This window comes from Lysinibacillus sp. FJAT-14222 (genome assembly GCF_001278875.1).
GTDB lineage: Bacteria > Bacillota > Bacilli > Bacillales_A > Planococcaceae > Lysinibacillus > Lysinibacillus agricola.
This window is the reverse complement of the sequence record NZ_LIYL01000059.1, coordinates 1-57671: the sequence shown is the minus strand read 5'-3', so window position 1 is coordinate 57671 and position 57671 is coordinate 1. Positions and strand designations below refer to the sequence as shown.

The following is a 57671-nucleotide window of genomic DNA, read 5'->3' as shown; positions in this document are numbered from 1 at the left end:
TCCGTGCACAGCTTGTTAACGTTTTATGACGTGACAGTGACCACGAAAAAGATGGATACGGTGTGATTTCAAACATGATTATCGCCTCCTTATAACTGTTTGATAAAATCGTAACCGAGCTGTACGATCAGCACAATTGTTACAATACGCAGCAATAGCTTTACTTGATTCGCCTTAACTTTAGTGGCAAGGATAATCCCTATTTGTGCGCCGATTACAGAACCAACCATTAATACGATTGTCAACGGCCAATCAATTTTACCTGTAGCAATATACGTAATCGCAGCTCCTAAGCACATCGCAAAAACACCTACACGCGACAGACCAACAGCTTTCATATAAGAAATTTTCTCATGTGCATATGTAAAAAGTGCCAGCGTACTGCTACCAGGGCCGAACATTCCGTCATAAAAACCGACACCGAGAAGGATTGGACCGTTTTTGCGATTCATCGTAAAGCTTTCTTTATCTCCAAATTCAGCGCCACCAATAAAGGACATAATAAGGGCAAAGCCTAATAAGATAATAGCGATAAGCGTTAATGTTTGACCGCTCATAAACGATGCAAACAGACCCCCAAGTGTACCACCGACTAAGGAAACAAGTAATACTGAACGCATTTCTGACCATAATAATTCTTTTCTTTTATAGATTGTGTAAAAGCTTGAAAAGGCACTGACCATATTTGAAACCTTATTCGCACCTATCGCTGAATGAACCGGTACCCCCATTAACATCATGGTCGGTAATGTTATTAACCCGCCACCTCCAACTAAAGTGCCAATGATGTTGCCAATGATGCCAATTAGTAAAAACAACAAGTATTCCATCTAACCCTTCTTTCTATGCCACACATGATGGTATTCTTATGATACAGTATAACAGACTGCACTTTTTTAATTTAAATATGAGGTGAACAAATGCTAGAACAACAAAAAACACCTACACCACGCTTTTGTAAATCGCTAACGCTTATTGTCGCGACTATTTTTTTAGCTGGCATTACGGCAACACTGATCCAATACAATAAGCTCCCCGCTTCTATACCGGTTTTGCAAAGCTTTAAGAGTGAACATGCGCAATTTGGCCCGAAAATCACCATTTTTTATTTACCATTCATTGCCTTAATGCTATTTTTGCTTTTACAATACTTAGAGATGAGAGCAGCTTATCCTATCTTACGAAAAAATAAGCCTACCTTATCTCATATACAGCGACAAAATGGTATTATTACCTTTTGTCTCATCAAAAATAGTATACTACTGTACTTTACATATTCACTATTCAATGATTTAACAGTTGCTTTAGGCCATGAGCGTATTTTACAGCAGTGGCATGCTTATGTATTTCTATTTGTACTAAGCACAATATTTATTATGGGGATCGTGCGTGGCATTTTATTGAACAAAAAGGGATAAGGTACAACTCGCCTCCATACTGCGTTGATAAATAATTAAAACCACCCTATACCTTCGCAATTGTCTCTTTTGTGAAAGTAAAGGTGGTTTTATTTAAATCAGTTAATAAAGCATAATAATTAAAACCAGTGTTGCACTAATAATACTTATTTTTATTGTTTCTACTTTATATATGGAATATGTCTGTACATCTCGTTTTATAGAATGCCAAATAATGACACCATATAAAAACGCAAACGTAATCATTAATGGCTTATACAATGGACCGACCCAAGTTGCCCACGCAAATACGCTAGAAACCATTGCAAGCACAAGTACTAACAGCCACCACATACGCTTAGATGGTTTAGATCCTTGTAGATTATGACGTTTATAATAGTTCATAGAGAATATATTTACAGCTACCACGATAAGTGGAAGGATAAATATCCAGGGTGTTGCTTTTGCAGAGTATAATGTCTGAAATACTTTATCATATATCTCTGATTTCCCAACAAAAAACTGGCCAGAATCAACATTTAACATGCCTGTATCTGAAATCTGATAGCGCTCTTCCTGACGATCTCTAACAACGACTACATCTGTAATATGGTTACCTAACTTTCCATCTGCCTCTTCAACATACTGTGTTAAGTCTTTAAAAAAGTTATAAATTATTGTATCTTCAACCTTTTCCGTAGATATATATAAACTCGAACTTCTCGCAAAAAATTTCCCTTCTTTTCCTCCGAAATGCTTATATATTGCTTGGATGGATTGGCCAGCAGTTTGAGGAGGTGAAGAATTTTGTGGTGTCATAATAAAAAATAGAGCAATCATGGCAATCGTTAATAGTAGAACACTCTCTTTCCATAGCGGTAAGTCTTTTTTCCTCTTATGATGAATGCGTTCATAAATACGGGTTTTTACAGCACGATCCTCCGGTAAATTATTGAGTTTCTTCAGTCGATTGTTTAAATCCAAATTCATCACCTCCAAGTACTTTTTCCAAAGCCTTCATAGCATTTCGCTGAGTATTCGCTATTTTCACAGTAGACCATCCTAAAATTTCACTAGTTTCGGCTAAACTTAACTCCTCAATTTTTCTATAAATAAGAACCTCTCGATATTCAGGCTTTAATAATTGAATTGCTTCATATAATAGTCGTCGATCCTCAGACTGCATAATCCAATCATGTGGAACATATTGCGTCTCCCGTTTTTCATGTTCTTTTTGAAATGGCAACCATTTAATAAGTGCTTTTCTTCTATAGGTGTCATAGACTAGGTTTCGTGCAATTCTCCTTATGTATGTGCCTATAGCAGCTTCGTTTCTAAATTGTCCGTTATATACCCGAATAAATGTTTCCTGTGTTAAATCCTCCGCTAAGTTTGGATCCGAGACCATATAATAAATAAATTGATAAATGCGCTGAAAATATTGTTCATAAAGCTCATCAAACTCCATCTTCTCACCTCTCTTACTTTATTAGACGAATGAGTAAACAAGATTTGTATGTTTAATGTGAATTTTCTATGCTAAAAAATAAGCTACTTGACACCAATTAGCATCAAGTAGCCTATATTTTTTACAGATCCGTTTTCATCTGTTCAAAGGTATGTATTAACACATATTTTTGTACGCCGCGCGCAAAGTCGATGCTTTCTTTCTGATACTGATTAAACGCGGCTTCATTCTTCATGGTAGAAGCATAAACCGCTTCAATCGCTGGTTGCATCCACGGCTTCGTAAGCTGATCGCTTCGCATATCTGTTGTCCGTCCCTCAAGTGCAGCGATATAACATTTTGCATAGCTAGTTAATAGCTCTTTATTTATTTTATTAGCCGCATCCTTTGCTTCCTCTAAATTCTCTTCCATTATGACCTTGATAAATTTATAGTTATACTTTATAGCTGGCTGCTTATACTTTACAATTGCTGTTTCTAATGAGTGTATCTGGTCTTCCTTTGTACCATAAGCAACTGCATATAGATAGGAAAAAAAAGGATGCTTCTTGCGATCTTTTACTAACTTATCCACCAATTTCATATTATTAGTCCAGAATACAATATGTATATGTCTATAAATCATTGCGATGGCGATAAGGATAAAAATGCCGAGTGAAATGGATGGGCGAACCCCAGCTAGTGATAGTAATAGTGCCAATATAAATATAACCAAATAAAATAGGGTTAATTTTATAATTTTCATAATTCCTCTTACTGTAGTTTCCTTCGCATTTTTCGAGAAAAAATAAAGCCTGCTCCAAGGAAGAATAAAAGTGCCATAAACTTCATGAGAGGAATAATAAATAACTTGCTAATCAGGAAAATAACAAGGATATAATAGACCACCATTGCCAGTAAAAATAATGTCAGTTTATTCACTGTGCTTCCTACTTTCATTCAGCGCTGCTTCAATGGCTGCTAACGCTTTCGGTCCCATCCCGTGTAAATTTTTTAACGTTGATAAATCAACCTTTTCCAATTGCTCTATTTGTGTATACCCTGCCGCATTCAATGCACGTATAGCAGGCTTCGCTACTCCCTTTGGCCATTCCGTCATTTATGCTCGTCCCTTCCTTTTTCGTCTATTCAGGATCTCTATTCCTATAATACCTAATCAATTATGCCTCGGCATAATTGCGTCCGGAATCGGCTTTGTGCTTGCACAAAGAACTCCTTTCCGATTTCCGTGACATCCGCCGGAGGCTTTAACTTATTTCAGCGGATGTTTGGACACCCGTTGAAAAGTAACTTAAACCCGCATTCATCTCACCACCTATTGAGGTGTAAGACTTCTGCTGAAAGAAGTTAATAGTATAGCTAGTGAGGCGACATGATAATCAACGAAAAAAGTCGTAAATGCTATATTATAATCACGGCATATTGCGGTGTTAATACGCCCTCCGAATCAATTATGCCTCGGCATAATTGCGTCCTGAATCGGCTTTGTGCTTGCACAAAGAACTCCTTTCCGATTCTGTGACATCCGCCGGAGGCTTTAACTTCTTTCAGACGCTGAAAGAAGTTAATATAAAACCGATAATCAAGCATCCTTTTACTACCTGCTCGATGAGTTGCATTTCTACCACCTCTCTGCTTTATTATGCAATCGAACATAATGAAATGCAAATGGGCTAGTTCTTTAGAGTAGATTAAACATCGCCATTAAGGAAGCGAATAGATTGCCAATGCCGTGTATGCCCCAGCTTGTTATGATAGAGCCATTGGATTTTCGTTCATTGATCCACCCCATTAAATAACCTGCAAAACCGGTTGCTAAAACAACTAACACTACAACACCGAAAGGAATATAAGAAAAGAACATCCATCCATGTACAATACCAAATAGTAAGCTTTGTAGGATATTTCCCGTTTGAAAACCAAACTTATGCATGAATCTTTTCAGTAAAAAGCCTCTAAAAAACAGCTCCTCTGATAATCCTGTTTGTACAATAGCATGGAAAAGTGCTGATATGATTGCTGAAAAACCAAGCCCTGTAAAACGATTTGTCGCTAAGATTGAACTGTCTAGGTAGAAATAGCTAATTGTAAAAAGTGGTCCGAATAATAAAACAAAAATGACTAAAAACCATACAACATAATTACCTTTGTTTTCAATGACAGGCTTTCGAAGGCCGAGCCATGCTAAAAATGATTGTTTCTTTTTTGCTGAGAAAAACCACCAAATAAACGGTATTACTGAAAATAAAATGACTTGAATAATTGCATCTATTGCACTTTGCAAAACCATAATTTTTCCCCCTGTTCATAATGTTTTACATGAAGAATAACAAGCGATATTGAAAAGTACTTCTCGGAAATCATTGTTAGGAACTACGTTATCCGATTTTCAATATTTTGCCCTTCTTCCTGTTAAGCATATTAAATAGCAGAGTTAAAATCAAGTTAAATTTAACGATAATCATTAAATAATTATCTTTTATAACTAAAAATTAAATGTTAATCAGTATTTACTCATAAAAATACGACTAGAAAAAAACTAGTCGCTTTCAATCCGGATTTCTCTCTTTTTTCACAATACTTTTCGAAAAGAATAGCACCATTTCTCATACCCTAATTGATCTTCATAAAAACGATGTGCACTAATCCTTTGGATACCAGACTCTAAAGCAATATAGTGCGCCCCATTTTCTTTGCCCCATTCGTGGAGGTAATGCAATAATTTCTCACCATAGCCTCTTGAACGATACTGCTCATCCGTTACTAAATCATAAACAAAAATATGGCGTTCACTATAAAAATTGACTCTCCAACTTAATCCGGCGACTGCCAACATGTTCATATTTTCGTATAAAGCAAATAACATATAGCCATCTTTCATCATTTCCTTTAATAGTTGGAGATACTTTTCTACTGTTAATTCCGTACGGAGCTGCACCATAACAGCATATGCTTCCATCCACTCTTGCTGCGTTGTTAATTGCTTGATGGTTACGGTCATTATTCGAACCTCCATTTACCAATACTTAATATAATGAAATACTCCATCGTCTATTTTCATCCCAAGCTTCTCATATAGTTTTTGAGCACGAACGTTGTCTGTCGCTGTTTCTAAACCTATATAACGCGCATCTTTCTGTAAACAATACGAATAGCTCTGTTCAATTAGTGCCTGTGCGACACCTTGTTTCCTAGCATGCTCTGCCACAAATAGATCGTTTAAAATAAACGCCTTTTTCATTGCAACAGATGAAAAAGTAGGATATAGCTGAACAAAACCAACTGGCTGCGCATCTAAATAAGCTAGAAAAATGACCGACTCCTCCTTATTTAAACGCTCCAATAGAAACTGCTCAGCCTGTTCTAAGTTAGATTGTTGACCGTAAAATTCTCGATAGGCATTAAATAATGGCACCACGTCTCCAACTGTTGCTAAGGTTACTATACAAATCTCCATTCACTTATCTCCCCATTTCCTTTTTATAGGTCATTCTTGTATTATGATAAATAATAAACTGACATTTAAAAAGAAACAGTTCTAGACATTTCAACATGTCATGGAGGGACTTTATGAAGGATTTTATTTTCTTATTCACAGATGAAGAGGCAAAGTATAAACAAATTTATGAGCAAGTCAAATGGTTAATCGAACAAGGGAGATTGAAAACGAATGATTCTCTTCCTTCTATTCGACGGCTAGCCGATACTTTACATGTCAGTCGGAATACAATGTTAACTGCCTATGAGCAGCTCGTAGCGGAAGGTTACATACGTGGTGAAAGACGAAAGGGTTATTTCGTCAATGAATTTGAGCAAGTGTTTCTACAGGAAGAAGAACGATCAAGTCTTACTCAAAAAACGCATAATAACGGTGAAGATATCATCATTGATTTTCGCGCTGGCGCTGTCGATCAACAGCAATTTCCTCTAAAAGCTTGGCGACAAATGGCCAATCAAGTATTACCATTAAAAAATTGCTATGAATATGGGGACCCTTTCGGTGAACCATTTTTAAAGGAACAGCTTGTGCATTATTTGCTTCAAGCTCGTGGAGTCCATGTACATGCAGAGGACATTATTATCGGTAGCAGCACGCAGCAAATGTTAATTGATCTGGGCTTTCTGTTTAAGCAGGATTTCCCAAGTGTTATTTTAGAAGATCCCGGATACAATGGTGCACGAGAAGCATTCAAGATGCATGGCTTTCATATAGAGACATTACCTGTGTTGGAAAATGGTGCACAACTTGAGCATTTAGCACATTTACATTCGCGCTTACTATATGTCACACCTTCCCATCATTTCCCGTATGGCGTTTCCATGAGCATTCAGCAGCGGCAAGCTTTAATTCAGTGGGCAAAAAAAGTTGATGGTTATATACTTGAGGATGATTATGATGGTGAATTTCGGTATACACAGCGACCATTTCCTGCTCTCGCCTCTATCGACAAGTCACGTGTTATTTATATGGGAACATTTTCAAAATCGTTTTTACCAGCCATTCGTTTAAGCTATATGGTGCTACCGAAAGCACTGGTTCACCCATATAAAGAACGCTTTGCTCATTTTGAACAAAACGCTTCGACCTTACATCAATTAACAATGGCGAAATTTATGGAACAAGGTGAATGGACACGGCATATTAAAAGAATGCGCATCATCTATAAACATAAAATAAATGGTCTTGTAGCGGAACTTAACAAGCAATTCGGAGAAAAAATCACGCTATTAGGTGAGCAATCTGGGCTATATATATTGGTGAAAGTGCATTCTCAACTTTCAGAAGAGCAGCTTATTCACAATGCAGAACAATACGGAGTTAAGGTCTACCCTACGAGCCCATATTTTCAACAACAGCCTTGCTCTGTACCTATTATACAATTGGGTTTTAGTAAGTTAAAAATGGAGGAAATCATCCTCGGTGTACAATTGCTAAAAAAAGCTTGGGTAATGGAATAAATATCCATAACTGCAGTAGTTTTGGCTATTTTTGATCTCGATAATCATATGTGTCGTCAGGTAAATCCCATGTCACAGCGTTAATACTTACCGTATCATAGTCAAACCGACGCCTTTTTCACTTGAACCTAAGCAGTTCCTTGGGTGACCTGATTAGTTTTCTCTTAGACCGGAGCAGTTCTTTCACTTACCCGATCAGTTTTCTCTTAGACCGGAGCGATTTTCCGTGGACTCGATCAGTTATCTCTTAGATCAGAGCAGTTCTTTCACTGGCCCGATCAGTTTTCTCTTAGACCTGGGTGGTTCTTTCACTCACCCAATCAGTTTTCTCTTGGACCTAAACAATTTTGCCTTACCGAAGTTGGACCCACAGAAAAAGGAATTTGTACAGTTGCCCCGCACAAATTCCCCGTTATTTCTAAAAATAATCAATAAACGTTGGAATGCCGTTTGGTAGCACCGTCTCTAATAGCGCAATTTCAATGGCATTGCCGTGCAAACGTTCGATTTTTTCTAAATAGCTTGGCCGTTTATAGCCTAGTAACATCGTGGCAAGTGTTTGAACCGTTAGTTGAATAGCATTTTCAGACAAAGTCTCACTAACCTTTTCAACGGTAGCTTTTCCATTCTGCATCGTTATGACAAATGTGCCATTATTCCAAGCTACGATGCGATCACTAACAGCTAGTCGAAGCTGAAAATCATTGCCCACGAATGGATAACGTAGTAGAAATTCTTTGACATCTACTATGCGCGCCATAAAATACGGCGATACCTTTTGAATAATTTCACTATCCTCTAACAAAAAGGCAACGGCTTCATTGCCGGTTGTTTTACCATAAACATTGTAAATCATCGAGCTATGAGCAGAGACAAAATTCCATAAGCCTTTTCTTGCCTCTTCCTGCAAATAGACAATTTCATCGATGTAATAATTTTCCTCCATTATGCGGTAAAACATATAACCTTGTGGAACATCATCCTCATCATAATATACCGCTGCCTGAAGATTCACATCACTATCAATAAATTTTTCTTCCCAAAAATCTTCCTGGAACTTTTCATTCCAAGCAATGCTATTACGTACCATAACACCATGCGTCTTCTGAGCATAGCGCGCATAAATAGTGACAACATCTTCATGCTTTGGATCGACACGACGGATTTTACCGTTTAAGCCTTTATAGTGAGGAAGCTGCGTATCCTTGACCTGAAATTCCACAATATCACTCATAATTTCCCAACCCTTTTTTCGGTAATAAGGGATAGAATATGGAAATAAATAGGATATACATTGTCCTTCATTGCGCATCCGCTCCAAGCTCTCGATGATAAGGCTTTCCATCAAACCATGCCCAGAATATTCTGGGTACGTTCCGACCGCAGTAATGCCTCCCATTTCATAAATCCTACCATGAACATTTACTTCAAAAGGTAGACTTAAAATTTGAGATACAAGATGTGAACCATCGAACCAACCAATGGCATGTCCCTCATTAAATTGCTTGCTTTTGGCATTCACAAAGCGACGGTCCTTATGAATGGACATGGACATTTGAAAAACATAATTAAGTAAATCTATTGACTGTGCCATTTCATCTAATCGAATTTCTCGCATGACTAAGCCTTTTCGTTGATTCATGATTCTCTCTCCTCATCAAATAACTCTGAAAAAATAGTTTCTGGTGCATTTAAAAAGCGCTTTGTGACAATGTAATGTATGGTATCTTCATAGCGAATAGACTCAATATCCCCGTTATCAAAACTGTAGATTGTAGCATTTGGATAGCCGAGCAAAATAGGTGAGTGTGTGGCGATAATAAATTGTGCCTCATGCTCTAAATCCTTCATAATTTTCAGTAGACTAAGCTGTCTCGTTGGTGACAAAGCAGCTTCAGGCTCATCCAATAAATAAATGGCCTTGCCTTTAAAGCGATGCATAAATAACGATAAAAAGGACTCACCGTGTGACTGATGATGTAAAGACTTTCCACCAAAAGCGGCATACTTTTTCTTAGGGTCATGTTCTTCTAACAAATCAATATGACTTGCAAATTGATAAAACGTTTCCGAACGTAGGAAAAAGCCATTTGAAACCTTCGGCCACCAGGATAAACGGATAAATTCCCCAAGTGCAGATTCCGCTTTATGTACTTCATATAAATTTTGGCGGCCGCCACCCGCTGTATTAAAATCACAGCGATCAGCTATAGCCTCCAATAGGGTTGATTTCCCAGAGCCATTTTCCCCAACAAAGAAGGTCACATTCGTCGGAAACTCTAGCTCCTGTAAATCCTGCAAACTTGATATATTGAAGGGATATTGGCCTTTATCTACAATATCTCCCTGTAATACCTTACATGATTTTAAATACATTTCGTTTCCTCCCTTACTACTATTATAACGCGCTTACGCTACTCTGAAACCGCCCTTTTTTCCAAATACAAGCTACACACCCCCAAAATAAACAATAGACTTATGCCTAAAAGGGAAACGGGCGACCATGATAGCCTTGAATCAAATATCTGAAAGAAAAATGTGAATATTAGAACAAAGCATAAACTCATCATTACTATTAATGGCGAACAATACTGAATACCTATCTGCAATAAATACATCGGAAGTATGACACCCACTGCTATTACTGCAATTATCCATGAAATATTTCCCGAGAAATATTTAAAAAATATGTCGAAAGTTGCGAAAAAAGATAATAAAATTATGCCATAATAGCGATTTACTAGAATCATTGAGGTAGTCCAACCAGCCTCACTTAATCTCTTAGAATACATCGTACAAAGTACAGCTCCAACTCCACAGCCAACACTCGCTATTAATGCCAAAATCACGGGCAATGTTATGTCCATTTGAACTGTTGATTTCCCACTAATATTAATATAGCACAAGCGATAAATGTTCCCGATGCAATTACCCACTGTGCTTTCGGAATCGATTCCTTAGCGAAAACAGCTAATATCAAGACAAAAAGCGGTCCAATGCCCATCTCTAGTGCACTTACAATCGCTGACTCTACATATTATCAATTATGGCATAATTGCGTCCGGAATCGGCTTTGTGCTTGCACAAAGAACTCCTTTCCGATTCCGTGACATCCGCCGGAGGCTTTCACTTCTTTCAGCGGGTAAACAACCGCTGAAAGAAGTGAAAGCAAAATAAAAGCCCATAAATGCTAACATAGATGCGATATTCAACTTCACTACATAATTTATATTTCCCTTCCACAGATTAGCTTGTTTATGTTTGCGTACAAAGAAAGAGAAATAAATTGCTGTCATGAAAAAACTAAAACCAGTAAATAAAAATGTCGGTACTTCTTGTACCTGCTTTGCATAGAAAACCTGGCTCATCGAAGTTTAAAGTGCTGAAAATACAAGAGCTAGTAATCCCACTGTCGTTGCCTGTTTTTTTGTGATCCCCATACATTTCCCCCTATTTATTTTTATAAACACACAGACCGAGAATTTTGTCAATGAAGCAATTCATCTTTTCTGAGCGATCCGGTATTCGAGCGCTCCTCAATTTCCCAAATAAAAAACTTCATCTCAAATAAATATAGAGACGAAGTTATCCGCGGTACCACTCTGATTAGTTGGAAAGCTCACTTTACTATAACGGTAGCAGCCGTTTATGCTTACTGTGTTCAGCATAAAAACTCCTGGACGAGTTCATAAATGGTTTGCGATGATTTCTTTAAAGCAAACTACATTCATTACTACTTCCAATCATTGTTAATTTATTTTCGGTATATCATAGTCTATTTCCATTTTTTCGTCAAGCCTCTAAAATGCTCTCAACCATTAATCTCACCATAAACGCCTTTTTAACAAATGTTCTATATTTTAAGTGCTTATCATACATTGAGTAAAACCTTCCCCCTGTTAATTAACCCCATAAAAACACTACCTCTCTACATTACATAAGAACAATTAATGGTGTTGTAATAAAGGAAGGTAAAACTAAGTCTTTTTTTCTAGGTTAAATAAAAAAGTTATAAGGAGAATAAATATGTTTGTAACTCATTTTTATGAAAATAAGACGTCCGTTCTAAGCCAGCTACTAGTAAGTCTACCAACTGTCGAAGAGAACATTAAAATTAAAGGACGTAAAGCAAAAGTTGTTCAGATTCTTCAAATAGACGACAACAACTATCACGTGAGTATCATTTTTGAAAAAGTGCCTAAAAAACAACCATTAAAAGAAATTGGGAAGAAAAAGAGATAGCTCTTCCCCATTTATCTAATTACGCTATCATTCAAATGGTAGCGTTTTAACTCTTTAAAAGTGGATATCGAATTATTCATTGCGAATTATTCTCAAAAAGTTTAAATATCTTCAAGCTAAATTGTTGACTTTCTAATTGATAACAATTATCATTATCAGTAGATTATTTCTTTACTCCAAATTGCTTAATTCAGAATCCCCCTCTTTTTTGAAATAAGCATGTATCAAACGGATATTCTTACATCAGACTAAGAATATCCGTTTTTTAACTTTATCCCGCATTTAACGGGCAGTAAAACTAATAATCAGTCGAGGATGAAGAAAACCCCACTGATTAAAGTTTCACTTTAATTAGTTGGAGAGATTTACATAAATAAAGGAGCTGTTTTACATGGATTATCGTATTGAAAAAGACACTATGGGTGAAATTAAAGTACCTGCAGATAAAATTTGGGGTGCTCAAACGCAGCGCAGTAAAGAAAACTTCCAAATCGGTACAGAACAAATGCCGATAGAGCTGATTCAAGCAATGGCTATTTTAAAGAAAAGTGCTGCTATCGCCAATAATAAACTAGGTAAGCTTTCACATATAAAAGCAAATGCGATTGTGCAAGCAGCTGATGAAATTTTAAATGGTCAATGGGACGATCAATTCCCTCTTGTAGTTTGGCAGACTGGTAGTGGTACACAGTCAAATATGAACGTCAACGAAGTAATTGCGCACCGAGCAAACCAAATTTTACAAAATGCTGGTGAAGCTGATCGCATTCATCCTAACGATGATGTCAACAAATCTCAAAGCTCAAACGATACTTTCCCTACAGCTTTGCATATTGCGGCAGTGTTAAAAGTTGAAGATTATTTACTCCCTCGTCTACGCTTACTAAAAGCAACGCTTGATGACAAAGCAGAGAAATTTAAAGATATTATTAAAGTTGGTCGTACACATTTACAAGACGCAACACCACTGACTTTAGGTCAAGAAATTAGTGGTTGGGCAGCAATGCTTGCTAAGTCTGAGCATATGATTATTCAAAACATTGAATATATGAAGGAACTAGCAATTGGTGGAACAGCGGTAGGTACGGGTATTAACGCACACCCTGAATTTGGAGAGCGTGTAGCAGCGGAAATTAGTGAAATTACAGACAAACATTTTACTTCTGCAGCGAATAAATTCCATGCACTAACAAGTCATGATGAAGCCGTTGTCGCACATGGCGCATTAAAGGCTCTTGCAGCCGACTTAATGAAAATTGCCAATGATGTTCGCTGGTTAGCAAGTGGCCCTCGTTCTGGTATTGGTGAAATTACGATCCCAGAAAACGAGCCAGGCTCATCCATTATGCCAGGTAAAGTGAACCCAACACAAAGTGAAGCGATGACAATGGTTGTTACACAAGTCGTTGGGAACGATGCAACAATTGCCTTTGCCGCTTCCCAAGGTAATTTTGAGCTCAATGTCTTCAAGCCAGTAATTATCTATAACTTCTTACAATCAACTCGCCTACTAGCAGACACAATGAAATCCTTTAATGATCATTGTGCTGTCGGTATCGAGCCAAATAAAGAAGTGCTTGACCACAATTTACAAAATTCATTAATGCTTGTAACTGCATTAAACCCTTACATCGGTTATGAAAATGCGGCAAAAATTGCGAAGAAGGCCCATAAAGAAGGCACAACATTGAAAGAAGCAGCGATTGCAACTGGTTTACTAACAGAGGAACAGTTCGATGAATACGTAGACCCTGCGACGATGATTTATCCAAATGTAAAGTGACAGGAATGCAAGTTAAACACATATAGCTGAATAAACGTTTATATATCAATGTTTTTATGTAATAAACTCCCTTATGCAACTAGCCAAATAAATGTATATTACAACTTGTTGTTGGGGCTAATAAAGCACGGCGAGCGTGTGTACAAAAATGTATGATTAGGAATGGGGTAAATTCCCCAGTCCTTTTTATTTTGGGTCTCCACAAAAAAACACCTGCCGTAGCAAGTGCTTTTAAAACATCTCCCCAAAATTGGGGACATCTTTTCGCTATTGTTCAAACATTGTTCATCTCTCCATAATTATTTTTCACAGTTAGAATAGAATATACCCTCACCGCACAGAATAGTTTTTAATTGAATAAAAAGGTGGTGAGAATATGAAAGTTGAATTAACGCTCACTTGTTCTGAATTACTTTTGGTTTTCTTTGTACTTGAAAAAATCTTCTTCTAGTTAAGAAGGTGACAATGCTAAAGGAAAAGGCATTGTCATACGGTTAAATTAACAAAATACATAAAAGCATTTTTCTTTTATTACAAACACATAATAAAAAGCCACAACTCATCGCGAGTGTGACTTCTTCATAAGTACATCTGATATAATTTTGTTTCTTAGATATTTACATTTAAATAACTTCAATATCATCATCTCGAACTAAAATTACTTGTGAGTTTGATATCAGAGTAAGTGGAATTTTATTGTTATAATTAGTAATTACCTCGTCAATCATACTATTAAAGAATTCATGTCCATAATGAGGGACAGGATATATTGAAATTAGATTTAAGCCCTTCGTTGATTCTAATTGTCGTGCTTTACCCTTTTCATCAATATATTTCACATAGTCTATATCAGGCGCCATTATTATTGAGCCTGCAGACTCACCTATATATATCTTACCGGAATTAATTTGTTCAATAATTAATTGATCTATCTCCGACCTTTTTAATTCTTGAAGTAAGAAAAATGTATTTCCTCCGGATACATATATAAAATCATTGTTTTTTAATATTTTTCCTGCTTCACTTTTATCAGTATTAGATATATCTAATACTTCTACAATCATTCCCAGCTCTTCAAAAACAACTTTTGCTGACTCTACATAATGTATTTCCTCTTCAACTGCACTCGCAGTTGGAATAAAAGTAACTCTTTTTCCTTTAATATTTTCTCCAACGAAACCTTTCAAAAAATGACCAGCATCAGAAAATGAAGAAGATAAAAACATTTTTTTCATAAAATACCTCCCAATATAAGAACGTAGGTTCTCGTCCATTATACTAAATCTTGTAAAATAATTCAAATCATTAATCTACTCTATATGCGCAACTCTTTAGCATTGCGTCACATACTTTTTGTATGCATAATAAGAAGCCACACCTTGTTAAATGTGACCTTATGTACTACCTTGTAATTTTTTTGCACAAAAATGAAATCTTTAGATCTCTTTCGCCTCCCGAAAGGTAGCGCAAATAATAATAAAGATTGAGGCTAATTGTTTCAATCTTTATTATTTAGGCTTTTTTACAAAAAACTCGTCACTATTTATTGTAGGTTAGCGATATTAGTTCCCTATTTTTAGCTAGACATGACACTAATTATTGTTTTATTATAAAACGATTAGAGCAATTGATATCAGCTAATTAAAAAATTGTAGAGGGGTGTTCCTTGATGACAAATAGTATAATGAATCCTAAGGTGGATGAATTTTTAAGTAAAGCTAAGAAGTGGCAGGAAGAATATTCGGTGTTGAGAAATATCGTTCTTGACTGTGAGCTGACTGAAGAATTTAAATGGATGCATCCATGTTACATGCTTGAGAAAAAAAACATCGTGTTAATACATGGATTTAAAGATTATTGCGCGCTTCTGTTTCACAAAGGTGCCTTGTTAAAGGATGCCCACGGGATTCTAATTCAACAAACGGAAAACGTACAGGCGGCGCGCCAAATTCGTTTCACCAATGTTCAAGAAATAGTTGGAATGGAAAGCATTATAAAAGATTATATTTATGAAGCCATTGAAGTTGAAAAAGCAGGTTTAGAAGTGCAAATGAAAGAGCATAAGGAATACATAATTCCTGAAGAACTTCACAACAAATTCAATGAAATCCCTGCCTTAAAAACTGCTTTTGAAGGATTGACGCCAGGACGACAAAGAGCATATATTTTACATTTTTCTCAGCCTAAACAACCCAAAACGCGAGTGTCTAGAATTGAAAAATGCACGCAGCAAATTCTTGATGGAAAAGGATTAAATGATTAAGTTTATACGTAAGAACATAAATATTAATTGCTTGACCTAGCCGAGCATGTACGAAAAGGGTTGGAGCAAATTGCTTCAATCTTTTTTATTTTGGGCGTAACTAGAATTCCAAAGAATAAAAGAGACTATCTGTTTAGTCGATAGCCTCTTCGATAATATATTACACAGATTACACTTCTGTTCATTACATCTTGAGCGCCAATCCTCGTGTACCACTGAATGATAAATCTTTACCAAGTTTTTAATCCTATAAATTGACCACAATTTTACTCCTCCCAAAACAATTCATCTAGAGTTTTATTTAACGTCTTACATATTGAAATACATAAATTCAAAGTCGGGTTATATTTACCTAATTCAATTAATCCGATTGTTTGTCTAGTGACCCCTACTTTTTCAGCCAATTCACCTTGTGATAAATCGTGTTCAATTCGAGCCATTTTTAAACGTATGTTTTTCACCTTATCACCACTTGCTATCTTTATCTTCTAAAATTCTTTGAACCACTTGATCACTTTTCTTTTTAGCAAGCACATAAATTAAGATTAAAAATCCAGCAAAAAATAGTGCATACATGAACAGTGATACAAAGAATACAAGAAAGAAAAAATATATTGCTTGTTGAGTGCTTTCTGCATAGTTGAATGCACTGTTAACACCAAAAATAATTGCAATAACCATACCAACAGCCACACCGAAAATAATATATTTAGTACTTAATTTAACTTTACTTGTACTATCGTGAATCTCTACTTCATCTGTAAATACGCCGAGATATGCTGCTCTAATAAAATAATAAACAGATGAGATTAATAAAATCAACCATTCTGTTGTTACATTTTGTAAGGGCACTCCCATTGTCATGTATTTTATTAGGATTGAAATTAAACATGCAAAAATGATAACGTAATACATTTCTTTGTAAATTTTATTTTGCAGATTTTTAACTCGTTCATCAACGTTTTTATTTTTCCCAAACATCAATATTTTACCTCCTCCTGTTTTATAATTTAAATTATACAGAATATTTGTCTTTTTGCAATATATACATTGCATTAAGTTAATTATATTTACCATTGATTAAATCATACGCTTGGTCGTGTGTTTCCACAAATGTTGATTTAACAAAAGACAATACAAAAAAACCACTCATTGTGGAGTGGTCATGTTTATTATCTTTATCAAGTTTTTAAGCTTTGAGGCTCCATTTAGTTAAACCTGAAGTCAATATGCTCGATCGGCCAACAGATGATACTTGTTGTACCCATTATTCTTTCTTTAGGGATGAACCCTACCTCAGGATTTCTACTATCGTTACTTATACGACGATTATCACCTAATACAAAGTAATGCCCTTCTGGTACGGTAGTTTCACCTAAATATTGTTCTAACGTAAAATCAAAAGTGAGTGACCCAGTATCTTTTTGTTCCTTCTTGTATTGATCTAAATAAGGTTCACTGTACTTCTTCCCGTTTATGTATAATTGATCATCCTTATACTCGATTTTATCTCCTGGTAGACCAATGATACGTTTAATATAATTTGTTTCTTCATTCATTTGAATAACAACAATGTCAAATCGATCAAATGACTTAAATTTCGGACCAATTTTGTTAACAATAACACGGTCGTGGTCTTCAAGTGTTGGCATCATAGAAGCACCTTTTACGAGTACTGGAGTAAATAAAAACTGCTTGATTACAAACGCAACCAATAAAGCGAATGCAATTGCCTTTATCCATTCAAGGAACTCACTCTTTTGTTTTTCCTGAATTTTTTCTTCCAAAATTTCACCTCCTAGTGATTCTCTTATTTAATACGTTAAATAAATAAAATAGTTTCAATTTTTATGAATCATCACCATAACGTGGGGTTGATTTCCGTTCCGGCTGGGCACTTTCCTGGGGCGTCCAGTCGGAACGGAAATCAACTTATATACAGGGCATACGTTTTAACAAATGTCAGCCACAACTTTTGGTGATGATCCATTTTTATTAATAAATACCAATTTTTCACCAAACATCAAGTGAAATGAATACAAGTTGAGAACACCAAATTGACAAATCCTGTTTATATTAATGTTCTAGAGCAAGGTTGTAGCTAGTAAAATACTAGGCTTATGCTCCATTAAGAGCTAAGTATTTTCCATTACATTAGTTGAGTCTTCTTCCTTTGTCCTTATGATAATAGGAGCAAGACATACCCCAACAATTGTAAAGAACAGGCCCGCAAAAAAACCGAGTGTGCGTGGCTCTATCCACCCTAAAAGAAATCCGGATAGTGCCATAACTGCACCCATTATAGTATTTTCCATTATTGTAATTAATCCAAAAAATCTCCCAAGATATTTAGAAGGAACATTTTTCATGATTAGTGTTTGATTACAGGCGATGCTTACACCTCCAAATAAAGTACCTATGATTAAAAAGATTGAAGCAACCCAAAAATTGGATGATTGACTTAATAACATATTGGCAACGCCTTCGAGACTCAGTACAATAATTGCTACTAACTTTACATTTTTTGATAATTTACTAGTTATACTAGAGCTTAATACAAGCCCAAGACCTAGCGCTCCATAAAAAATACCAACCCCTATATGCTCCATATCGAAGATTTATGCCATGTTAAAATCGAAAACGCCATTCCAAGAAACTATATAGTAACAGCATTTTCAAATTCAACAAAAACCTTCCAAAATGAATTCGGAAGGTTGCGCTTTTTAGTATAGCATGAAGTGTTTTTTAATTTAAAAGATTTTTATTGACAATCTATTAGCTGGTTAGTGGAATATCAATTTATTTTCTATCTCTTATTTCTTCTAGTATTTCTATTACACGATTGTTTTGTTTTTCAATAGATTTTAACCTTTTTTCAATTATGCTTGAAGAGAAAAACACAATTAGTACAATAGCTATTCCAATTATTAAATCTATTTTTATCCCCCGTCTATATCATTGTTTATCTATGTATTTTTACTTAATACTACATACGTTTCAAATGGCTTAAAGTTACATGCTTGTTCAATTCGAATAAAAAAGAAGGTAATTGGAAAATATTGCGGAATTTTTATTTTTATAACATCTAAACTGATTTTCTATTGGAGGGAAGAATTAATGAAGAAAATTTTTTTACTTCTTTTCTTTTGTGTATTTTTAGTTAGTTGTCAACAAAGTACAGACCAAGATAATACGATGGATTCGAACAGAGAATCCGAAGTTGCTTTTTTCCCTGACACTGAAATGAGCTTAACATTAAAAGAAGCAATTGAGATTGCCCAAAAAGAGGCACTTAAGTGGAATAAAGAAGCAATGTTATATAGTGGAAATAGTGTTGACAAAGATAAAACGCCAACAGGAATGGAAGGTAGAAGAAAACACTGGAACATCGAATTTGGTATACCGGGTAAAACAGATTTTTATCTAGTAACTATCCGAGACGGAAAGGTAGGTGAAAAAGCGCATGTGCCTAATGGATTCGAAGTTATGCCTAAAAATTACTTTATCGCTAGAGTTGAAGAATTTAAGTATGATACACCTGAATTACTAAAGAAGGGACAAAAAATCACCAAAATATATCCAGGGGACACTTTTGCTAAGGGGTATAATTTTAGTTTCACTAAAGACCCACAAAAAAACATTCCAATTGTGATGGTTATCGGTTGGGATCAGGACAAGAAAAATATGATTTATTTAAAGTTCAACGCAGTAACAGGAGAGCTAGAAGAAGAATTTGAAAAAGAACAATATAAAAATTAAAAGGTGTTGAATTCATAAAGAAAAATACGGTTATCTCCATACTTACTTGCTTTATATTTATTTTTACATTTTCACCGAAAACACAGGCCATCGAAACACGTGCCGTCTCTGAACATACTGCAGGTGTAAAGCACCAGTTAGTTTAATATCTTATTTGTTTATTCTCTCTCATTTTTCATTAATCTCAATTTTTTCCGCACTTGCTTGTCCTGGATAACTTTCATCTATTGCGGTTGTCCATACAGAAACATTTTGTCCTACTTTTAAAGATTCAATTTTATCAGTTGAAAACCATATCGCATCTGGACGCTCATCTGCTAATTTTTCAGTTTTGCTTTCCACTAAAAATCTTCCACCTTCTATTTGAATAATTTCGCCTATGATTGTAGGTTTATCTGCTATTTTCTCAGTTGACTTTGAAATCTCTTTGTTGAGTTCTTCCTCTTTAACACTTTGTTGACAGCCTGATAACCCTATTGATAAAAATAGTAAAGAAAAAATTAAGCTGAATTTTTTCAATATCATCACTCCTTTTATAAATTAGACGGAAATTCGTGGTTTTCGTTTCAGTAATCTTAAATACCTTTGTATATATGTAGGAAGACCAATCTCCGAAATTATTGGTTTCGAATCAATCTTTTTTTATTTTGCTGTTTTCATAAAAATTGAAGCTATTCGAAGCTCGTCCGTACAATATTTTAAAGGGAGACACGCTTGCCTCCCTCTTCTTCTAAAAATTTTATACCGGGTGCCATTACATTCTTAGTCACGACCTCGGACAAATCGTACCAATACTTCTACCGCCGTCATTCTCCCAACGATCAATGTCCCAAACAACATCTTCCACACCGTCATGTATTTCTCCGCTAGGAAGGGTACCGGTTCTTACTATAGAAATAATCCATCATCCTTTTTAATAATATTTCGTATTTCTATATTATGTAATGTTATTTGTTTTGTTCATCGCCAAATATGGGGGGGTGTTTTGGAGCTAATAATCAAACGAGCTTTTATGAATAGTCTTATTGATAGTGAGATGAAAAGGATACGTCTCTTTTTTTTACTTACCTACAAAACAATTATCGAATCAAAAGGATTACTTTTAAGTCTGAAAGTATCTGTTGCAACTGGATCAATTATATGAATTTTTATAGCTAATAGAATTTTTCAATAAAGTTAGGGTAGCGAATCGTAAATGTAGTTAAACTAACTGATATGTTTTTTCTGGAAGAAAGTATACTGTTCATGAGTAAATAAAAAACATACTAACATTAGTATGTTTTTTATAAGAAAGAGTGAAAGCTTTGAGGGGCTAATAAGATAGAAACTTTCGTTTTATATTTTTCCATCCTAAAAATTCTTTTATATATTCAGCAGGTGTTATGACAAGTAAGCTTTTAAATTCTTTGTAATAATGTGAAGGATCATAGTAACCATATTGGTCAATGTTTACAGGTGTCTCTTCAAAAGAAAAATGTTGAAGTAAGAGTTGAATACGTATGAATTTACTTAGTTTTTTTGGTCCAAAACCTGTTTTTTTGTAGAAAAGTTCTCGGATATATCGCTCAGAATAACCTGTTTTATGCTGAATTACATCTGGTAAGAACAGCCCATTATTTTCAATAATAGAATCAAAACAAGTAGCGAATATTTCTTCACCCAAGCTTTTTTCCTTTTTTTGAGAACAAAAATACTCATTACAAATCTGCACTCTTTGTTCGAAATCTCCTGCTTCAAAAACAGCTTGTATAAATTTAGAGTCTAGTGTGCAGCCTAATTCAACATTAACAAACGGTTGTTGAACAATTTGTTTTAATGCGCAATTGTATTGAATAACTGTTTGTTTTGGATTTAGACGAACACCAAAATATTTACCTTTTGGGGTAAATGAATAAATTTCACGTGTAGTCGGGGTATTCCCTAAGACAACCTTTTGATCTTTGCCCATATAAAACATTAAATCTTGGCAAGCATCAGGAATGACATGAATATCACTATTAATGCCTATTGGTTCAAACTCATAATAAAATAGTATATCTTGGTTTAAATTGCTGTTTGGAGTCAGTTCTCTATAAGAATACGTTTTTTGGACCAATTCAGGTTGGATTGGATAATAGCTACTCAATAAGCCGCCCCCTCACTTCACTCTTAGGTAAAATTAAAAGAATCCTTGCGCCTGTTCATTGTAACTAGCTAATACACATTTAGTTAATTGATACGATTCTAAAGCTTTTAAATGATTTTCTCGACCGACGCCTGACTTTTTGTAACCGCCAAATGCTGCACCAGCAGGGTATTGGTGATACGTATTTATCCAAACACGTCCTGCTTGGATCTCTCGACTTGCTTTATAGGTAACGTTTGTATTACGTGACCATACAGCTGCCCCTAATCCATACATAGTATCATTTGCAATTTCAATCGCTTCCTCGAAGGTTTTAAATGTAGTCACTGCCAATACAGGACCAAAAATTTCTTCTTGGAAAATACGCATTTTGTTATTGCCTTTAAAAATAGTTGGTTTAATAAAATAACCATCTAAATTATCAAGGTGATTTTCGGCGCCACCGATTAAACATTCTGCGCCATCTTGTTTGGCAATTTCAAAATAAGAAAGAATTTTTTTATGTTGTTCTTCTGAAGCCTGTGCACCCATCATTGTTTCAAGTTCAAATGGATCACCAACTTTAATTTGCTTTACTCGTTCAATGGCTTTTTCCATGAAACGATCATAAATAGACTCATGGATTAAGGCTCTAGATGGACAAGTGCAAACTTCACCTTGATTTAAAGCAAACATAACTAATCCTTCAATCGCCTTATCTAGATATCCGTCATCAGCATCCATGACATCTTCAAAGAAGATATTAGGAGATTTGCCACCTAACTCTAGTGTAACAGGAATTAGATTCTCAGATGCATATTTCATAATCAGTTTGCCGACAGCTGTAGAACCCGTAAAAGCCACTTTGGCAATACGTGGGCTTGAAGCTAACTCTTTCCCTGCCTCTACACCAAAACCATTAATGACGTTTAATACACCTTTTGGTAATAGGTCTTGAATAAGTTCAACTACGAATAAGAATGATACCGGCGTTTGCTCTGCTAATTTTAATACAACACTATTTCCTGCAGCAAGTGCTGGCGCCAATTTCCAAGCTGCCATTAAAATAGGAAAGTTCCATGGAATGATTTGGCCAACTACACCAATAGGTTCTTGGTAATGATAAGCTACTGTATCCTCATCAAAAGGTGTCACTTGCCCTTGTTGTGCGCGAATAGCACTTGCAAAATAGCGGAAATTATCAATTGCCAATGGAATATCAGCATACATAGTTTCACGAATCGCTTTCCCATTATCCCAAGTTTCTACCCTTGCAATTTTTTCAAGGTTTTCTTCCATACGATCAGCAATGGCTAGTAAGATACGTGCCCGTTCTGCTACGGGTGTTTTCCCCCAAGTTTTTTGGGCTTCATGAGCGGCATCTAATGCTAGCTCTACATCTTCTTTTGTTGAACGAGCTACACGTGTAAATACTTCTTTCGTGATAGGCGTACTATTATCGAAATACTCTCCATTTACAGGTGCTACCCATTCACCACCAATAAAATTGTCATATTTCTTTTTGAATTGAATGCCAGATTCTTCAATACTCGGTTTAACATTTAGCATAATTATCGACCCCTTTAATGATGATGTTGATGCTGTTGTTCTGCTTTTACAGGTACCTCATGTTGAATCTCAAAACTACTTAATACTAGTACACAAATCATTAAACCTGCCACAATGTAAATATGCTTTGGAATGGCTTTTATAAAGATAGGAAACATCTCACGATTCCATACACCGATAGAAATGATAGCACTTACAATAAACATCATTGTAAAAAAGATAATGCTTAACGTTAAATATTGGGTGGTCATTAATGTTAGCATCGCGCCCATCATTGCTCCCATAAAACTAGATCCTACACTTTCCATGAATAGGTACATTGGTAAGCCTGTTGACAGTAAATAGCCTAATGCAATAGAAATAATAATAGATGCTATTGCACCTAGTACCATATCGGGAAGCCAGGTAGCCATATTCATCCCAACAGCAGTACTCATTGTCATAGAAATCAGCATAATACAGCACTTGGCCATGCCATGATTAGCAAAACGCTGTTTTAATAAACGGTTAGTGATTACCGTAAACGTAATGATCACCAACATGCTTAGGAATGGTAGCATATAATCACTCCTTAAAGAGTTTTATTGTATATGACATGACGAAGTTGTGTGACACTTCTTGTCCGGTCTAGGAACGTCTATTGCTGGGTTTCGGTCAAAGAATCCAACTGGTTTTAATTGGAAATTGATGTATGCAGTTGGCATTACAGGCCAATCTTCAGGGCGCGGGATATGATGATGGCCCATTGTGTACCAAACGACGATATCTTCATCATCAATTGAACGGTTTTTCTCAACGTATTTTGGAAGTCCATCTCCTCCAGCATGTTGATTTGGATACATACCTGTTGCATATTTTTCATTTTCATCAAATTGCGTAACGTGTAAATGGTGTTTAAGGAAGCCAGCACGTTTCATAACGCTTGCTTCTTCATGAGCAAATGGGAAGCAATTTTCGCCAGGCAAAATTTTATATCCAACAGGTTGATTCACTCGGTTAAGTGAGTTTTTATTGATAATTTTCCAAGTACGCTGCGTTTTTAAGTCTAAATTACGTAACGCTTCCTTCTCCGTTTTAAAGATACGTGAAAGAGGATAGAAACCATTGGCATTCGGATTGTGTTCACCCAATGTTTCTGATACTGTTTCCGTTTCAACTACTGAGTTATTTTCACCGTCTAACATCGTATCAAGTCGGAAATTAAAGAAGTGTTGATGATGTGATGCGTTTAATCCTGGAGAAATCTCAGATCCATATTTTGTTTGGATGCCATCTTCACATGTACCAGTGCTTAAAATACCTGTTAGTTTGACTTCAGCTTCAATCGTACCGTCTTGGTAGAAACTCCAATAGAAGCCGTAATCATAATTTCCAACTGTACAGAAGAATGAAATCACTAGTCGACGTGAGCGCCGAACTTCTACATGGCCTGTACGCCAATCTGTATGTTTCCAACCAATCCCGTAATCTTCTTCGTGTAAGCAAATCGCATTTTTGATCGTACGCGCATTTCCTTTAACATCAGCTACAACACCATCAAAGTATTGAATTTCCCCTAAGCAGTCGCAACCTAGTTCTAACGAATTGGCTAATTGACCCATTCCATATTCACCAGCATCAAAGGCATTTTGTGTGTTATGCGAAAATGTTGGTTCACCATAAGGGACAACCATTTCTGATAATGCTGCACGATAAAGAACTGGGCGATCCTTGCCTTTGTCATGGTAATTAATTGTGTATAATACAAGGCCCTCACGTGGTGTAAATCCATAGCGGAAACTCCACTTTTGCCATTTGATCAAATTCCCTTCAATTGTAAAGCTTGGACCTTCAGGTTGAATGATTTCCAGTGGTTTCAAGTCATTTCTAAACACAATTGATTCATCAACTTCAGGATGGTAGTTACCTGATGTTGTTGGAATTGGACGTACCCCGTGATCTTCTACTTTGTAAACTTCCATTTTGTTTAGGTCTACATACGTAACAATACCTGTTAAAGGGTAAGCATATCCGTTATCTTCTAGTGATTGTTTTTGCCAACAAATCGCACGAAGTAAACGTTTACCTTCATGTTCCTGAACACCAAAATTTCCTGCTGACCAAGGATCCACCATGATTAAATCAGGATTGTCAATGCCACGTTTCTGTAAAGCTGCTATAAAATCAGGGTGGCTCTTTACTAATTCTTCACATTGCTCAAATTCCTCTAAGGCTACATTTGGTTGTACCCCAGGAATATGTTCGTAGGAATCAACTTTTTCTGAAGTTAAATTTACAATTGCTTCAAATGTTTTCAATTCTTTATCATCTAAAATCACTAAAAACACTTGGCGATCTACCGTATTACCTGGTTTGTAATTTAGTACTTCTGATTTTTTAGGTTCATGTAACATCACGGACATAAATCGTACATGTTCAGACAACTGTTGCTGTTCCTTGACTATTTGAACAGCTTTTTCAATTTCTACTTCAGATAATGGTGATAATGGGTGACTTAGCTCAACGTTTGGATTAACCTTTACTGACATTCTATCAACCCCTTATAATTTGTTCTCTTTAATTATAATCAGAAAATTCAGCGAAGTTATTGTAAATAACGGCATTTTTACAGATAAGTTATTTTTAGCTAAAAATATACAATATTTTTTGCTTTAAGTGTTTTTTAGCAAAAATACTAATTGAGTAGTTTATAGTTCTCTTCGGGAGACCACCATTTAGACCGTCTTCCATCTTGCCATAGCAATTCTCAAATATATGTTCACTAAATTCAAATATGCATTACGTGTTTGCAAAGGATCGGATGTCCAGGTCATTTTTTCGTAGCCAATTTGAGAAGCAAGTTGTTTTTGTTGTAAAAAAAACCAGCTAAGCACCTATTTGCTTAGCTGGTTTTATTTTAAAATTATGCCTTAATTCTTCCCATGACAATCGTATTATAATAGTTGCCATCTGAAAGGAGTTTATCATTTTTCAAGACGCCTTCAACTTCAAAGCCAAGCTTTTTATAGAGCAAAATTGCTTTGTCATTTGTCTCTACAACAGTCAAGGCCATTTTTTTAATGTCATTAGCGTCAGCCCATTCTACCGATGCTTTTAAGAAATTTTTGCCTATCCCATAGCGCCAAAACTCCATTAATACACCTACACCGAAATCTACTTTATGAGCAATTCTCTTTAATGGCGAGCCCGCACATCTAGAGAATCCGACAATGCGATTATCGACTACTGTCACTAAACACAAATTTCTTGGACTTTCTGTGTCCTCCTTAATAATCGCTTCAAATCCTTTCGTATCGATAAAGCCTTCCCCTTGTTCTCTATCGAAGTTTTCCGTTTCACCATCAAGTTGTAACCTTAATTCTGATAATGCTTGGGCATCTTCGATAGTAGCGGATCTAATTGTATAATGAAGTTCATTTACATTAAATTCTTGGCTGTTTATGAGCATTATTGAAACCCCTTTTACTTAGTTTGAAAAAAAGTACGTGGCTGAATGTTCACGAATCGATTGTGCCAAACAGACTCGTGGTGCTTTATGATTTGCTGCGCATTTAATACGCGACTATCTAGTGTGGTATGTGCACCTTCAACTAAAATATTGTGATGGTACCCATAGCTATAAGCATTTCGAATGGTCGTATCAAGGCAAAATTCTGTTTGAGCGCCAGCGAAAATAAGCTGCTCAACTTGTTGGTTCCGTAAGTATTGCGCTAATTCCGTTTTATAGAATGCATCCCACGTTGTTTTTTGAATCACTTTATCCTCGGGTTGTCGTAGAAGCCCGTGATATAGATCCCAGCCTGGCTTTCCAAATGCAAAATCGTCGTCTTTATTTGAATCCGTATGTTGGACAAAAATAATTGGAACTTCACTATGCCGTGCCCAAGTTATTAACATATTAATGTTTTCTAATACTTTTTCATAATCAAATAAGTAGTTTTCACTATCCAAAAAGAATGCTTCCTGCATATCCACTATAATTAATGCCTGCTTCATTTAATGCTCCTTTAAAAATCTGACTTTAATTATCTTATTGTACAGAAATTCATTATCCATTTAAAGAAAATTATGAGAAGGAAAAACTCACTATGAGGTAGATTTCCATTCCAGCTGAACACTTTCCAAAGGGCGTATGATGAACCACTTTGAGCAACGGATGTTTTTTGTGCGAAAGCGAAGCGGCAGCAACACGATACTAAGGCGTTATCACAAGACGTGATGTCATTGCCTTCGTTCCTCAACTCCAGGGTTGCATCTATACACTTATTCCCCAAGAATCGCACAGCTCACCTGACCCTTGATTTAATCTCAAATAAAAAACTACTCCTTTTTGAAAAAAACTTGATCAAAATGGAGTCTACTCTTGTGAATTCATATACAATTTTTTATAGTTAAGTTTAGTTACTTAACTATTATATATTGGTAAATTATTAGGGTGTTTTTGAATATAGACAAAATAGCGTTGCTCCTTTTGTTTATTTTCAAAAATAACTTTAACAAATTTTCCCATACAAAAACCCCTCCGCAGCACGATGCCATGAAGGGGATGGACAACATTTTATTTCATTAATTCTTCAACAAATTCAACTGGTACATATGTTTTTGATGGTTCTAATAAAGCTGGTGCAACTTTAAAATGACGGATTGCTTTATTATAGCCGTATTCTTTTTGACCACGTGTAATTGTATAAGATAAAGCACCTTTAGAGATAATAGCGCCTTTTCCTGTTGATTCTACTTTAAAGCCTAACTCTTCGGCAATTAAACGTAGTGGTACCATTTTTGTACCTTCAACTTCATAAAAGTCCTTGTTAATGATTTCTTGGATAGCAGATTCAGATGGATTAACTTCACCAGGATCAACCTCACCTGGCTCTTGTGCAACCGTATCTAAAACGACAACTTTTGTAGGAGGTGTTTGTGCTGGGATGCTCATTGTTGCGATTGTATAGAACACTAGTAAATGTTGTTCTGCTAAGTCCTCAGCCTTTACTTCTTTGCCAGATAGGCTAAGTAATTCTGTTTCTTCGCCAACATTTAGTTTTAATGTGTTATCCGTATTCACTAATTCTTTATTGAAAAAGTCTACTTCAACAGTTCCCATTTCTTCTGATTCAACAATAATTACCTCTGGGTTATATTGTGGTGGATAAATCATAAGCATTGGTTTGTTTGCATAAGTGTAAGCCGTTACTTTATAACCTTTTTGTAGCTTTACTTCTTTACCAGTATTATCGAAAACAAGTGTATCGTCATTTACGACAAAAACATTTGTATTTTCGCCTTCTTTAACAGTGTAATACGTTGCATCATCACGTTTTTCAACATTGTCAACTGTTCCAGCTACTTTAATAAAAATCGGCTGAACTTGTGGATTTTGCTCATTATTGTCAGTAGCGTTCGTTACAACCGCTTCTCCTTCGTTTGCTGATGCAGATGGAGCTACTACAGCGCCCCCGATTAATAATGCTGACATGGCAAATGGTACGACTTTCGTCATTTTCATAAAAAAAGCATCTCCTTCATTTCACGAATTCATAGTAGTAGTCGGTTATAAAAGAAAAAGGTTACAACATTACCAACATTTTTTTATTATTTACCTAAAAAAGCCGTGATTCTTAAGAATTACGGCTTTTTACTTAAACTATTTGGATGGGTATTTTGTTCGGTCCGCGGGTATTCACCTTCTTCGCGCGGGTATTTACTTCGCTTCCGCGGGTATTCCAAATAATCAAATGTTAAATTTATTCATATAGAACTAAAATATGAATTGAAGTCGATTTAGTACACGCTGTAAAAAGTATTGATGCTCACTTTGCTTTGTTCGTATATCCAAGGCTACATTTGGATGATCGGTAATGACTCCGGTGACATTTTTCTCGATAAACTCTTGTAATGAACGATCTTTATTTAGTGTCCATACAAACAAATCAATTTTTTGTAGCTTCAGCTCTGTGATTAGCTGATCTGTTACCCAGGATTCCTCAAGTGCAATAAAATCTACAGTTTCAACCATTGGCCCGATATTTAATACATAGACAACACCAACACGTAAGTTGGGTGTCAATTTTTTTAACTGTGACATCATTTGTGGATCTGATGATTGCACATAATACGTATCGAGCACCTTATAAGCCTTTAGTTTTTCTACTAACTTGGGTAATACGTCTTCCGTTTCTTTACCATGAACTTTCAATTCAATTAGTAAGGAAACATTTAGAGCCTTTGCTACTTCAATAAAATCATCTAATGATGAAATTTTATCGTTTAAGCCATTTGCATGAATCGTCAGGGTCTTTAATTCACCGAGCGTCATATTAGCGATAACACCGTTTTTACCTGTAAGTCTTCTTAATGTTCGGTCGTGGAAGACAACGAATTGTCCATCTACTGTTTGCTGAATGTCGATTTCGATTAGGTCTGCCCCTGCACTTGCTGCGCTGACAAGGCCACTGATTGTATTTTCAACATTGCCCGCTGTAAAGCCACGATGAGCAATAATTTTTGTATCTGGTGCATAGACGCTTTTCTCTAGCGAAATAGTATTCATCACACTTAATACGACGAAAACAATCAAAACAATGAAAGACAATGGCTTATAGCGCCTTTTCTTAAACTTCGGTGTAAACCTTGCCTTGCCTAAAACAGGCGTATTATAGGTAATAGCCACCATTACTTGTGAAAACGTTGCTTGCAGTAAACTAAATAACACCACGAAGACCATTTCTAAAAAGGCAAGTGTAAGCCCCGCTGTGACAAGTGCTGCACTCGGCATAAAACGCTCTAAAATATATAATGGCAAGGTACCTATTACCGTAATCCCTAGCATTACGAGTAAATGACCTGCTAAAAGCATGGTTAATAATACAAGAAGTTCAAACAAGCCTCGCTTCGAAAAACGCCAGCTCTGTATTAATGAACGAATTATTGATATCTTTGGTTGGATTGTAAAAATCGGCAATGTCAAAATGCTACGTATCCCCACTATTACTAAAACACTTGCAACAGCAGCATAAAGTAGCTGGCCAGAACGACTGCTCATTATTTCATCTGTTAAAAAATGTGGAATAGAGATGGCTTGAGTTAATGTTAGCGGTAGCATAAATGAAGCTAATGGTAATAAAAGTGCAATATAAATAATTAGAAAAATGACCTGCACACTAAAAAAATAAATAACTTTACGATTGAGCTGCTGCCATATGTGTAGAAATCGATAACGAATACCCCTTTGTTGGTAAAACGCCATTAAAAAAAGAAAGCCCATTTCATAATAAATAAATAGTAAAATGGTCATGATCAAAAGAATGATCATTGAGATGACAAAGGGGTGCATGATAAAACTTTGTATATTTTGCTCAGTAATATGTGTATAACCCGTTACTTGCAGCATTAGCTTAAATACGATAGTTGTCATAGGAATAATTAATAAAAACTGAAATAACCTAATCAGCCCGAAAACCTGTACATAATCAATGCGATACATATAAACATTGTAGATGGCTTGTCGCATTACTTGTCCCGCTTTGTGCATTCACTCACCCCAGTCATACTATCGTATTCCTTATCTTAAACGTGTTTACACTTTTTATAAGCTCTTTCCTATATGATATGTTATGCCGTTTATTTCAAATTACCTTTAGCTCTAGAAATACAATTTGTCCCATATAATATGCGAGGAAAAATAATAAGATTTGTGTATTTATGGTGTCTATAAATATTTTCTTGAAACTTTTTCGTATGCCACTCGGTAAATAATATAATCGATACTATTTGAAGGGGCCAAATAATTATGAGACATACAATTTTTAATCTCGGGGATATCATTATTACAACCGTACTTCTTATAATTTTCCTTGCCTTATTTTTCGTGATGATTAATATGATTAAAAAAATGAAATCTACAGCTCCTCTGCCTCCTCAAGAAACACTTCAGCAAAAAGTAGATGATTTAACTACACGAGTTAAAAGACTAGAGCAGCATGTGAAAGATTTATCAGAAAAACAATAGCTCCTATATTGTGTTTAACGTTAAATACGAGGGAAGGCATCATAACAGCCTATCCCTCTCTTTTTGTTGAACCAAAAAACGCTGTAAAGTTTATTCTTTACAGCGTTTTTTATAAACGATACGGCCATCAACAACCGTATAGGCGACTTTTACTTGTGAAATATTTTCGATAGCTATCGTAAAAAGATCCTCTTCTAGAACAGTGAAGTCTGCAGTATAGCCTCTTTCAATCTTACCTCGAACATGGTCTTGGGCTATTATTTGTGCAGCCCCTGTAGTATAGAGTCGTACTGCCTCAAAGCGTGAAATTTTCTCCTCTGGACCGTAGCCATTATGAGATTCCCAAAAATTCCGTCTTGTTACTGCAGCATATATACCATGTAAGGGATTGGGTACTTCAATCGGGGCATCACTACCACCTGCAACAACTAATCCACGAGCTAGTAGCGATTTTAACGGGTGCAAGCCTTTTGCTCGTTCCTCCCCTAGCCTAGCTAGTTCTGCTTCATACTCTCCCTGCACAAATTGCGGTTGCATATCCACTGCGACAGGCAACGAAGCAAGTTTTTCTAAAATACCTTCATCGACCAAGCTACAATGAATAACACGATCTAATTGACCTTTGCGAGGCGGATGGGCGGCAAATACTTTTAAAATTGTTTCAATGGCTAAATCTCCAATGGCATGCACTGCCACTGTTTGTCCATGTTGACGTGCAAGTTGAACATATTCTTCTAATTGTTCTGTTGAATGTACGAGCATACCGCAATTGCCTGGTTCATCACAGTACGGTTCACGAAGAGCAGCAGTACGTCCTCCAAAGGCACCATCGATAAAAATCTTCATGGCACCAAACTCTAAATAAGGAGAAGATGTTTCTTCCATCTTGGCAACTTCTTCAAATACCGTGTGGTGTTGTAATAAATGAACTTTAAACGATTGCTTTGCCTCAACAATCTTTCGAAAAGCATGTATTGGTTGAAGCGGCGGTCCGTAATAACTTAAATCCTCAGAATGACCACCTACTAAGCCATATGATTGCAGGGATATTACTGCCTTTTCGAGAGCATCCTCAATATACTCGGGCGTAATATGAGGCATATGGTTAACAATCATATACAACGCTGCATCCTTTAAAACACCAGTTAGCTGTCCATCCACCTTATCAATCACACCACCCTCTGGTGATGGAGTGCCATTGGTAATGCCTGCAAATGATAGCGCCTTGGAATTAGCCAAAATTAAATGGTGACAGCTTCGTTTAATAATAAGATGTGCTTCACCAAGTGCATCTAGTTCAGCTAATGTTGGGAAAATAGGAGCTTCAAATTGCGTCTCATTAAGCCCTATCACGATCACCCATTCATCAGCGGGAACCTCTGTCATCCGTTCACGAATAATGGCCAATAGCTCTTCCTTACTTTTAATGTTCGATACATCGATATGCTTTAATTTTTCCCCATAGCCAATCATATGTAAATGACTATCGACAAAGCCTGGATACATCACATTTCCTTGTAAATGTTGAATAGAAGTAGCTTGTGGCGACAAGCTATCTACTGAGCCTGTCGCCACAATTTTCCCATCTTTTACAAGGACTGCTTCAACTATTTCGCCAACTTGCGCCATTGTGTAAATTTTTCCACCTGTCCATAACGTTGCCAAAACAATTCCTCCTATGCAATCGCTTCTAATCAATTATGCCTCGGCATAATTGTAGCTGTCGCTTTGCTTTCGCTACAGAAAACATTTGCCGCTGTCGCTACGCTTTCGCGCAGATAAACAATGCGTCCGGAATCGGCCATGTGTTAGCACAAAGAACTCCTTTCCGATTCCGTGACATCCGCCAGAGGCTTTGGGCCAACGTGATGTTGGTCACTCAGTCGTTGCCACAGGACGTGGCGTTCTTAGACTGAGTTCCTCTGTTCAGCGGGTGTTTGGACCCCGCTGAAAGAAATTAAATGTGCTTGTTCTAAGCGACGACGAACAATGACACCCATCCATCCTGCCAGTACAGCTTTCACAATACCTACCACGATAAATGGTGCCGCACCACCCATAAATGCAGCTGTCCAAGTTAAATCTCCAACGATTTTTAACCAAGCCGTTCCAAACGTCAATGTCACAACCATCCCAATTAGGTTCGCAACGATGGCATTGAAAATCGTAATGCCAAATTTATCTAAATATAAGCCCATAATGATTGCAGTAGCTAGGAAACCAATAATATAGCCACCCGTTGGACCAACCAAAATAGCAATTCCACCTGACATACCGCTAAATACTGGAATACTTGCTGCACCAAGCAAAATATAAAGCAATACTGATAATGTACCAATTCTTGTCCCTAAAATCGTTACAACTAAGCCTACTGCTAATGTTTGTCCTGTAATTGGAATAAGTGGAAGCGGAATCGTTACTTGTGCAAGAACAGCAATAATCGCTGCACCAAATGCCGCTAACACATAATTATATGTACTATTTTTTTTCAAACTAAATTGCCTCCCTTTGTACGTTAACTCAAAGTATAAATAAGTTAACACAAAGATAAAACAAATGAAAACTGTTGTCAATCTATTTTGAAAAATTGCTATAGTGAACTAGCAATTTCTTATCATAAAGGCCATGACCAAAGTGGTGTATTCATAAGATTGTCCGCTTGTAATTCAAAAAACCAGGAGTTATTTGATAAACCAAGAAAACAACACCAACCAAATAAAGCCCAAAAACTTCCATGAAAAGGTTATCAAAAAATGCGTAAATATAATCAGTCGCATATACATATTGAATGTACAATTCATTAACAATCTGCAATTAACGTTGTTTTTTTGACTATAATTAGTCTATTTGGATTAAAAGTTGTTCGGAAAAAGACCCACATCTTGAAAACGAGGAATGGGTATCTCAGTCTCCAACGTGAGCTAGCAAGCGGCAGAAATTGTGCAGCATGTTTTCAATTGGACGAATACGCATTGTAACAATTTGTCTTATATGGTAACCTACATAAGTATTTTTCCATTATAAGGAGGTAAGTTGTTTCGTACTGGTATCATATTTTTAATTTTAGGGTTAGGTGCATTTATACTGCCGCAATTCGGTCTACAATTCAAATTATTTACCGTTTTTAACGACATTTTTGGCGGAGGCGAAACCTTTGTAGAAATTGCTCTTGCAGGTATAGGCGCCGTCCTAGTATGCATGCATTTATTTAAAGAAAAGATGGACAAGTCGTTCGCAGCATAAAAACATGTGATTTTTGGGAGGAAGTTATTTTGAAATCGTGGATTGCAAAACTATTTAAATCAGTAACTGTTATGACTTTAATTATGATGATGTGTGCGGTTCCCGCATTCGCCGAAGAAGAGCTGAATTGGGTAGAAGGTAGTGGACAGAAAGTTGACGTGGGGACCAATTTAGCGGAACTGGAGTTAGGCAGTGATTTTATTTTTCTTAATGCCGAAGATACGAAAAAGTATCTAAAGCAAGGCGGAATGGAACCGAGCGGGTCAGAAATCGGTGTGGTTTTCCCAAAAGATGAAAAACAGACTTGGGCCGTTTATTTCGAATATGAAGAATCTGGACATATAAAAGACGACGAGAAAACAGATATCGATGCTGATGCTTTGTTAGACAGCTACAAAGAAGGTACGGAAGAAATGAATAAGGAGTTAAGCCCTGAAAATCAGTTATTCGTTGACAAATGGGATGTTGCTCCATTCTACGACAACCAATTACATAGTTTGTCGTGGTCATTATTGGCGCATGATAATCAGAACAACGGTGTTATTAACTACAATGTGCGAATTCTATCCCGCCAAGGCTATATCTCAGCGATACTCGTCTCAGATCCGGCGAATTTGCAGGCCGATCGTATAGTGTTTAACAACAAGATCCTAAAGCAGTTTAACTTAAAGCAAGGTCAACGCTATGAGGATTTTGACAAAAAAACCGATAAGGTAGCTGAATTCGGCTTGACAGGATTAATTCTTGGAGGCGCGGGTCTGGCGGTTGCCAAAAAAGCGGGCTTGCTTGCTGTGCTCATCCCTCTATTAAAGAAGTTCGGGATCATAATTGTGGTGGCCGTCGGCGCGATTTGGGGCTTTATTCGCAAAAAAACCGGATTGAAGAAAGAGCAGTCGGAGGAACAATCGACACAATCTGAACAGCCAGAACAATCGGAGCAACCAACACAATCTGAACAACCAGCACAATCAGAGCAACCGGCACAGGACCAGGAGATTGACAAGCAGAAAGTTTAATTTGCAAGAATAGTAACCGCTCAATGTTTCGCGGACCTGGATATTGAATTATTTCAAAAATAAGAATAATCAAAGCCCTTCCTAATCGCTCGATAGCCGAGTAATTAGGAGGGGCTTTTCATACCGTTTATTCATTTAAAGAATCCGATAGCGAATAACTATGGAGCCTCTGCACTTTGAGATAATTGCAGCTCGAAAAGTCGTTACTACGAATTAATATGTACTACTCTTTTTCAAATTAAATTGCCTCCCCATTTGCGTTAAGAATTAGCAATTTCTCTTCACAAATTACCAAAGCGGATCGTTGGTAGGATCATCTTCTTGTAAATCAAATACATATGGCGCTAATAGACGATAAAAAATATAAACACCCGCTACAAAGAAAATGGTCCCGATTGCAATATTATTAAAGATTATATGCATAAAAGCCATAAATGGAATCGGGAACGTTAAAATACCACTCATTTTCATTGATTTTTTTGAGCGATATTGTTTTTTCCCACAATAAGGACATTCTAGTTGTCCATTTTTCCGGTACATTCTTCGCGCTTGCTTTTCTGACCAAGTTTCGCCACACTCAATGCACACTGGTAGGCCATATCCTTTCTTTAATAACACCCATTTAACAAAAAAAGCAAGCCCCACCATAAAGCTAAAAATCAATATACCTTTTACTAAATCGTATTGCAAAATTGTCCATAGGCTCCATGTATCCCCTTCTTGCTGTAAACTAGCTGCTTGATGACTTCCTGAATTTTTATTTTGTAATAATAAATAACTAAAACCAATGACAAAAAGCGTAAACGTCGCAAGCACCACACGATATTGCCATGGACTACTTCTTCTTTGTTTAGTTTTACTACGAGTTTTCTGGGCAATTGCCTGTTTTTTCTCATCTGTTAGCTTTACATCTCGAAGTTCTTTTAGCACATCTTCTTTAAATTGATTCATGGCGTAACACCTCCCAATCATAATCACCGATTGCTGTTGCAAGTTGCTTTCTAGCCCGCTGTAATCTTGTCCGTACCGTCGCTTCTGGACAACATACTAGCTGTGCGATTTCCACTGTCGTCATATCCTCAAAATAATAGAGAATCAGTACTTCTCTGTATGCCACAGATAATGTAAACAGAGCTTCTACTAGCTCTCGTTTTGTGGACTTAGCAAGAAATTCTTTTTCAGGCGTGACGGCTGTCGTACGCCCTGTTATTTTTTCAAAGAGTGTCAATCGTTTACTTTTCCAGCTACGCAAATAATCATGGCTTCGATTGACCGTCATTTTCACTAAATATGTACGTAATGATGATTCTTGCCGAAATTGCTCTTGCTTTTGATAAAAGGCGATAAACACATCTTGCACAATGTCCTCAGCCGTTGCTTCATTTTTCACATATAAATAAGCAACCTTTAGCAAATAGTCACCGTGCTCTGCAATAATTTTTTCGATATCCATCGTTGTCCTCACCTTCTTTCTAAACTACTGACGGACGCCACTTCATTTCCGATTCACTTTTTCAAAAAAAATTTTTAATGAAAAGAATCTGCAAAACTCCAACGTTAAATTCGTTGAAATGAAGCAGACTCTCTATGATTGATTATCAAATGCCGATGACGGTAAGACCAACTATATAAAGAGACACCCCCATTTTTTTCTGGATGCCTCTTTCGCTAAATTATTTACTATTTCCCACATCACTATATTGGTTAAAGACTGTGATTTGGTTTCGGCCATTGCGCTTTGACGTATATAGTGCTGTGTCCGCACTATGGATCAGTTCTTCGACTTCGGTAATCTGGCCTTGTTTATTTGTACTTACCCCAATACTAAATTCTAATTGAACGGCCTCATCATTGATTGTTAAGGATAGAGCAGTTAATGTTTGATAGAGGTTTTCCGTCATTGATTGAACAGATTCGCCTTCCCTTAATTGACTAAGAACAATAAACTCATCTCCGCCAAAACGAGCGACAATCGACTCAAACGGTTGAAAATAGTCTTTTAATGTAGTAGCAGTAATCGTCAAAGCATCATCCCCAAATAAATGACCGTTTGTATCATTAATTTCTTTAAAATGATCTAAATCAATCATCATTAATGCTAATTGCTGATTTTCTGATGAAGCTTTCTCCACCATTTTCTCTGCATTCTCATCAAAATAACGACGATTATAAATATTCGTTAATGGATCAATATAAGAAGTTTTTTCAAATTGCTTCTTCTGGTCATTGTACTCCATCTCAAATAACACATGTGTATAATTTTCCCTTTGTATTTCTAGTAAAATGTTAATATATTCCTTCTGTATCGAGCACAACACAATTTTATTACCCTGCTCTTCTATAAGCTTTACTAAAGAATTGTAAATGGTTTGAAGCAAAGATAAATCATTATTTTGTAAGGCATAGTGCTTCGCCTTTTGATATAAATCAATGGCCTCGCCAACGCTTCCCTGTTTTTCATTAAGCAGAGCATAGGCATTCATAACCTCCAATTGCACCTTGGAATAAGGCGGGTTCTGAATCGTCACCAGCAGCTCCTGCAATATTTCATATGCTTCATCAAATTCTTCCAGCCAAATTTGCGCAACAGCTAAGTTTATTTTGGGATGGATAATTCCTGTATAAGGATTGTCATGCTTCGTCTCAAAAGCATTGGCATAGTATAGGCTCTTTAATGCAAATTCCTTCGCCTTTTGATAATTTCCTAAGGAGTTTTCTAAATCACTTAAATTATTATAAATTTTCCCCATACTTTCTACATGTTGAATACGCTCAGCAATCTTTAGTCCCTTGATCATAAACTCTTCAGATTTCTTTAAATGACCAAATGTCCCCCAATAGATGGAGGCTAAAATATAATGATGGATTAAATCGATATCATCGCCATATTGAAAGGTTAATTCACGATATTGCTCAAGCACACTAATGGAAACTTGCAAATCACCTGTTTGAAAATAGCTTGCACAGCGATAACGTAATAACAGGATTGCTTTATTATACATACCAAGTGCAATGGCACTTTCAATTGCGGCACTACTTAATTCTATATATTCTAAATAGCGATTCGCATTATATAATTCATTTAGCGTAATCCATAATTCGTCAAATTCTTGTGTGTTCATACCGCCCCTCCTCATATTAACCCCTACTTCTTTAATACTATCTTCATGTGTAAAATATTACAATTCTTCGGAATCATTTATTTTCAAATTAATGAGTAAATTAACCTAAAATTAACATTAGATGATTATTTATTCCTAGAAAACTTGTAACATTTTCTTAAAACGACTCATTATATTTATATCAGTACAAAAACTATAATTTCCTTACATATAAAAAACAAGCCTCTTCTTGAAAGAGACTTGCAATTTGTCGACAAAAAATAAATATAAATTAATGCGTATCCATAATCAAAGGTTGGTTTTCACTCCGAGTTGGCGCTTTTCGCGGGCTTGGCTTCAATCTCCTTGTCACTACGTTCCTGCGGGGCTTTCAGCGCAAGCTAATCCCGCAGGAGTCACCACTCTCCGCGAAAATCAACGGTTCCTCATCACAGGATGAGTCGAATTTCTTGTACCAAACCGTTTGGAAAAGTTGGATATTTTTCTAGATAAAAGATACCAAGCTTTTTTTTAGCTGCATACATCGGTAACAGCGGCTCAATATACGTCTTAAAATATTTTTTGAATCCTTTCTCTTTAAAAAGAACCGCATATTCAGGTGATTGTTGTAGCATGGCAAGCTCATCATAGTGCTCCTTCCTCACAGCCTTTAGCTCTGCCTCAGAATAATGAAGATCAAGTGACTTCGCATAATAATCAATAGCAACTACCTTCTTGTAGCGTTCAAATGCCTCTTTTGTATAAAATTCCTCGTCTTGTTCGCGCCAATGGATACGCATAATATTTTCAAAATGAGCAAGCTGTGTATCGTTAAACAAGTTTGCCGATTGTTTCGTTTCCTTATTCAGTAGCTACACCATGACAAATTCTACTAAGCATAACGTCACAATTACTGTTAAAAACGCGAAACGAATGGGCTTTTTGGGTTTGACATCTTGCTGCTGTAAGACACGTTTTTTGACACACTCCTTACTCTCTTCCATATCCCCTGCTACTTTCACCAATTCTTTTTGCCATTCATTCATGTCCAAGCACCTCCCATTCCTCCTGCTTTAGATCAGACTTTAGGATTTCTCTTGCCCTTCTCAGCCTTGTTTTAACAGTGTTTTCTACAATACCTAGAACCTGTGCTATTTCGGCAATCTTCATCTCTTCATAATAGTAAAGGATGATTGGCTCTCTATATGTTAGTGGAAGCTTTAGAATAGCTGCTCCGATATGCGATCTTTCCTTCGCTTCAATCAGTTCATCACGCTGTTTGTTAGCCTTCACCGGAAATATTTTTCTTGTAAAATCATTTTTTATAATGCCAGCTTTTTAAATAATCCTTGCTTTTATTAATCGTTAACGTAGATAAATAAGCACGTAGCTGTCCACGTTCCTCATAATTAGGTTGAGAAAATTTTATAAAAACCTCCTGCACAATATCCTCTGCTGCATGTCTATTTTTCACGTAAAAATAAGCGAGACGCAATAAATGCTCTGCATGTTCATCTATCATTTTTTCATGCATGCCGTCACCTCCCCCTCTTATACTATTAACGACTGCCATTAAATGACCGTTTCACTTAATTTCAAAAAATATCAATAAATTGTATTGACCTTGGAGCATACTCCAATGTTAGGATAAATTCAGGAGGTGTTCATATGCAAATCAAACAGTTTGCAGTTAAGTATAATTTATCTACTGATACCGTGCGTTACTATGAAAAAGAAGGATTACTACATCCAAATAAACGGGACAATGGCTATCGCGTGTACGATGTCACTTGTGAACATACAATTAAATTTATTTTAGTATTAAGACAGCTCGGCTTTACATTACAAGAAATCAAACAACTTCTTACACTTGAGCAAAAGCCTGTTTCAGATTCCTGCAATCAAGCAACGGTACAGCTATTCTCTGGAAAGATCACTCACATTGAGCAGCAGTTACTTTTTTATCAACAGGCACTCAAATCCTTACAGCTCGCTCAAACATTAATGGCTGAAGGAAAATATGCGGAAAATAAAATGGTCATCGGTTCACTTATCGAGGATATGTATAACCAATTACAGGAAGGTCGTGGTCATCATGAAACTACGTAAAATTATCTCATTGGAATATTTAATAGCATTTTTAGTAAGTATATTTTTCTACTGGCATTTTGAATTTTCGTTCCTCTATTTTGTATTGTTTTTATTACTACCTGATATAAGCATGGTAGGATACATTGTAAACACTAAAGTCGGCGCGCTATTTTACAATATTGGCCATAGTTTAGTCCTACCAGCCATTCTCTTGATTATAGGCTTTGTCACTGTATCGACACCGCTACTCATGGCCTCTATTATTTGGCTAGCTCATATATTTTTAGATCGTGCATTAGGCTACGGATTAAAATATGATGAAGCCTTTACTAAAACTCATTTACAGCAAATAGCTTAAGTTAGAAGTAGCGATTCTATCAGCGTTACGGTTAAAACTATACAAAAGAGTTACAAAAAAAACACTCATCACCAAAAGTTGTGGATGACATTTGTTAAAACGTATGCAAGTTGATTGAAGTGGAGACTGGGCGACTCCTTGGGGATCAGCGTCACAGATGAGACCCTGGAGCGAGCAACGCGAGTGAAGCGGCTCATCGGACGCCCCCAGGAAGCTTTGCTCTGTGCGAAAGCGTAGCGACAGCAACAACAAATGTTTTCTGTAGCGAAAGCAAAGCGGCAGCTACAATTGTTTTGTCTGTGCGAAAGCGTAGCGACAGCAACAACAAATGTTTTCTGTAGCGAAAGCAAAGCGGCAGCTACAAAGCGCCCAGTCGGAACGGAAATCAACCACACGCTATGGTGATGATCCACAAAAAAAACACATTTCAAAAATCAATTTTTGGAGGAATAATATGGTGTTGAATTTAGCTCTTCGCTTTCTATTAGAAATTTGTGTGATAGTGGCTTTTGGGTATTGGGGTTTACAAACTGGGAAAGGCATTTTCTTCAAGCTTTTACTTGGAATTGGAACACCTGTTTTATTCGTAGTTCTTTGGAGTATGTTTGGTTCACCCAAAGCAACGATCCCTTTGGATGGGGCTTGGCATTTTATGCTTGAATTTGTGATTTTTTCTTTAGCCGTAATAGCTCTATATGCTACAGGGCGAACGCAATTAGCATCTATTTTTGCAATACTAATTATCATTAATCAGATTTTATTGTCCGTATCTCATCAACGCTAAAAAACCCACATTTTTAAAAGTGGATTTTTTAGCTTTTTTGAAGGGAAGTGTATATCGTTGTAAAGTTAACCTTAATACTGTTTACTCCCTTCCAATCCCTATACTCTTTAGGTACATCAAATTCATAATTAAATAAGTCGCTTAATCTTCGTTTCATATAACGCAACGATTAGTAAACCACCAAGTATAGGGGTTAAAGAACTAAAACTGAAATAAAAACCTTCATCATTGTATTGTCCTAAGAAATGAAATTTCAGCCATGCAACGTCGTATGTTTCACCTACGCCATATAAAAACACTGTGCTAAATAAAAACAATGCGAGACATTTTATAAAATCATTTCTCTTCATACATTTCACCTCACTTAACGATGGTCATTTGTTTTGCATAGGCTACAAGGTCTTCGATTGTTAGCTCAGGATTTCCAATCATAATGCCATATTGATAGCCCTTTTCCTGCCAGCCAATATAACGGAATTTATCCATGTCCATGACAGTACCTTTTTGACCTCGGATGTCCATTTCTTTTTCACCTAAAGTAGGATCAACCTCAATAACACTACTATTCGCTTTAAAAACCGTTACTGAAATTTCTTGTTGACCATTCTTAACATAATTGAAAGTATACCCTGAACGACCTTCTAGCCCTTTATCTAATGAAATATCATCCAAAGTTAGTCCATTTTCTTCTGGCACCATTAAAAATTCGCCAAGCTCTTCCTTCACTGTATCCAGTGTTACTGACTCAGATTCAGTTCCACTTATTTCTTCCACTTTTGCATCCTTTGGAATATCAATTGTAAATTGTGCATCATCAATTTTTGCATTTTCATCCATTTTCGTATACTCTGATGTCATTTTATTTCCAGCACTATTCGTTATTGTTTTTAACGTTATCCATGTTTTTTTATCAATCCATACTTCTATATCATCTATTAAAGTATCATCTTTTTTCGCTTTAGCTACAATTTTATACGTATCTCTTCCAGCAATCTTTTCCTCCCCATCAATTTTTACATCATGTGTATCCTTTACTAAATTAAATAGTGATTCTGCCTGATCTCTTGGTGATGGGAATAAATCTGAATTACCTTCGCCAATATCTATTTTATGAACTGTGTTTTTTACAACATCATATATAATGACTTGTGAGCCATTGTTGACTGTGATGATATGCTCACCATTTTCAGCTGTCATCTCAATACGTCGTTTACCATCTTTAGTCCACTCCTCGACTTGAGCTTTTCCTCCAATCTCACCCATATCCATTTTGTATTCACCGTAATAAGTAAGTGGTTCTGTCGTTTCCTGTAACGCTTGATCAATAATTTCCTGGGGTGAATATGACCCCTCTGTATTACAACCTACTAAGCTAAATGTTAGTGCGGCCACTAAACCTACTGCACGTAATGATTTTTTCCAATTCATTATCAAATCTCTCCTTCATATGGTGGCAACCAGCAAAGTACAGCTGTTCCATAACCTTCTTTCGATACTAGCTCTACCGTCCCACCGTGTTTTTCTATTATTTGTTTTGCTATATTTAATCCTAGTCCAGTGCCCCGCTCCCCAGCCTTTGTGCGTGCTGTATCTGCTTGGTACAATGGCTCAAATAGCTTCTCAATACCTTCTTTATTTACACCTTGGCCGCAATTTTGCACAATGAGATACATACCTTCTTGCATTGTCAGTGCAGGCTTTACAAAATCAAAGCACCATATTGGACTCTTCCCGGCATTCACGGCTGCTAAACCTATCGCTGTATCTACTGCTCCATAGCGCCAAGCATTACTCATTAAATTGTCGATCACCCGTTGGAGCTGCTTCGGATGCACTGCGTACATACCCTCTATGTCACAAGTAACTTCAAGCATAAATCCTTGATCCTTACATAGTTGCTCATAATCAGACAGTGCCATTTCAAAATACTCTGCCCCATCTACTGCAACAAGTTCTAAATGATAGCTTGTCGATTGCAGTAAAGTGTACATCAATAAATCCTCTAACATATGCTTCATCGTTTCAGACTTTGTTAAAATAATTTGTCGGTACTCGTCTTGCTGTTCTTCTGATAATGTCTTGCTTTGTAAAGACTCAGCATATGCTTGAATAGCTGTAAGAGGTGTTTTCAAATCATGGGAAATACTTGCAATCATTAACTCCTTTTGCTGTTGTTCAGCTTTTAAGTGAGTACGAGCGATTTCAATTTCGTCCTGCATGGCAAGAAAGGTTTGAGCAAGTTCCCCAATTTCATCTTTTCTTGCCACTAAATTTGATTCCACATGCTCCCCCTTTGCAAAAGCACGCATTTGCCGCATCAGTTCATGTAACGGTCTATTTAATCTACGGTTAAGTAGCATCATAACTGCAAAATAAATAAGGAGAAATAATAATATAGAGCTTGCTATTACAAGCCAAGAACGACTTTCTACGCCTTTTACCCAATCCGTCCTCACTAATTGAATCTCATAAACCCCAAGCAATTCTCCATCTTGATAAACAGGTTCTTTATAAGTAAAGGCATTGTAATTTTGCTTTAGCTCATATAAACCTTTAAAAATACTATCTTTAGAATCAATCCCCGACACCGATTTCAATGGATTTGAGGAATACAAAAACAAGCCTGATTTCGAATAAAGTGTAATTGCAAGATGATCATTCGTTAGTGCTTCAATATCTTTGATATCCGCATTTTTTGTATAATACATAGGATTTTCGAGAACAGACTTTACCTGATTGAGCTCTGTTAATTTTTCGAAATACTCAGCAACTCCGTTTTTATCTTGATAATAGGCATTAATCCACACATAAAGGCTATAAGCACCTGCTATCGGTAAAATCATCACGATGAAAAAAGTGATGAGTAACCATGTTTTAATTTTCATATCGGCTCACCAATAAAGCGGTAGCCTTTGCCCCAAACCGTCTGTATATAATATGGCGTTTTGACTGGGTCTTTTAGCTTTTCTCGTAGCGCCTTTATATGTACCGTGACTGTATGTGTGTCATCTACGCTCGCCTGTTGCCAAATATGCTGATATAGCTCTTCTTTTGAAAAGGTTTGGCTTGGATTTTTCGCAAGTAGTTTTAATAGAGCAAATTCCTTTTGTGTTAAGGCAAGCTTTTTATCATCAAGCCGCACTGTTTCCTTTTGCCAATCAATTTCTAAGCCATGTGTAAAGGATGATATATCTTCTGTTATTTCATTTTTGTTATAACGTTTCCAGCGACGTAAGTGTGAGGCTACACGTGCCTTTAACTCCTCTAAGCTAAAGGGTTTCGCTATATAATCATCAGCGCCCTGCAAGCCCTCAACCTTATCTGCCTCTTCTTTACGCGCACTCATCATTAAAATAGGTACATCACTTTCCCAACGAATATTTTGGCAAACAGTAAGACCATCCATCTCAGGTAACATCCAATCGACTAACACTAAATCAAACGAATCCGCTTGAAAATCAGTTAGACCTTCAAGTCCAGTTGTTGCCCAAGTAATTTGGTAACCCTCTTGTTCAAGCGTATCCTTCACAATACGTCCAATCGCCGTATCATCCTCAATCAGTAATAGCTTTTCTCTCATCTGTTTTCCTCCTGTACTAACCTTACTATGTAAAAAGTCTTTTTTTCCGAACTTTACACTTTCTTTATAATTACCATAGATCTGGCTATCCGTCGTTCTCCTCGGGCTTTCCGTCACCTTCATTTCTTTCCGCCGTTGAGGATGAGCTTTCCTTCGCTTTGCCTTTTCAATCCGTCGTTCTCCTCGGGCTTTCCGTCACCTTCATTTCTTTCCGTCGTTGAGGATGAGCTTTCCTTCGCTTTGCCTTTTCTATCCATCGTTCTGCTCGGCCTTTCCGTCACCTTCATTTCTTTCCGTCGTTGAGGATGAGCTTTTCATCGCTTTGCCATTTCTATCCGTCGTTCTCCTCGGACTATCCGTCACCTTCATTTCTTTCCGTCGTTGAGGATGAGCTTTTCGTCGCTTTGCCATTTCTATCCGTCGTTCTGCTCGGACTATCCGTCACCTTCATTTCTTTCCGTCGTTGAGGATGAGCTTTCCTTCGCTTTGCCTTTTCTATCCGTCGTTCTCCTCGGGCTTTCCGTCACCTTCATTTCTTTCCGCCGTTGAGGATGAGCTTTCCTTCGCTTTGCCTTTTCTATCCGTCGTTCTCCTCGGGCTTTCCGTCACCTTCATTTCTTTCCGTCGTTGAGGATGAGCTTTCCTTCGCTTTGCCTTTTCTATCCGTCGTTCTCCTCGGGCTTTCCGTCACCTTCATTTCTTTCCGTCGTTGAGGATGAGCTTTCCTTCGCTTTGCCTTTTCTATCCGTCGTTCTCCTCGGGCTTTCCGTCACCTTCATTTCTTTCCGTCGTTGAGGATGAGCTTTCCTTCGCTTTGCCTTTTCTATCCGTCGTTCTCCTCGGGCTTTCCGTCACCTTCATTTCTTTCCGTCGTTGAGGATGAGCTTTCCTTCGCTTTGCCTTTTCTATCCGTCGTTCTCCTCGGGCTTTCCGTCACCTTCATTTCTTTCCGTCGTTGAGGATGAGCTTTCCTTCGCTTTGCCTTTTCTATCCGTCGTTCTCCTCGGGCTTTCCGTCACCTTCATTTCTTTCCGTCGTTGAGGATGAGCTTTCCTTCGCTTTGCCTTTTCTATCCGTCGTTCTCCTCGGGCTTTCCGTCACCTTCATTTCTTTCCGTCGTTGAGGATGAGCTTTCCTTCGCTTTGCCTTTTCTATCCGTCGTTCTCCTCGGGCTTTCCGTCACCTTCATTTCTTTCCGTCGTTGAGGATGAGCTTTCCTTCGCTTTGCCTTTTCTATCCGTCGTTCTCCTCGGGCTTTCCGTCACCTTCATTTCTTTCCGTCGTTGAGGATGAGCTTTCCTTCGCTTCTCCTTTTCTATCCGTCGTTCTCCTCGGGCTTTCCGTCACCTTCATTTCTTTCCGTCGTTGAGGATGAGCTTTCCTTCGCTTTGCCTTTTCTATCCGTCACTTCCGCCCTTCTCTCCGACAAATAAAAAAAGGAATGCACGTAAGTTGTGCATTCCTTCCATTATGTTAGAAAAATAAACTTAATATAAAGTAAATAGCTGCAGCCATGACTGCGGAAATTGGCATGGTGATCACCCATGTCGTCACAATTTTACGTGCCATGCCCCACTTAACACCTTTTACACGATGTGCTGTACCTACACCCATGATGGATGAAGAAATAACGTGTGTAGTGGATACTGGTAAATGAATTAATGTCGCTCCGAAGATGATAGATGCAGAAGCAATGTCTGCTGCAACACCATTGACTGGACGAATTTTCATAATCTTACCACCAACTGTTTTGATGATTTTATAACCACCTACTGATGTACCAAGCCCCATCGCACATGCTGCTGCAAAACGTACCCATAAAGGAATATCATCTGTGTGATGCAATCCTCCTGCAATTAAAGCAAGCGTAATAATCCCCATCGCCTTTTGCGCATCGTTTGTACCGTGTGTAAATGATTGTAAAGCGGCAGTACCAATTTGCATTGTTCGGAAGCCTTTATTCGTTCGATATAAATTTGTATCCTTAAATAAAACTTTCATTAAAGTCATCATTAAGAAACCAGCCGCAAACGCAAGTAATGGTGAGAAGATAAGTGCTTGAATGATTTTTATAAAGCCGCTGTAGTTCAATACATTAAAGCCTGCCGCTGCAATGGCAGCACCTGCCACAGAACCAATCAATGTATGCGATGAACTAGACGGGATTCCAAAGTACCACGTTACTAAATTCCATGTTATCGCTGATAATAGTGCCGCTAAAATAACGACAGAACCTGTAATATCTCCATCAAAAGCATTCAAGCTGAATGGGTCAACAATATCTTTAGTTAATGCTTTCGCTACCCCAACGAATGTAATCGCTCCGATGAAGTTCATAACCGCAGCCATATATACTGCTGTACGCGGCTTCAATGCTCTTGTTGATACAGAAGTTGCTATCGCGTTGGCTGTATCATGGAAGCCGTTAATAAAATCGAATACAAGTGCGAACATAACGACTAATATTGTTATCAGTAATATCGTATCCATTTCGTACACTCCATCTTACGCGTTACGCATAATTATAGTTTCAATTGTATTTGCTACTGTTTGACAGCTGTCTGCAATATCTTCAAATTGTTCGTAAATATCCTTGAACACGATGATACGCATTGGGTCTTTTTCTTGAATAAATAATTGCTTCATAGAAGAACGGAAAATTTCATCACATTCACGCTCATAGTCCTTGATTTGAATAGCATGTTTACGCATTTCAACGAGCTTTCTGCTATTTAATAGTTCCATTGCTTGGACCATTTCATCTGTACTTTTCGCAATATATGTTAAGAATTGACGCATCGGATCTGTAACTTCTGTTAAATTATACATGTCAAAATGAGCAATACAGCCTTCCATGCCGTCAATGACATCATCTAATTTATTGGCAAGCGATAAAATATCCTCACGCTCGATAGGCGTCATAAATGATTTATTCAGCATGACGATAAGCTCGTGAATCAATTTATCTCCACTTGTTTCATATTGCTTCATTGTGTCTGCGATCTCTTTCAGCGCATCTATATTTTCAATACGTGCATTATGTGCATAGTAAATACCTTCTTTGACATTTTTAGAAATGTTTAACAATGCCTTAAAAAATGGATCTTGCTTATTTGAGTTGAACATCATGTTCCTCCTGTTGAATAAATATTGTCGATTTCTGCAATCATCATAACAAAACTTTTACACAATTCTACAGATTTTTAAACATAAACGAGTTGAATTTACAAAAATGTAATATTAAATTTGCCACATTTATTTTTAGGTGCTTTTCTAAGTTGAAAACGTTGGAAACTCGTTAATAAAAATCACCGTTTTTTCTTCAAATATTACCGTTTTTTCTTTTATTTTTATAAAAACACTTAAAAAAACTTTTTTCTCTTCTGTTTTTTCATTGTTATTAATGTTAAGGAATTGTAAACGATTTTTACTTCAAAAGAGAGACTTCATTGTTATTTATTTCAATTCGCAGTACTGTTATAAGAAATATACCGCTAAAGAAGGATGTGAGCATCATACATATGGACATCGATTTACTATCACTTGCAATACTTTTAATGCTTGGTTTTATCGCATCCTTTTTGAATGCAATTGTCGGTGGCGGAGGATTGATTTCCTTACCTGCACTCATGGCTGTTGGTTTACCTCCTAGTACTGCTATCGCCACAAACAAACTTGCGAATACAATTAGCAATGGGACAAGCATGTTGACATTTTTACGAGCAGGCAAGGTTGATGTTAAAAAGAATAAAAAAATAATACCTTTTATTTTTATTGGCTCGTTTATTGGAGCATACACCGTACATCTTGTATCACCAGCTATTTTAAAGCCTCTTATGCTTGTTATGCTCGTCCTAGTTACCACTTATACGGTTTTCAAAAAAGATTGGGGTCAGCAGCCTGAAGAGCGGACATTAAGTACTGCAAAAAAAATAGCCTTTATTGGCGCGTTTGCAGCAATTGGCTTTTACGATGGTTTCTTTGGACCTGGTACTGGTTCTTTTTTTATTTTCATTTTATTAATGCTAGGAAATGATTTCTTACAAGCTGCAGGCAATGCAAAAGCATTTAATTTCACATCGAACTTAGCGGCGCTTAGTATGTTTTTACTATTAGGAGAGGTCAATTTTTTATACGGACTACCTATGGGCTTCGTCATGATTTTCGGTGCGATATTGGGTTCAAAATTCGCGCTAAAACGTGGGACAAAAATGATGCGTATTATTTTTATCATCATGACTTGTACGTTAATTATCAAAAATGCATGGGATTATATCAGTATCCATTAAGGCCATTTTTTAGAAATTGGCAAGAAAAGCACTACCAATTTCATTTACAAATTTTTTCAGCCAATTGACAAAATTTATTAGCGTGCTATAATTCTTTTAGGCTTCACCGCGTTGAAGCGGAGAAGCGACTATTAGGAGGATTAGCATGTTTCGAATTGCAGCAAAGAGTAACCCTCGATTTATTGAGGCAAGCTTCATCATACTTTTAATTATTGCCATGATGGCATTCAGTATTGGGTATTTAAAAGCAACACCCCATATACCTATTTTCCTTATCATTTCACTTTTAATTGCCTATGGATTACTAAAAAAAGTTCCTTTCCGAGAGCTTGAAGCTGGGATGGTTGCAGGTGCAAGTGCTGGTCTTGGAGCAGTTTTTATTTTCTTCTTTATTGGTATTTTAATTTCGAGCTGGATTATGGGAGGCACAATTCCAACGCTTATCTACTACGGCTTTTTAACGGTTTCACCAAGCTTTTTCTTTGCAATCGTATTTTTAATTTGTAGTATCGTCGGCATTTCAGTTGGTAGCTCTTTAACAACGGTTGCGACAGTGGGCGTTGCTTTCATGGGAATCGCTGGTGCAATGGACATCTCTTTAGCTATAACGGCTGGTGCGATTGTTTCTGGAGCTTTCTTTGGGGATAAAATGTCTCCGCTATCGGATACAACAAATCTTGCCTCTGGTACGGTTGGTGTAGATCTTTTCGAGCATATTAAAAATATGGGTTGGACAACGATTCCAGCTTTCGGGATCTCATTCGTGCTTTATGCTATATTATCGCCAACAGGAGCAGATACATCATTTGATACAGTGGAGCAATATAAAGAGGGACTACTGTCTACTGGACTTATTCATTGGTATACATTATTACCAATTGTCGTTCTAGTTATTATGACTATTTATAAAGCGCCTGCACTGATCACACTTGCAGTCGTTTCAATTCTTGGTGTTGGACTTGCCTATATACAAGAACCTATTGCATTGTCAAATGTATTTAAAATCCTTTTTGAAGGCTATGTCTCTGATACTGGTAATAAGGACGTAGACGCATTACTGACACGTGGTGGTATGAGCAGTATGCTAGCTACAATTGCCTTAGTCTTACTAGCATTAACCATGGGCGGTCTTTTGTTTACGCTCGGCATTATTCAAAGTATTTTAGCGAAGGTAGAGAGCTTCTTTAAAAGCGCTGGCTCTGTTATTACTGGAGCTGCCATTACAGGGATTGGTGTCAACACATTAATCGGTGAGCAGTACTTATCAATCTTACTAACTGGTGAAGCATTTAAAGCACAGTTTGCGAAGGTTGGACTTGCCCCGAAAAATCTATCCCGTGTTATGGAGGACGCAGGTACTGTAGTCAATCCTCTTGTTCCGTGGAGTGTTTGTGGTATGTTCATTGCTAGTGTACTAGATATCCCAACAACAACTTACCTGCCATTTACCTTCTTCTGTCTACTCGGACCAATTTTGACGATTATCTTTGGTTGGAGCGGAAAAACGTTAACAAAGCTTGAAAAATAACATTTGTAGCTGATGAATTCGTCAGCTACCTTTTTTTATATCCCACCATATTTATGCCTATCAATTATGCCTCAGCATAATTGCGTCCCTGTCGCTATACTTTCTGTACAAAAGACATTTGTAGCTGACGCTTCGCTTTCGCTACCAAAGACATATGTAGCTGACGCTTCGCTTTCGCTACCAAAAACATTTGCTAATAGAAGTTAAATAATAACCAATTAATAGATACAAACAATCCTGAAACGATGAAGACGCTTAAAAATCTCATCAATAAATTAACATCACACGATGAAAAATAAAAGACTAACTAAAATGTTATTAATCAACATTTTAGTTAGTCTTTTATAAACCACACTTTATGATAAGGTTCTCAGGAATGGACTAACGCTTCGATATAGATGAACGTCGAGCAATATGGACAGTATGAGGCATGTAAAGCATAGATTTTAAAACGCTCTTTTTCACTTGTTTATTTCATATAATTTTTTACTAGCTCATAACATCTTTCTTTCGTATATTGAGCTTCAATTTTATACTTTGTAATTTCTTTCATTTCATCGTCAGCATACTTTGAAGCCGCATTTTTGGCAGAACTCTCTTTGTCTTTAATCCACTCTATTTGTACTCCTTTTAAACTCTCCATGTCACCACTAGAAAGTTGCTGTTTTAACAGAGCATAAATTTCATTTAAGATATTATCCCATCTTTTATATGTTTCTTCTTCTGCTTTTAAAATTTCTGTATTATCTTTATTAGTATACAAATGTTCAAGATCTGCTAAACCAGCATCAATCGAATCTAGCTTCTGTATGTACTCATCTTTTTGACTTCCATTTATAACTTTTTCTTGTTCTTCTTCAATAGTAGTTTGATTTACTTGTGTTGTATCTTCTGGAAATTGAAAGTAAGCATATCGGGCATCTGTAGTAATGATATTTGATTGAACCTCTTGACCTTTTGAGTTTTTGGCAACAGCATAAATCTTTATACTATCGTCAGCTGGAAGAGGATACATTTCCCCTATTTCTGAAACAGTAAATTTAGTGGATTTCCCATTCACATAAACGATTGCGTTTTCTATTTCAGAATCTAATTCTAGAGATGTCATATCCCAATCAATATCAATTTCCAGCTTATTTGATCCATTGCCTCGGATTGCCAGTTCACCGCTATTCTTCAAGCTAGCCCACTGACCATCATACGTATAATTCCAGGCATAAACACCAGGCAAATACTGCCCCAATAATTGTGTGCCTTCGTTATCCGTTTTAACTTTATGATTATTAATGATAATTTCCATATCCTTAAATGGCGCTTCAGTGTAGACTTCTATTGGAACCAATTTGAATTCTACCTTTTTAAATAGCCCAAACAAGACTTTCTTTTGTAGAACCGTTATCAAATCTGTACCATGACTATCACTAATGGGATCTGCAAATTCACCATTTTCTAAAGAATTTACTTCCTCTATTAAATTATCACGAATTGCGCTCCACCCATTTTCCTTTACATACAAAGAAAAACTTTCAGCATCATAAATCGATTTTTTAGGAATTTGGAATTCCTCTAAAAACGCTTGATAATCTTCTTGTTTCAATGCGGAATCCATCGCTTCAATCTGCTTCATCGGATCTAACATTTTCGTAATAGCAATATTTGCGATCACAACTAACCCGATCATTACTGCAATACCTACGATTGTAAACTTACTCTTCTTCGACATAGGCTTCTTTTTTACATTTTGTTTAGAATGCTGAGGTCCTACGGAATTATTCGATTCAAATTTTGTTTCCATTACCGAATTAATAGGTTTACCACAGTTCTCACAGAACTTAGTTTCCTCTGCATTTTGATGACCACAGTGAATACAAAAAACCATTTTTACTCCTCCTTCCATATACATCAGCATATTATACATTAATATAATAAAACTTAAATAATAATTTTAATAATTGTGTTTTTTGAAAGCACCTAAATCTTTACTCCTAATAAGTATATTATAAAACTAGTAAAAATCTATTAAAAAAATGGGTGATTTTCCATCACCTTTGTTTTATACTAGTATAATATTGTTTGTTAAAGGAGAAATATGTAAATGCCGAAAACTTTGAAGTTACAAAATTAGATCAGAAAAAGAATTAACTAGAATAAAATAAAATTATTCAATCAGTAAGTCATTAGAAGGAGAGAATACTATGAATAAGATTTTTAAATATTTTATTATTGCTATGACATGCATCGTTACATTTAGTTTACAAGCACATAATGCTTCTGCCTACTTTGGCATCAATGTATACGTAGCAAACGGACAAACACAAAGCTATCACAGTGATGCAATTATTCAAAATGGCGTAACGCTAGTACCACTGCGAGGCGTATTTGAAACATTGGGTGCAACAGTAAGCTGGAATGCGAAAGATAAAACGATTACAGCGAAAAATAGCACGAAAACGGTTTGGCTAATGGTCGGTTCAAAAAAAGCAAAAATTAACGGCAACGCATTAGCTGTGTCAGAAGCACCGATTATAAAATCAGGGACAACATTAGTGCCATTACGCTTTATTAGTGAAGCATTAGGGGCGACAGTTTCTTGGAATCAAGATTCACATGATGTATCAATTTATGCAAAAGGATCTTCGCAAGTAGAGCGCTCACATTGGTTAGGCTATTACACTAATCCAGGCTATACAGGAACAGGTGTAATAACATCACTTCGTATTGATAAAGTGACACCGACAAAAATTACATTTACATCTGTTAATGGCTATCGCTATGACCCTACAAATGGAACATTAGCAGGCGGCCAAATGCCATGGCATCATGACTATACAACTCGTGACGCACAGCTAATTTCTGAGGATGTGGCATCATATGAGTTAAATGGCTGCTCATTTGATTTAGTTAAATATTATGATGAAATCCATGTTGAAAATATGTACGGCTCTTGCGGTCATTTAGGCCTTGGCGAATATGAAGGCGAATATACGGAATATCGGAAGTTTGAAAATTAAAAATAAAGCACTTATAAAAAGCCAACGGAGGTATCCTAACATTAAATTTAGGAATACCTCCTTTTATTATGTTTTTATACCAATCAATAAGATTCTTCTTTTTAAGTGTTTATCATTTAAACAAATTCTCTCTTGTATCTTAATTTAAATCTACAAACGTAGGCGCACAATAACTTACCCTTCTATATAAAGTTACATAGTTAATTTCAAGCTAACCTTCTTAACAAAGAAATGAAATAAGCCATCAAAAACATTAATAATGAATGTTCTTGATGACTTATGTGAAAAAACCGCATTTATTTATGGTACGGTTCATCGAAACTAATGCTAAATTGACGTCTTTCCTTTTTATGATCAAAAACATGACTTTGTTTCAAAATTTGAAGAGAACCTTAGTGGATATGCTTGCACAAAAAAATGAAAGGATTTTGGTAGCAAAAGTAATTTATCTTATCAGTTAATATGAAAATAAGAGTATATTTTGAAATAATTGTTCAAAACATACTCTTATTTTATTGTATATTAACCTGTCTTCTTAGATGAAACTTAATCTGTTTTAGTCATTTTTTTCATTGTCCTTCGATGATAAAAACTCCTCTAATGCCTGTTTGTTCTTATCTAAGTCAATATCTAAAACATCTCCTACATTCGTACGTTTATCTTCATAAGAATTTGCAATAGGAATTCGTAAAGTGTCCATACTAGATTTTCCATTTACAATCCCTTTTCCAATGGTAAGGATTGTTTTATTATCAACATTTGTATCAAAGTATGAATCTGCAACACCAAGTAATTTTGGCAAATTCATTAAGCTTGAAACACCGATTTGTTCTTTCACCTTCGTTAAAACCTCTTGTTGGCGTTCCACTCGTCCAAAATCACTTAAACGATCGTGGCGGAATCGTACATAGCCTAATAAGCCGTCACCATGTAAAGTTTGTTTTCCAGGATGTAAGGTCATACCAATTCCATAGGACATTTCATAAGGAATATCAACCTCAATTCCATCAGGTGCTAAAAGGTCAATAATTTTAGGGAATCCTTTAAAATCCGCAACAGCGTAGTAATTAACATCAATATCAAAATTTTGCTTAATTGTTTTCCTTACAAGTTCAGGACCTCCAAAAGCAAAAGCAGCATTTATTTTATTCATTCCGTGCTCTGGGATGTCGACATACGTATCCCTCATAATAGAAATAAGTTTTACATCATTCGTCGTTTGATCATAGTGTGCAATCATTAACGAATCCGATCTACCATCCTCGTCCCTAGCGTCACTTCCCAGTAATAGCACATTAATCTGACCAAATTGCACATCTGCACCTTCAAATGGGTCATAGGTCTTTCCGTCATCTTTATAAGGACCATCATCTGCCATAGCCAATCCACTTTTGTATTGATAAACCGAATAAATAAGCCCTGCTACGATTACTAATGCGAATGTTAAGAACAAATTCCTTAGCCATTTACGGCTCTTTTTGCTTTTTCTCATCAATATCCACCTATCATTAACGCTAAATTATTTTTTTAGTAATGCCTTTGTAGTAAGTTGTACAGCTATTGCATCGTCTAAATAACCAATCGGAAATAAATAATCTGGTATAACATCTACAGGGATTATAAAATATAATAATGTACTTCCAATTATGGTTAGTTCAAAAATTGTGCCCTTCCCCAATGTAAATTTCTCATATAACTCTTTTAATTTGCTTATAAAGGGACCTATGCTTCCTACATTCTGAATTTTTTCATCAAAATCCTTAAGAATTGTATTTTTACCCTCTTCTGTTTGCGCATATAGTCCATAGCTTTCTAGTTTCTGTTCAACATCTGCCACGGAAAATTGTTCATCATCGTAAACATTTGAAGACTTAAGAAGAGCTTGTATTGCGTCAACAGACGTATGAATATCTGAATCTGACTCTTCTTGTTTTTGTTCAACTGGGTATCCTTCAGCTTCAAAAAGATGGATTAAAGGAACTCCAAGGCAATCTGCAAATTTCTCCAAATGTTGTGGTGTCGCTTTTCTCTTACCATTTATTATGCGTGAGATCGTAGCTGTGTCGATTCCAGTGAGTTCACTAAACTTCCGCATAGATAATGAACGTTCTTTCAATAACTCCCTCAGCAATAAACCAAGAGTATTACTGTTTCTCTGTTCAGCCATTTTCGATTCTCCCTTCTTACAGGACTTAACGCCGTTGTCTAATATGAAATTATCATTCTCAAGAAGTGTATAATTACGTTGACATTTTGTCAACACTTTAGTTAAAAGAATGCTGCAAAAGCGACTATTAACAAAATTACTCCACTAATAATTGTTCCAAATTGCCCTAAAGTGAATGAACCGATTCGAATATCTGCTACTTTACTTCCTAACTTAACCCCTAACCAAACAGTAATAAAACTCCCGATTGCAGCAGTTATTGAGATGACAAGTGGCGAAAGACCGAGTAAACCTGCACCTACCCCATTCGTAAGTGCATTCGCTGATAAGGCTATGCCAAGAAGTACAGCTTCTCCCCATCCAATTTCTCCATACTTCTTGAATTGAGCTTCCTCAGGATTTTTTAAAATATCTTGAACATTATTGGACTGCATTTCATTGTTACAATCCTCTATTGAAGTCTCTTGTTTCCGTGGTTTAGCCAGAAGAATAATCCGAATTCCGATGATAAATAATAATAACGCTCCAATAATCACAGGAAGCATACCTGGAAGAATTTTAGAGAGCCAAACGCCAAATGAAATGCCTCCCATACTCATTAGAAAACAAATAATCGAGATTAAAATATTTTTATCAAATCTAACGTTTATCTTCCGAATCCCGTAAGAAAGTCCGACACCCAAATTATCAATACTGGATGAAAAAGTAAAAGCCACAATCATTAACCAATTCACTCAACCACTTCCCTTATTTTTTCTATATCATATTATTCGTGTTGACAAATGGTGCTTATTTATCCGAAAAACGTTGACAAAAAAACAACAAGACCTTAGTAACACAATACAAAGTACTAAATAATCTATCTAAAACTTTGAAAAATGTTGGCTTATCACCATAATAAGAGAGCGATATTTTTATTCGAAGAAAAATGAATTTGTTTAGCTAGGACGG

General features: G+C 36.5%; 62 protein-coding genes and 1 other annotated feature (1 of these 63 running past the window's edge). Of the genes, 16 read left to right on the top strand and 46 right to left on the bottom strand.

The annotated features are described in order from the left end of the window. On the bottom strand, positions 1 to 76 hold the beginning of the coding sequence (locus AN161_RS23965; protein WP_075807342.1) for a PD-(D/E)XK nuclease family protein. The gene continues 860 nt to the left of window position 1, outside the view; the window shows 76 of its 936 coding nt (coding positions 1-76); the start codon lies at positions 74 to 76; the stop codon falls past the left edge of the window. Positions 77 to 89: 13 nt separating this feature from the next. Next, on the bottom strand, positions 90 to 830 hold the full coding sequence (locus AN161_RS23960; protein WP_053596827.1) for a sulfite exporter TauE/SafE family protein: 741 nt from the start codon (positions 828 to 830) through the stop codon (positions 90 to 92). 90 nt (positions 831 to 920) lie between these two features. Here AN161_RS23960 and AN161_RS23955 point away from each other — a divergent pair, with 90 nt between their 5' ends. Next, complete coding sequence (locus tag AN161_RS23955; RefSeq protein ID WP_053596826.1) at positions 921 to 1418, top strand: hypothetical protein; 498 nt, start codon at positions 921 to 923, stop codon at positions 1416 to 1418. A gap of 102 nt (positions 1419 to 1520) precedes the next feature. On the opposite strand, the gene AN161_RS23950 is transcribed toward AN161_RS23955, so the two are convergent. The 8 genes from AN161_RS23950 to AN161_RS23920 all read right to left on the bottom strand — a co-directional run bounded on the left by AN161_RS23950 (position 1521) and on the right by AN161_RS23920 (position 6322). After that, the gene (locus AN161_RS23950) at positions 1521 to 2381 is read right to left on the bottom strand and encodes a hypothetical protein (protein ID WP_053596825.1); all 861 of its coding nucleotides are present in this window, start codon (positions 2379 to 2381) and stop codon (positions 1521 to 1523) included. Then, positions 2347 to 2865 (bottom strand): RNA polymerase sigma factor, encoded by a 519-nt coding sequence (locus AN161_RS23945; protein ID WP_053596824.1) that lies wholly within the window; start codon positions 2863 to 2865, stop codon positions 2347 to 2349. The genes AN161_RS23950 and AN161_RS23945 overlap by 35 nt, the downstream gene beginning before the upstream one ends. A 121-nt stretch (positions 2866 to 2986) precedes the next feature. Then, entirely contained in the window at positions 2987 to 3610 is a 624-nt protein-coding gene (locus AN161_RS23940) for a hypothetical protein (RefSeq protein WP_053596823.1), read from the bottom strand. An 8-nt stretch (positions 3611 to 3618) separates the two neighbouring features. Further along, positions 3619 to 3786, bottom strand: coding sequence for a hypothetical protein (locus tag AN161_RS30380; RefSeq protein WP_206743148.1), 168 nt, complete (start codon positions 3784 to 3786; stop codon positions 3619 to 3621). Continuing rightward, entirely contained in the window at positions 3779 to 3964 is a 186-nt protein-coding gene (locus AN161_RS23935) for a hypothetical protein (protein WP_053596822.1), read from the bottom strand. The genes AN161_RS30380 and AN161_RS23935 overlap by 8 nt, the downstream gene beginning before the upstream one ends. Positions 3965 to 4546: 582 nt before the next feature. After that, positions 4547 to 5155, bottom strand: a complete 609-nt coding sequence (locus AN161_RS23930; RefSeq protein ID WP_053596821.1) for a CPBP family intramembrane glutamic endopeptidase — start codon at positions 5153 to 5155, stop codon at positions 4547 to 4549. Positions 5156 to 5437: 282 nt separating this feature from the next. Further along, entirely contained in the window at positions 5438 to 5866 is a 429-nt protein-coding gene (locus AN161_RS23925; RefSeq protein ID WP_053596820.1) for a GNAT family N-acetyltransferase, read from the bottom strand. A 15-nt stretch (positions 5867 to 5881) separates the two neighbouring features. Then, positions 5882 to 6322 (bottom strand): GNAT family N-acetyltransferase, encoded by a 441-nt coding sequence (locus tag AN161_RS23920; RefSeq protein ID WP_053596819.1) that lies wholly within the window; start codon positions 6320 to 6322, stop codon positions 5882 to 5884. Between the two features lie 113 nt (positions 6323 to 6435). On the opposite strand from AN161_RS23920, the gene AN161_RS23915 reads away from it, so the two are divergent. Continuing rightward, positions 6436 to 7824 carry a PLP-dependent aminotransferase family protein gene (locus AN161_RS23915; RefSeq protein WP_053596818.1) on the top strand — a complete coding sequence of 463 codons (1389 nt, stop codon included), beginning with the start codon at positions 6436 to 6438 and terminating at the stop codon, positions 7822 to 7824. 418 nt (positions 7825 to 8242) lie between these two features. Here AN161_RS23915 and AN161_RS23910 read toward each other — a convergent pair whose 3' ends face one another. Both AN161_RS23910 and AN161_RS23905 read right to left on the bottom strand, forming a co-directional pair. Continuing rightward, positions 8243 to 9466: a GNAT family N-acetyltransferase gene (locus AN161_RS23910; protein ID WP_053596817.1), complete on the bottom strand. Its 1224-nt coding sequence runs from the start codon at positions 9464 to 9466 to the stop codon at positions 8243 to 8245. Beyond that, entirely contained in the window at positions 9463 to 10200 is a 738-nt protein-coding gene (locus AN161_RS23905; protein ID WP_053596816.1) for an AAA family ATPase, read from the bottom strand. The genes AN161_RS23910 and AN161_RS23905 overlap by 4 nt, the downstream gene beginning before the upstream one ends. A 1196-nt stretch (positions 10201 to 11396) precedes the next feature. Beyond that, positions 11397 to 11580: a binding site (T-box leader), on the bottom strand. 270 nt (positions 11581 to 11850) lie between these two features. Here AN161_RS23905 and AN161_RS23890 point away from each other — a divergent pair. Next, positions 11851 to 12066 (top strand): hypothetical protein, encoded by a 216-nt coding sequence (locus AN161_RS23890; protein WP_053596813.1) that lies wholly within the window; start codon positions 11851 to 11853, stop codon positions 12064 to 12066. A 391-nt stretch (positions 12067 to 12457) separates the two neighbouring features. Next, positions 12458 to 13849, top strand: coding sequence for a class II fumarate hydratase (gene fumC, locus AN161_RS23885; protein WP_053596812.1), 1392 nt, complete (start codon positions 12458 to 12460; stop codon positions 13847 to 13849). Between the two features lie 623 nt (positions 13850 to 14472). Here fumC and AN161_RS23880 read toward each other — a convergent pair. After that, the gene (locus tag AN161_RS23880) at positions 14473 to 15084 is read right to left on the bottom strand and encodes a Type 1 glutamine amidotransferase-like domain-containing protein (protein WP_075807341.1); all 612 of its coding nucleotides are present in this window, start codon (positions 15082 to 15084) and stop codon (positions 14473 to 14475) included. A gap of 434 nt (positions 15085 to 15518) precedes the next feature. On the opposite strand from AN161_RS23880, the gene AN161_RS23875 reads away from it, so the two are divergent. Then, complete coding sequence (locus tag AN161_RS23875; RefSeq protein WP_053596811.1) at positions 15519 to 16112, top strand: YdeI family protein; 594 nt, start codon at positions 15519 to 15521, stop codon at positions 16110 to 16112. 266 nt (positions 16113 to 16378) lie between these two features. Here AN161_RS23875 and AN161_RS23870 read toward each other — a convergent pair whose 3' ends face one another. The 4 genes from AN161_RS23870 to AN161_RS23855 form a co-directional block, all read right to left on the bottom strand. Next, positions 16379 to 16573 (bottom strand): helix-turn-helix transcriptional regulator, encoded by a 195-nt coding sequence (locus AN161_RS23870; protein ID WP_053596810.1) that lies wholly within the window; start codon positions 16571 to 16573, stop codon positions 16379 to 16381. A 4-nt stretch (positions 16574 to 16577) separates the two neighbouring features. Further along, positions 16578 to 17093: a DUF6773 family protein gene (locus AN161_RS23865; protein ID WP_053596809.1), complete on the bottom strand. Its 516-nt coding sequence runs from the start codon at positions 17091 to 17093 to the stop codon at positions 16578 to 16580. A gap of 227 nt (positions 17094 to 17320) precedes the next feature. Next, positions 17321 to 17899 carry a signal peptidase I gene (gene lepB, locus AN161_RS23860; protein WP_277815980.1) on the bottom strand — a complete coding sequence of 193 codons (579 nt, stop codon included), beginning with the start codon at positions 17897 to 17899 and terminating at the stop codon, positions 17321 to 17323. Between the two features lie 348 nt (positions 17900 to 18247). Then, complete coding sequence (locus AN161_RS23855; RefSeq protein WP_053596808.1) at positions 18248 to 18721, bottom strand: MFS transporter; 474 nt, start codon at positions 18719 to 18721, stop codon at positions 18248 to 18250. A gap of 508 nt (positions 18722 to 19229) precedes the next feature. Between AN161_RS23855 and AN161_RS23850 the strand changes: the two genes are divergently transcribed. After that, complete coding sequence (locus tag AN161_RS23850; protein ID WP_053596807.1) at positions 19230 to 19871, top strand: hypothetical protein; 642 nt, start codon at positions 19230 to 19232, stop codon at positions 19869 to 19871. A 168-nt stretch (positions 19872 to 20039) separates the two neighbouring features. Here the strand turns inward: AN161_RS23850 and AN161_RS23845 are convergent, their stop codons facing one another. The 9 genes from AN161_RS23845 to AN161_RS23805 all read right to left on the bottom strand — a co-directional run bounded on the left by AN161_RS23845 (position 20040) and on the right by AN161_RS23805 (position 31075). Then, entirely contained in the window at positions 20040 to 20390 is a 351-nt protein-coding gene (locus AN161_RS23845; protein ID WP_053596806.1) for a DUF3221 domain-containing protein, read from the bottom strand. A 793-nt stretch (positions 20391 to 21183) separates the two neighbouring features. Then, positions 21184 to 21996 carry an AraC family transcriptional regulator gene (locus tag AN161_RS23840; RefSeq protein WP_053596805.1) on the bottom strand — a complete coding sequence of 271 codons (813 nt, stop codon included), beginning with the start codon at positions 21994 to 21996 and terminating at the stop codon, positions 21184 to 21186. Positions 21997 to 22029: 33 nt separating this feature from the next. Beyond that, the gene (locus AN161_RS23835) at positions 22030 to 23544 is read right to left on the bottom strand and encodes an aldehyde dehydrogenase family protein (protein ID WP_053596804.1); all 1515 of its coding nucleotides are present in this window, start codon (positions 23542 to 23544) and stop codon (positions 22030 to 22032) included. A 14-nt stretch (positions 23545 to 23558) separates the two neighbouring features. Next, complete coding sequence (locus AN161_RS23830; protein ID WP_053596803.1) at positions 23559 to 24104, bottom strand: hypothetical protein; 546 nt, start codon at positions 24102 to 24104, stop codon at positions 23559 to 23561. Between the two features lie 21 nt (positions 24105 to 24125). After that, positions 24126 to 26072 carry a primary-amine oxidase gene (locus tag AN161_RS23825; protein ID WP_053596802.1) on the bottom strand — a complete coding sequence of 649 codons (1947 nt, stop codon included), beginning with the start codon at positions 26070 to 26072 and terminating at the stop codon, positions 24126 to 24128. 374 nt (positions 26073 to 26446) lie between these two features. Further along, positions 26447 to 26992 carry a GNAT family N-acetyltransferase gene (locus AN161_RS23820; protein WP_053596801.1) on the bottom strand — a complete coding sequence of 182 codons (546 nt, stop codon included), beginning with the start codon at positions 26990 to 26992 and terminating at the stop codon, positions 26447 to 26449. 14 nt (positions 26993 to 27006) lie between these two features. Continuing rightward, positions 27007 to 27540 carry a cysteine hydrolase family protein gene (locus tag AN161_RS23815; protein WP_053596800.1) on the bottom strand — a complete coding sequence of 178 codons (534 nt, stop codon included), beginning with the start codon at positions 27538 to 27540 and terminating at the stop codon, positions 27007 to 27009. Between the two features lie 562 nt (positions 27541 to 28102). Further along, positions 28103 to 29050 carry a stalk domain-containing protein gene (locus AN161_RS23810; RefSeq protein WP_053596799.1) on the bottom strand — a complete coding sequence of 316 codons (948 nt, stop codon included), beginning with the start codon at positions 29048 to 29050 and terminating at the stop codon, positions 28103 to 28105. Between the two features lie 252 nt (positions 29051 to 29302). After that, on the bottom strand, positions 29303 to 31075 hold the full coding sequence (locus tag AN161_RS23805) for a glycerophosphodiester phosphodiesterase (protein ID WP_053596798.1): 1773 nt from the start codon (positions 31073 to 31075) through the stop codon (positions 29303 to 29305). A 258-nt stretch (positions 31076 to 31333) separates the two neighbouring features. Between AN161_RS23805 and AN161_RS23800 the strand changes: the two genes are divergently transcribed. Then, on the top strand, positions 31334 to 31552 hold the full coding sequence (locus tag AN161_RS23800; protein ID WP_053596797.1) for a hypothetical protein: 219 nt from the start codon (positions 31334 to 31336) through the stop codon (positions 31550 to 31552). A gap of 90 nt (positions 31553 to 31642) precedes the next feature. On the opposite strand, the gene AN161_RS23795 is transcribed toward AN161_RS23800, so the two are convergent. Next, a complete protein-coding gene (locus tag AN161_RS23795) occupies positions 31643 to 33217 on the bottom strand; it encodes an amidohydrolase (RefSeq protein WP_053596796.1) in 1575 nt (524 codons plus the stop codon). A 242-nt stretch (positions 33218 to 33459) separates the two neighbouring features. Next, entirely contained in the window at positions 33460 to 34044 is a 585-nt protein-coding gene (locus AN161_RS23790; protein ID WP_053596795.1) for a biotin transporter BioY, read from the bottom strand. A 541-nt stretch (positions 34045 to 34585) separates the two neighbouring features. Here AN161_RS23790 and AN161_RS23785 point away from each other — a divergent pair. Continuing rightward, positions 34586 to 34795 (top strand): hypothetical protein, encoded by a 210-nt coding sequence (locus AN161_RS23785; protein WP_053596794.1) that lies wholly within the window; start codon positions 34586 to 34588, stop codon positions 34793 to 34795. 29 nt (positions 34796 to 34824) lie between these two features. Beyond that, complete coding sequence (locus AN161_RS23780) at positions 34825 to 35811, top strand: DUF2167 domain-containing protein (protein ID WP_075807340.1); 987 nt, start codon at positions 34825 to 34827, stop codon at positions 35809 to 35811. A 288-nt stretch (positions 35812 to 36099) separates the two neighbouring features. Here the strand turns inward: AN161_RS23780 and AN161_RS23775 are convergent, their stop codons facing one another. The 7 genes from AN161_RS23775 to AN161_RS30810 all read right to left on the bottom strand — a co-directional run bounded on the left by AN161_RS23775 (position 36100) and on the right by AN161_RS30810 (position 40446). After that, positions 36100 to 36762 carry a TIGR04104 family putative zinc finger protein gene (locus AN161_RS23775; protein WP_053596793.1) on the bottom strand — a complete coding sequence of 221 codons (663 nt, stop codon included), beginning with the start codon at positions 36760 to 36762 and terminating at the stop codon, positions 36100 to 36102. Then, positions 36749 to 37264 (bottom strand): sigma-70 family RNA polymerase sigma factor, encoded by a 516-nt coding sequence (locus AN161_RS23770; RefSeq protein WP_053596792.1) that lies wholly within the window; start codon positions 37262 to 37264, stop codon positions 36749 to 36751. Before AN161_RS23770 ends, AN161_RS23775 begins: the two co-directional genes overlap by 14 nt. A 220-nt stretch (positions 37265 to 37484) precedes the next feature. Beyond that, a complete protein-coding gene (locus AN161_RS23765; protein ID WP_053596791.1) occupies positions 37485 to 38933 on the bottom strand; it encodes a GGDEF domain-containing protein in 1449 nt (482 codons plus the stop codon). A 428-nt stretch (positions 38934 to 39361) separates the two neighbouring features. Then, entirely contained in the window at positions 39362 to 39751 is a 390-nt protein-coding gene (locus AN161_RS23760) for a hypothetical protein (RefSeq protein WP_053596790.1), read from the bottom strand. Between the two features lie 33 nt (positions 39752 to 39784). Beyond that, the gene (locus AN161_RS29970) at positions 39785 to 39958 is read right to left on the bottom strand and encodes a hypothetical protein (protein WP_158003096.1); all 174 of its coding nucleotides are present in this window, start codon (positions 39956 to 39958) and stop codon (positions 39785 to 39787) included. Continuing rightward, the gene (locus AN161_RS30815; RefSeq protein ID WP_241774636.1) at positions 39951 to 40205 is read right to left on the bottom strand and encodes a sigma-70 family RNA polymerase sigma factor; all 255 of its coding nucleotides are present in this window, start codon (positions 40203 to 40205) and stop codon (positions 39951 to 39953) included. Before AN161_RS30815 ends, AN161_RS29970 begins: the two co-directional genes overlap by 8 nt. A 22-nt stretch (positions 40206 to 40227) precedes the next feature. Next, positions 40228 to 40446 carry a sigma factor gene (locus tag AN161_RS30810; RefSeq protein WP_241774635.1) on the bottom strand — a complete coding sequence of 73 codons (219 nt, stop codon included), beginning with the start codon at positions 40444 to 40446 and terminating at the stop codon, positions 40228 to 40230. 134 nt (positions 40447 to 40580) lie between these two features. On the opposite strand from AN161_RS30810, the gene AN161_RS23750 reads away from it, so the two are divergent. The 4 genes from AN161_RS23750 to AN161_RS23740 all read left to right on the top strand — a co-directional run bounded on the left by AN161_RS23750 (position 40581) and on the right by AN161_RS23740 (position 42145). Further along, positions 40581 to 41021 (top strand): MerR family transcriptional regulator, encoded by a 441-nt coding sequence (locus AN161_RS23750; protein WP_053596789.1) that lies wholly within the window; start codon positions 40581 to 40583, stop codon positions 41019 to 41021. Then, positions 41008 to 41361 (top strand): DUF4260 domain-containing protein, encoded by a 354-nt coding sequence (locus tag AN161_RS23745; protein WP_053596788.1) that lies wholly within the window; start codon positions 41008 to 41010, stop codon positions 41359 to 41361. Before AN161_RS23750 ends, AN161_RS23745 begins: the two co-directional genes overlap by 14 nt. 252 nt (positions 41362 to 41613) lie before the next feature. Continuing rightward, positions 41614 to 41766, top strand: coding sequence for a hypothetical protein (locus AN161_RS29965; protein WP_158003095.1), 153 nt, complete (start codon positions 41614 to 41616; stop codon positions 41764 to 41766). 49 nt (positions 41767 to 41815) lie between these two features. Continuing rightward, positions 41816 to 42145, top strand: coding sequence for a YrdB family protein (locus AN161_RS23740; protein WP_075807339.1), 330 nt, complete (start codon positions 41816 to 41818; stop codon positions 42143 to 42145). A gap of 128 nt (positions 42146 to 42273) precedes the next feature. On the opposite strand, the gene AN161_RS23735 is transcribed toward AN161_RS23740, so the two are convergent. The 7 genes from AN161_RS23735 to AN161_RS23710 all read right to left on the bottom strand — a co-directional run bounded on the left by AN161_RS23735 (position 42274) and on the right by AN161_RS23710 (position 48851). Next, on the bottom strand, positions 42274 to 42495 hold the full coding sequence (locus tag AN161_RS23735; RefSeq protein ID WP_053596787.1) for a hypothetical protein: 222 nt from the start codon (positions 42493 to 42495) through the stop codon (positions 42274 to 42276). A 10-nt stretch (positions 42496 to 42505) separates the two neighbouring features. Further along, positions 42506 to 43573, bottom strand: a complete 1068-nt coding sequence (locus AN161_RS23730; protein ID WP_053596786.1) for an outer-membrane lipoprotein carrier protein LolA — start codon at positions 43571 to 43573, stop codon at positions 42506 to 42508. A 2-nt stretch (positions 43574 to 43575) separates the two neighbouring features. Continuing rightward, positions 43576 to 45030: a HAMP domain-containing sensor histidine kinase gene (locus tag AN161_RS23725; protein WP_053596785.1), complete on the bottom strand. Its 1455-nt coding sequence runs from the start codon at positions 45028 to 45030 to the stop codon at positions 43576 to 43578. Then, on the bottom strand, positions 45027 to 45725 hold the full coding sequence (locus AN161_RS23720) for a response regulator transcription factor (protein ID WP_053596784.1): 699 nt from the start codon (positions 45723 to 45725) through the stop codon (positions 45027 to 45029). The genes AN161_RS23725 and AN161_RS23720 overlap by 4 nt, the downstream gene beginning before the upstream one ends. Positions 45726 to 45974: 249 nt before the next feature. Continuing rightward, a complete protein-coding gene (locus AN161_RS29960; RefSeq protein ID WP_158003094.1) occupies positions 45975 to 46136 on the bottom strand; it encodes a hypothetical protein in 162 nt (53 codons plus the stop codon). A 1062-nt stretch (positions 46137 to 47198) separates the two neighbouring features. Further along, the gene (locus tag AN161_RS23715; protein WP_053596783.1) at positions 47199 to 48215 is read right to left on the bottom strand and encodes an inorganic phosphate transporter; all 1017 of its coding nucleotides are present in this window, start codon (positions 48213 to 48215) and stop codon (positions 47199 to 47201) included. A 15-nt stretch (positions 48216 to 48230) separates the two neighbouring features. Next, the gene (locus AN161_RS23710) at positions 48231 to 48851 is read right to left on the bottom strand and encodes a DUF47 family protein (protein ID WP_053596782.1); all 621 of its coding nucleotides are present in this window, start codon (positions 48849 to 48851) and stop codon (positions 48231 to 48233) included. Positions 48852 to 49246: 395 nt separating this feature from the next. Between AN161_RS23710 and AN161_RS23705 the strand changes: the two genes are divergently transcribed. Together AN161_RS23705 and nhaC are read left to right on the top strand one after the other, a co-directional pair. Next, complete coding sequence (locus AN161_RS23705) at positions 49247 to 50014, top strand: TSUP family transporter (protein ID WP_053596781.1); 768 nt, start codon at positions 49247 to 49249, stop codon at positions 50012 to 50014. Positions 50015 to 50159: 145 nt separating this feature from the next. After that, a complete protein-coding gene (nhaC, locus tag AN161_RS23700; RefSeq protein WP_053596780.1) occupies positions 50160 to 51542 on the top strand; it encodes a Na+/H+ antiporter NhaC in 1383 nt (460 codons plus the stop codon). A gap of 469 nt (positions 51543 to 52011) precedes the next feature. Here nhaC and AN161_RS23695 read toward each other — a convergent pair whose 3' ends face one another. Continuing rightward, the gene (locus tag AN161_RS23695) at positions 52012 to 53421 is read right to left on the bottom strand and encodes a lysozyme inhibitor LprI family protein (RefSeq protein WP_053596779.1); all 1410 of its coding nucleotides are present in this window, start codon (positions 53419 to 53421) and stop codon (positions 52012 to 52014) included. Positions 53422 to 53737: 316 nt separating this feature from the next. Here AN161_RS23695 and AN161_RS23690 point away from each other — a divergent pair, with 316 nt between their 5' ends. Then, complete coding sequence (locus tag AN161_RS23690) at positions 53738 to 54553, top strand: copper amine oxidase N-terminal domain-containing protein (RefSeq protein WP_053596778.1); 816 nt, start codon at positions 53738 to 53740, stop codon at positions 54551 to 54553. A gap of 556 nt (positions 54554 to 55109) precedes the next feature. Here AN161_RS23690 and AN161_RS23685 read toward each other — a convergent pair. From AN161_RS23685 to ytaF, 3 genes are all read right to left on the bottom strand, one after another. Continuing rightward, positions 55110 to 56045, bottom strand: a complete 936-nt coding sequence (locus AN161_RS23685; RefSeq protein WP_053596777.1) for an LCP family protein — start codon at positions 56043 to 56045, stop codon at positions 55110 to 55112. Between the two features lie 27 nt (positions 56046 to 56072). Next, entirely contained in the window at positions 56073 to 56720 is a 648-nt protein-coding gene (locus AN161_RS23680; protein ID WP_053596776.1) for a helix-turn-helix domain-containing protein, read from the bottom strand. 101 nt (positions 56721 to 56821) lie between these two features. Then, on the bottom strand, positions 56822 to 57442 hold the full coding sequence (gene ytaF, locus AN161_RS23675) for a sporulation membrane protein YtaF (RefSeq protein ID WP_198926941.1): 621 nt from the start codon (positions 57440 to 57442) through the stop codon (positions 56822 to 56824). Positions 57443 to 57671 lie beyond the last annotated feature (229 nt).

Bases quoted from the DNA above. Each gene is read 5' to 3' on its own strand.
- AN161_RS23960 (WP_053596827.1), bottom strand. From the start codon at position 830: ATGGAATACTTGTTGTTTTTACTAATTGGCATCATTGGCAACATCATT.
- AN161_RS23955 (WP_053596826.1), top strand. From the start codon at position 921: ATGCTAGAACAACAAAAAACACCTACACCACGCTTTTGTAAATCGCTA.
- AN161_RS23945 (WP_053596824.1), bottom strand. From the start codon at position 2,865: ATGGAGTTTGATGAGCTTTATGAACAATATTTTCAGCGCATTTATCAA.
- AN161_RS23940 (WP_053596823.1), bottom strand. From the start codon at position 3,610: ATGAAAATTATAAAATTAACCCTATTTTATTTGGTTATATTTATATTG.
- AN161_RS23935 (WP_053596822.1), bottom strand. From the start codon at position 3,964: ATGACGGAATGGCCAAAGGGAGTAGCGAAGCCTGCTATACGTGCATTG.
- AN161_RS23930 (WP_053596821.1), bottom strand. From the start codon at position 5,155: ATGGTTTTGCAAAGTGCAATAGATGCAATTATTCAAGTCATTTTATTT.
- AN161_RS23925 (WP_053596820.1), bottom strand. From the start codon at position 5,866: ATGACCGTAACCATCAAGCAATTAACAACGCAGCAAGAGTGGATGGAA.
- AN161_RS23920 (WP_053596819.1), bottom strand. From the start codon at position 6,322: ATGGAGATTTGTATAGTAACCTTAGCAACAGTTGGAGACGTGGTGCCA.
- AN161_RS23915 (WP_053596818.1), top strand. From the start codon at position 6,436: ATGAAGGATTTTATTTTCTTATTCACAGATGAAGAGGCAAAGTATAAA.
- AN161_RS23910 (WP_053596817.1), bottom strand. From the start codon at position 9,466: ATGAATCAACGAAAAGGCTTAGTCATGCGAGAAATTCGATTAGATGAA.
- AN161_RS23905 (WP_053596816.1), bottom strand. From the start codon at position 10,200: ATGTATTTAAAATCATGTAAGGTATTACAGGGAGATATTGTAGATAAA.
- AN161_RS23890 (WP_053596813.1), top strand. From the start codon at position 11,851: ATGTTTGTAACTCATTTTTATGAAAATAAGACGTCCGTTCTAAGCCAG.
- fumC (WP_053596812.1), top strand. From the start codon at position 12,458: ATGGATTATCGTATTGAAAAAGACACTATGGGTGAAATTAAAGTACCT.
- AN161_RS23880 (WP_075807341.1), bottom strand. From the start codon at position 15,084: ATGAAAAAAATGTTTTTATCTTCTTCATTTTCTGATGCTGGTCATTTT.
- AN161_RS23875 (WP_053596811.1), top strand. From the start codon at position 15,519: ATGACAAATAGTATAATGAATCCTAAGGTGGATGAATTTTTAAGTAAA.
- AN161_RS23865 (WP_053596809.1), bottom strand. From the start codon at position 17,093: ATGTTTGGGAAAAATAAAAACGTTGATGAACGAGTTAAAAATCTGCAA.
- AN161_RS23855 (WP_053596808.1), bottom strand. From the start codon at position 18,721: ATGGAGCATATAGGGGTTGGTATTTTTTATGGAGCGCTAGGTCTTGGG.
- AN161_RS23850 (WP_053596807.1), top strand. From the start codon at position 19,230: ATGAAGAAAATTTTTTTACTTCTTTTCTTTTGTGTATTTTTAGTTAGT.
- AN161_RS23835 (WP_053596804.1), bottom strand. From the start codon at position 23,544: ATGCTAAATGTTAAACCGAGTATTGAAGAATCTGGCATTCAATTCAAA.
- AN161_RS23830 (WP_053596803.1), bottom strand. From the start codon at position 24,104: ATGCTACCATTCCTAAGCATGTTGGTGATCATTACGTTTACGGTAATC.
- AN161_RS23825 (WP_053596802.1), bottom strand. From the start codon at position 26,072: ATGTCAGTAAAGGTTAATCCAAACGTTGAGCTAAGTCACCCATTATCA.
- AN161_RS23820 (WP_053596801.1), bottom strand. From the start codon at position 26,992: ATGCTCATAAACAGCCAAGAATTTAATGTAAATGAACTTCATTATACA.
- AN161_RS23815 (WP_053596800.1), bottom strand. From the start codon at position 27,540: ATGAAGCAGGCATTAATTATAGTGGATATGCAGGAAGCATTCTTTTTG.
- AN161_RS23810 (WP_053596799.1), bottom strand. From the start codon at position 29,050: ATGAAAATGACGAAAGTCGTACCATTTGCCATGTCAGCATTATTAATC.
- AN161_RS23805 (WP_053596798.1), bottom strand. From the start codon at position 31,075: ATGCACAAAGCGGGACAAGTAATGCGACAAGCCATCTACAATGTTTAT.
- AN161_RS23800 (WP_053596797.1), top strand. From the start codon at position 31,334: ATGAGACATACAATTTTTAATCTCGGGGATATCATTATTACAACCGTA.
- AN161_RS23775 (WP_053596793.1), bottom strand. From the start codon at position 36,762: ATGAATCAATTTAAAGAAGATGTGCTAAAAGAACTTCGAGATGTAAAG.
- AN161_RS23770 (WP_053596792.1), bottom strand. From the start codon at position 37,264: ATGGATATCGAAAAAATTATTGCAGAGCACGGTGACTATTTGCTAAAG.
- AN161_RS23765 (WP_053596791.1), bottom strand. From the start codon at position 38,933: ATGAACACACAAGAATTTGACGAATTATGGATTACGCTAAATGAATTA.
- AN161_RS29970 (WP_158003096.1), bottom strand. From the start codon at position 39,958: ATGAATGAATGGCAAAAAGAATTGGTGAAAGTAGCAGGGGATATGGAA.
- AN161_RS30810 (WP_241774635.1), bottom strand. From the start codon at position 40,446: ATGCATGAAAAAATGATAGATGAACATGCAGAGCATTTATTGCGTCTC.
- AN161_RS23750 (WP_053596789.1), top strand. From the start codon at position 40,581: ATGCAAATCAAACAGTTTGCAGTTAAGTATAATTTATCTACTGATACC.
- AN161_RS23745 (WP_053596788.1), top strand. From the start codon at position 41,008: ATGAAACTACGTAAAATTATCTCATTGGAATATTTAATAGCATTTTTA.
- AN161_RS29965 (WP_158003095.1), top strand. From the start codon at position 41,614: ATGTTTTCTGTAGCGAAAGCAAAGCGGCAGCTACAATTGTTTTGTCTG.
- AN161_RS23740 (WP_075807339.1), top strand. From the start codon at position 41,816: ATGGTGTTGAATTTAGCTCTTCGCTTTCTATTAGAAATTTGTGTGATA.
- AN161_RS23735 (WP_053596787.1), bottom strand. From the start codon at position 42,495: ATGAAGAGAAATGATTTTATAAAATGTCTCGCATTGTTTTTATTTAGC.
- AN161_RS23730 (WP_053596786.1), bottom strand. From the start codon at position 43,573: ATGAATTGGAAAAAATCATTACGTGCAGTAGGTTTAGTGGCCGCACTA.
- AN161_RS23725 (WP_053596785.1), bottom strand. From the start codon at position 45,030: ATGAAAATTAAAACATGGTTACTCATCACTTTTTTCATCGTGATGATT.
- AN161_RS23720 (WP_053596784.1), bottom strand. From the start codon at position 45,725: ATGAGAGAAAAGCTATTACTGATTGAGGATGATACGGCGATTGGACGT.
- AN161_RS29960 (WP_158003094.1), bottom strand. From the start codon at position 46,136: ATGGCAAAGCGACGAAAAGCTCATCCTCAACGACGGAAAGAAATGAAG.
- AN161_RS23715 (WP_053596783.1), bottom strand. From the start codon at position 48,215: ATGGATACGATATTACTGATAACAATATTAGTCGTTATGTTCGCACTT.
- AN161_RS23710 (WP_053596782.1), bottom strand. From the start codon at position 48,851: ATGTTCAACTCAAATAAGCAAGATCCATTTTTTAAGGCATTGTTAAAC.
- AN161_RS23705 (WP_053596781.1), top strand. From the start codon at position 49,247: ATGGACATCGATTTACTATCACTTGCAATACTTTTAATGCTTGGTTTT.
- nhaC (WP_053596780.1), top strand. From the start codon at position 50,160: ATGTTTCGAATTGCAGCAAAGAGTAACCCTCGATTTATTGAGGCAAGC.
- AN161_RS23695 (WP_053596779.1), bottom strand. From the start codon at position 53,421: ATGGTTTTTTGTATTCACTGTGGTCATCAAAATGCAGAGGAAACTAAG.
- AN161_RS23690 (WP_053596778.1), top strand. From the start codon at position 53,738: ATGAATAAGATTTTTAAATATTTTATTATTGCTATGACATGCATCGTT.
- AN161_RS23685 (WP_053596777.1), bottom strand. From the start codon at position 56,045: ATGAGAAAAAGCAAAAAGAGCCGTAAATGGCTAAGGAATTTGTTCTTA.
- AN161_RS23680 (WP_053596776.1), bottom strand. From the start codon at position 56,720: ATGGCTGAACAGAGAAACAGTAATACTCTTGGTTTATTGCTGAGGGAG.
- ytaF (WP_198926941.1), bottom strand. From the start codon at position 57,442: ATGATTGTGGCTTTTACTTTTTCATCCAGTATTGATAATTTGGGTGTC.